At 62.3% G+C, this 56,293-nt stretch carries 61 protein-coding genes (1 of these 61 only partly in view); 34 read left to right on the top strand and 27 right to left on the bottom strand.

The annotated features are described in order from the left end of the window. Window positions 1-124: 124 nt before the first annotated feature. Together DBV08_RS16340 and DBV08_RS16335 are read left to right on the top strand one after the other, a co-directional pair. On the top strand, window positions 125-829 hold the full coding sequence (locus tag DBV08_RS16340; protein WP_124568106.1) for a FadR/GntR family transcriptional regulator: 705 nt from the start codon (window positions 125-127) through the stop codon (window positions 827-829). A gap of 15 nt (window positions 830-844) precedes the next feature. Continuing rightward, window positions 845-1,651 carry an ABC transporter ATP-binding protein gene (locus tag DBV08_RS16335; protein WP_124568105.1) on the top strand — a complete coding sequence of 269 codons (807 nt, stop codon included), beginning with the start codon at window positions 845-847 and terminating at the stop codon, window positions 1,649-1,651. Between the two features lie 12 nt (window positions 1,652-1,663). On the opposite strand, the gene soxR is transcribed toward DBV08_RS16335, so the two are convergent. Further along, entirely contained in the window at window positions 1,664-2,104 is a 441-nt protein-coding gene (soxR, locus tag DBV08_RS16330; protein WP_060937845.1) for a redox-sensitive transcriptional activator SoxR, read from the bottom strand. A gap of 63 nt (window positions 2,105-2,167) precedes the next feature. Between soxR and DBV08_RS16325 the strand changes: the two genes are divergently transcribed. Then, on the top strand, window positions 2,168-3,619 hold the full coding sequence (locus DBV08_RS16325) for an MFS transporter (protein WP_124568104.1): 1,452 nt from the start codon (window positions 2,168-2,170) through the stop codon (window positions 3,617-3,619). Between the two features lie 32 nt (window positions 3,620-3,651). Beyond that, window positions 3,652-3,855, top strand: a complete 204-nt coding sequence (locus DBV08_RS16320; protein WP_124568103.1) for a DNA-binding protein — start codon at window positions 3,652-3,654, stop codon at window positions 3,853-3,855. A 9-nt stretch (window positions 3,856-3,864) separates the two neighbouring features. Here DBV08_RS16320 and DBV08_RS16315 read toward each other — a convergent pair whose 3' ends face one another. From DBV08_RS16315 to DBV08_RS16305, 3 genes are all read right to left on the bottom strand, one after another. Further along, complete coding sequence (locus DBV08_RS16315; RefSeq protein WP_260395615.1) at window positions 3,865-5,016, bottom strand: GGDEF domain-containing protein; 1,152 nt, start codon at window positions 5,014-5,016, stop codon at window positions 3,865-3,867. A 178-nt stretch (window positions 5,017-5,194) separates the two neighbouring features. Continuing rightward, entirely contained in the window at window positions 5,195-6,334 is a 1,140-nt protein-coding gene (locus tag DBV08_RS16310; RefSeq protein ID WP_124568102.1) for a serine hydrolase, read from the bottom strand. A gap of 104 nt (window positions 6,335-6,438) precedes the next feature. Beyond that, window positions 6,439-7,239, bottom strand: coding sequence for an oxygenase MpaB family protein (locus tag DBV08_RS16305; protein ID WP_124568101.1), 801 nt, complete (start codon window positions 7,237-7,239; stop codon window positions 6,439-6,441). A 144-nt stretch (window positions 7,240-7,383) separates the two neighbouring features. Between DBV08_RS16305 and DBV08_RS16300 the strand changes: the two genes are divergently transcribed. Then, on the top strand, window positions 7,384-8,016 hold the full coding sequence (locus DBV08_RS16300) for a TetR family transcriptional regulator (protein ID WP_235170517.1): 633 nt from the start codon (window positions 7,384-7,386) through the stop codon (window positions 8,014-8,016). 2 nt (window positions 8,017-8,018) lie between these two features. Here the strand turns inward: DBV08_RS16300 and DBV08_RS16295 are convergent, their stop codons facing one another. Beyond that, a complete protein-coding gene (locus tag DBV08_RS16295; protein WP_124568099.1) occupies window positions 8,019-8,711 on the bottom strand; it encodes a GntR family transcriptional regulator in 693 nt (230 codons plus the stop codon). Between the two features lie 9 nt (window positions 8,712-8,720). Further along, on the bottom strand, window positions 8,721-9,863 hold the full coding sequence (locus DBV08_RS16290; RefSeq protein WP_095972794.1) for an acyl-CoA dehydrogenase family protein: 1,143 nt from the start codon (window positions 9,861-9,863) through the stop codon (window positions 8,721-8,723). A 127-nt stretch (window positions 9,864-9,990) separates the two neighbouring features. Between DBV08_RS16290 and DBV08_RS16285 the strand changes: the two genes are divergently transcribed. Further along, window positions 9,991-11,511, top strand: a complete 1,521-nt coding sequence (locus DBV08_RS16285; protein WP_124568098.1) for an aldehyde dehydrogenase family protein — start codon at window positions 9,991-9,993, stop codon at window positions 11,509-11,511. Window positions 11,512-11,531: 20 nt separating this feature from the next. Here the strand turns inward: DBV08_RS16285 and sfnG are convergent, their stop codons facing one another. Continuing rightward, window positions 11,532-12,656: a dimethylsulfone monooxygenase SfnG gene (sfnG, locus tag DBV08_RS16280; protein WP_124568097.1), complete on the bottom strand. Its 1,125-nt coding sequence runs from the start codon at window positions 12,654-12,656 to the stop codon at window positions 11,532-11,534. 98 nt (window positions 12,657-12,754) lie between these two features. Here sfnG and DBV08_RS16275 point away from each other — a divergent pair, with 98 nt between their 5' ends. Next, window positions 12,755-13,975 (top strand): SfnB family sulfur acquisition oxidoreductase, encoded by a 1,221-nt coding sequence (locus DBV08_RS16275; RefSeq protein ID WP_124568096.1) that lies wholly within the window; start codon window positions 12,755-12,757, stop codon window positions 13,973-13,975. Between the two features lie 6 nt (window positions 13,976-13,981). Here the strand turns inward: DBV08_RS16275 and DBV08_RS16270 are convergent, their stop codons facing one another. Next, window positions 13,982-14,644 carry a TetR/AcrR family transcriptional regulator gene (locus tag DBV08_RS16270; RefSeq protein ID WP_124568095.1) on the bottom strand — a complete coding sequence of 221 codons (663 nt, stop codon included), beginning with the start codon at window positions 14,642-14,644 and terminating at the stop codon, window positions 13,982-13,984. Window positions 14,645-14,764: 120 nt separating this feature from the next. Here DBV08_RS16270 and DBV08_RS16265 point away from each other — a divergent pair, with 120 nt between their 5' ends. After that, window positions 14,765-16,159, top strand: a complete 1,395-nt coding sequence (locus DBV08_RS16265) for an MFS transporter (protein WP_095972797.1) — start codon at window positions 14,765-14,767, stop codon at window positions 16,157-16,159. 6 nt (window positions 16,160-16,165) lie between these two features. Further along, window positions 16,166-17,161 (top strand): ABC transporter substrate-binding protein, encoded by a 996-nt coding sequence (locus DBV08_RS16260; protein WP_124568094.1) that lies wholly within the window; start codon window positions 16,166-16,168, stop codon window positions 17,159-17,161. Here DBV08_RS16260 and DBV08_RS16255 read toward each other — a convergent pair. Continuing rightward, window positions 17,148-17,975 (bottom strand): AraC family transcriptional regulator, encoded by an 828-nt coding sequence (locus DBV08_RS16255; RefSeq protein WP_124568162.1) that lies wholly within the window; start codon window positions 17,973-17,975, stop codon window positions 17,148-17,150. The genes DBV08_RS16260 and DBV08_RS16255 overlap by 14 nt on opposite strands. A gap of 140 nt (window positions 17,976-18,115) precedes the next feature. Between DBV08_RS16255 and DBV08_RS16250 the strand changes: the two genes are divergently transcribed. Next, window positions 18,116-18,784 (top strand): DsbA family protein, encoded by a 669-nt coding sequence (locus DBV08_RS16250; protein WP_124568093.1) that lies wholly within the window; start codon window positions 18,116-18,118, stop codon window positions 18,782-18,784. Window positions 18,785-18,932: 148 nt separating this feature from the next. Further along, window positions 18,933-19,364: a MarR family winged helix-turn-helix transcriptional regulator gene (locus DBV08_RS16245; protein ID WP_095972800.1), complete on the top strand. Its 432-nt coding sequence runs from the start codon at window positions 18,933-18,935 to the stop codon at window positions 19,362-19,364. A gap of 54 nt (window positions 19,365-19,418) precedes the next feature. Here DBV08_RS16245 and DBV08_RS16240 read toward each other — a convergent pair whose 3' ends face one another. Beyond that, on the bottom strand, window positions 19,419-20,111 hold the full coding sequence (locus DBV08_RS16240) for an alpha/beta fold hydrolase (RefSeq protein ID WP_124568092.1): 693 nt from the start codon (window positions 20,109-20,111) through the stop codon (window positions 19,419-19,421). A gap of 176 nt (window positions 20,112-20,287) precedes the next feature. On the opposite strand from DBV08_RS16240, the gene DBV08_RS16235 reads away from it, so the two are divergent. Beyond that, a complete protein-coding gene (locus DBV08_RS16235) occupies window positions 20,288-21,196 on the top strand; it encodes an AraC family transcriptional regulator (RefSeq protein ID WP_124568091.1) in 909 nt (302 codons plus the stop codon). 2 nt (window positions 21,197-21,198) lie between these two features. On the opposite strand, the gene DBV08_RS16230 is transcribed toward DBV08_RS16235, so the two are convergent. Both DBV08_RS16230 and DBV08_RS16225 read right to left on the bottom strand, forming a co-directional pair. Then, window positions 21,199-21,927 carry a YdcF family protein gene (locus DBV08_RS16230; protein ID WP_124568090.1) on the bottom strand — a complete coding sequence of 243 codons (729 nt, stop codon included), beginning with the start codon at window positions 21,925-21,927 and terminating at the stop codon, window positions 21,199-21,201. 266 nt (window positions 21,928-22,193) lie between these two features. Next, window positions 22,194-23,477: a CdaR family transcriptional regulator gene (locus DBV08_RS16225; RefSeq protein WP_124568089.1), complete on the bottom strand. Its 1,284-nt coding sequence runs from the start codon at window positions 23,475-23,477 to the stop codon at window positions 22,194-22,196. Window positions 23,478-23,613: 136 nt separating this feature from the next. On the opposite strand from DBV08_RS16225, the gene DBV08_RS16220 reads away from it, so the two are divergent. Beyond that, complete coding sequence (locus DBV08_RS16220) at window positions 23,614-24,489, top strand: SGNH/GDSL hydrolase family protein (RefSeq protein ID WP_095972804.1); 876 nt, start codon at window positions 23,614-23,616, stop codon at window positions 24,487-24,489. Between the two features lie 51 nt (window positions 24,490-24,540). Beyond that, window positions 24,541-25,917, top strand: coding sequence for an MFS transporter (locus DBV08_RS16215; RefSeq protein ID WP_095972805.1), 1,377 nt, complete (start codon window positions 24,541-24,543; stop codon window positions 25,915-25,917). A gap of 49 nt (window positions 25,918-25,966) precedes the next feature. Here the strand turns inward: DBV08_RS16215 and DBV08_RS16210 are convergent, their stop codons facing one another. The 3 genes from DBV08_RS16210 to DBV08_RS16200 form a co-directional block, all read right to left on the bottom strand. After that, window positions 25,967-27,217, bottom strand: a complete 1,251-nt coding sequence (locus tag DBV08_RS16210; protein WP_253253040.1) for a Tat pathway signal protein — start codon at window positions 27,215-27,217, stop codon at window positions 25,967-25,969. 5 nt (window positions 27,218-27,222) lie between these two features. Next, window positions 27,223-28,548, bottom strand: a complete 1,326-nt coding sequence (locus tag DBV08_RS16205; RefSeq protein ID WP_124568088.1) for a lipase family protein — start codon at window positions 28,546-28,548, stop codon at window positions 27,223-27,225. 235 nt (window positions 28,549-28,783) lie between these two features. Continuing rightward, window positions 28,784-28,972, bottom strand: a complete 189-nt coding sequence (locus tag DBV08_RS16200) for a hypothetical protein (RefSeq protein WP_124568087.1) — start codon at window positions 28,970-28,972, stop codon at window positions 28,784-28,786. A 58-nt stretch (window positions 28,973-29,030) separates the two neighbouring features. Between DBV08_RS16200 and DBV08_RS16195 the strand changes: the two genes are divergently transcribed. The 12 genes from DBV08_RS16195 (at window position 29,031) to DBV08_RS16140 (ending at window position 38,736) form a co-directional block, all read left to right on the top strand. Beyond that, a complete protein-coding gene (locus tag DBV08_RS16195) occupies window positions 29,031-29,222 on the top strand; it encodes a hypothetical protein (protein ID WP_124568086.1) in 192 nt (63 codons plus the stop codon). Between the two features lie 219 nt (window positions 29,223-29,441). Beyond that, the gene (locus tag DBV08_RS33270) at window positions 29,442-30,419 is read left to right on the top strand and encodes a transglycosylase family protein (protein WP_124568085.1); all 978 of its coding nucleotides are present in this window, start codon (window positions 29,442-29,444) and stop codon (window positions 30,417-30,419) included. A gap of 84 nt (window positions 30,420-30,503) precedes the next feature. Next, window positions 30,504-31,238 carry a signal peptidase I gene (gene lepB / locus DBV08_RS16185; protein WP_124568084.1) on the top strand — a complete coding sequence of 245 codons (735 nt, stop codon included), beginning with the start codon at window positions 30,504-30,506 and terminating at the stop codon, window positions 31,236-31,238. 106 nt (window positions 31,239-31,344) lie between these two features. Further along, on the top strand, window positions 31,345-31,698 hold the full coding sequence (locus DBV08_RS16180; protein WP_124568083.1) for a VOC family protein: 354 nt from the start codon (window positions 31,345-31,347) through the stop codon (window positions 31,696-31,698). A gap of 53 nt (window positions 31,699-31,751) precedes the next feature. After that, window positions 31,752-32,801, top strand: coding sequence for a saccharopine dehydrogenase family protein (locus DBV08_RS16175; RefSeq protein WP_095972812.1), 1,050 nt, complete (start codon window positions 31,752-31,754; stop codon window positions 32,799-32,801). After that, complete coding sequence (locus DBV08_RS16170; RefSeq protein ID WP_095972813.1) at window positions 32,798-33,382, top strand: TetR/AcrR family transcriptional regulator; 585 nt, start codon at window positions 32,798-32,800, stop codon at window positions 33,380-33,382. The genes DBV08_RS16175 and DBV08_RS16170 overlap by 4 nt, the downstream gene beginning before the upstream one ends. A gap of 21 nt (window positions 33,383-33,403) precedes the next feature. Continuing rightward, window positions 33,404-34,030, top strand: coding sequence for an SMI1/KNR4 family protein (locus DBV08_RS16165; protein ID WP_095972814.1), 627 nt, complete (start codon window positions 33,404-33,406; stop codon window positions 34,028-34,030). Continuing rightward, window positions 34,012-35,127 carry a galactose-1-phosphate uridylyltransferase gene (gene galT, locus DBV08_RS16160; protein ID WP_387410786.1) on the top strand — a complete coding sequence of 372 codons (1,116 nt, stop codon included), beginning with the start codon at window positions 34,012-34,014 and terminating at the stop codon, window positions 35,125-35,127. The genes DBV08_RS16165 and galT overlap by 19 nt, the downstream gene beginning before the upstream one ends. Continuing rightward, window positions 35,127-36,257, top strand: coding sequence for a galactokinase (gene galK, locus DBV08_RS16155; protein WP_124568082.1), 1,131 nt, complete (start codon window positions 35,127-35,129; stop codon window positions 36,255-36,257). The genes galT and galK overlap by 1 nt, the downstream gene beginning before the upstream one ends. A gap of 88 nt (window positions 36,258-36,345) precedes the next feature. Further along, window positions 36,346-36,795, top strand: a complete 450-nt coding sequence (locus DBV08_RS16150) for an Rrf2 family transcriptional regulator (protein ID WP_124568081.1) — start codon at window positions 36,346-36,348, stop codon at window positions 36,793-36,795. A 31-nt stretch (window positions 36,796-36,826) separates the two neighbouring features. Beyond that, window positions 36,827-38,020, top strand: a complete 1,194-nt coding sequence (locus DBV08_RS16145) for a globin domain-containing protein (RefSeq protein WP_124568080.1) — start codon at window positions 36,827-36,829, stop codon at window positions 38,018-38,020. A 92-nt stretch (window positions 38,021-38,112) separates the two neighbouring features. After that, window positions 38,113-38,736 carry a LysE family translocator gene (locus DBV08_RS16140; RefSeq protein ID WP_095972818.1) on the top strand — a complete coding sequence of 208 codons (624 nt, stop codon included), beginning with the start codon at window positions 38,113-38,115 and terminating at the stop codon, window positions 38,734-38,736. Window positions 38,737-38,738: 2 nt separating this feature from the next. On the opposite strand, the gene paaK is transcribed toward DBV08_RS16140, so the two are convergent. The 9 genes from paaK to DBV08_RS16095 form a co-directional block, all read right to left on the bottom strand. After that, the gene (gene paaK / locus DBV08_RS16135) at window positions 38,739-40,040 is read right to left on the bottom strand and encodes a phenylacetate--CoA ligase PaaK (RefSeq protein ID WP_124568079.1); all 1,302 of its coding nucleotides are present in this window, start codon (window positions 40,038-40,040) and stop codon (window positions 38,739-38,741) included. A 41-nt stretch (window positions 40,041-40,081) separates the two neighbouring features. Further along, window positions 40,082-41,161: a 1,2-phenylacetyl-CoA epoxidase subunit PaaE gene (gene paaE, locus DBV08_RS16130; protein ID WP_124568078.1), complete on the bottom strand. Its 1,080-nt coding sequence runs from the start codon at window positions 41,159-41,161 to the stop codon at window positions 40,082-40,084. Between the two features lie 4 nt (window positions 41,162-41,165). After that, window positions 41,166-41,624, bottom strand: a complete 459-nt coding sequence (paaD, locus tag DBV08_RS16125) for a 1,2-phenylacetyl-CoA epoxidase subunit PaaD (protein ID WP_124568160.1) — start codon at window positions 41,622-41,624, stop codon at window positions 41,166-41,168. Between the two features lie 50 nt (window positions 41,625-41,674). After that, complete coding sequence (paaC, locus tag DBV08_RS16120; RefSeq protein ID WP_124568077.1) at window positions 41,675-42,592, bottom strand: 1,2-phenylacetyl-CoA epoxidase subunit PaaC; 918 nt, start codon at window positions 42,590-42,592, stop codon at window positions 41,675-41,677. Between the two features lie 28 nt (window positions 42,593-42,620). After that, window positions 42,621-42,938: a 1,2-phenylacetyl-CoA epoxidase subunit PaaB gene (paaB, locus tag DBV08_RS16115; protein ID WP_003942879.1), complete on the bottom strand. Its 318-nt coding sequence runs from the start codon at window positions 42,936-42,938 to the stop codon at window positions 42,621-42,623. Beyond that, on the bottom strand, window positions 42,935-43,903 hold the full coding sequence (paaA, locus tag DBV08_RS16110) for a 1,2-phenylacetyl-CoA epoxidase subunit PaaA (protein WP_095972822.1): 969 nt from the start codon (window positions 43,901-43,903) through the stop codon (window positions 42,935-42,937). The genes paaB and paaA overlap by 4 nt, the downstream gene beginning before the upstream one ends. A 92-nt stretch (window positions 43,904-43,995) precedes the next feature. Next, window positions 43,996-44,781 carry an enoyl-CoA hydratase/isomerase family protein gene (locus tag DBV08_RS16105; RefSeq protein WP_124568076.1) on the bottom strand — a complete coding sequence of 262 codons (786 nt, stop codon included), beginning with the start codon at window positions 44,779-44,781 and terminating at the stop codon, window positions 43,996-43,998. A gap of 27 nt (window positions 44,782-44,808) precedes the next feature. Beyond that, on the bottom strand, window positions 44,809-45,666 hold the full coding sequence (locus tag DBV08_RS16100) for a 3-hydroxyacyl-CoA dehydrogenase family protein (RefSeq protein ID WP_124568075.1): 858 nt from the start codon (window positions 45,664-45,666) through the stop codon (window positions 44,809-44,811). Then, window positions 45,663-46,391, bottom strand: coding sequence for an enoyl-CoA hydratase/isomerase family protein (locus tag DBV08_RS16095; RefSeq protein WP_124568074.1), 729 nt, complete (start codon window positions 46,389-46,391; stop codon window positions 45,663-45,665). Before DBV08_RS16095 ends, DBV08_RS16100 begins: the two co-directional genes overlap by 4 nt. 107 nt (window positions 46,392-46,498) lie before the next feature. On the opposite strand from DBV08_RS16095, the gene DBV08_RS16090 reads away from it, so the two are divergent. The 4 genes from DBV08_RS16090 to paaI all read left to right on the top strand — a co-directional run bounded on the left by DBV08_RS16090 (window position 46,499) and on the right by paaI (window position 49,992). Beyond that, complete coding sequence (locus DBV08_RS16090) at window positions 46,499-47,110, top strand: TetR/AcrR family transcriptional regulator (protein ID WP_124568073.1); 612 nt, start codon at window positions 46,499-46,501, stop codon at window positions 47,108-47,110. A gap of 88 nt (window positions 47,111-47,198) precedes the next feature. Next, on the top strand, window positions 47,199-49,241 hold the full coding sequence (paaZ, locus tag DBV08_RS16085; protein WP_124568072.1) for a phenylacetic acid degradation bifunctional protein PaaZ: 2,043 nt from the start codon (window positions 47,199-47,201) through the stop codon (window positions 49,239-49,241). Window positions 49,242-49,247: 6 nt separating this feature from the next. Then, a complete protein-coding gene (locus tag DBV08_RS16080; protein WP_095972826.1) occupies window positions 49,248-49,559 on the top strand; it encodes an EthD family reductase in 312 nt (103 codons plus the stop codon). 64 nt (window positions 49,560-49,623) lie between these two features. Then, window positions 49,624-49,992, top strand: coding sequence for a hydroxyphenylacetyl-CoA thioesterase PaaI (paaI, locus tag DBV08_RS16075; RefSeq protein WP_166810072.1), 369 nt, complete (start codon window positions 49,624-49,626; stop codon window positions 49,990-49,992). Between the two features lie 18 nt (window positions 49,993-50,010). On the opposite strand, the gene DBV08_RS16070 is transcribed toward paaI, so the two are convergent. Both DBV08_RS16070 and DBV08_RS16065 read right to left on the bottom strand, forming a co-directional pair. Next, complete coding sequence (locus DBV08_RS16070; protein WP_124568071.1) at window positions 50,011-51,801, bottom strand: CocE/NonD family hydrolase; 1,791 nt, start codon at window positions 51,799-51,801, stop codon at window positions 50,011-50,013. Between the two features lie 82 nt (window positions 51,802-51,883). Continuing rightward, window positions 51,884-52,330: a cupredoxin domain-containing protein gene (locus DBV08_RS16065; RefSeq protein ID WP_124568070.1), complete on the bottom strand. Its 447-nt coding sequence runs from the start codon at window positions 52,328-52,330 to the stop codon at window positions 51,884-51,886. A gap of 149 nt (window positions 52,331-52,479) precedes the next feature. Here DBV08_RS16065 and DBV08_RS16060 point away from each other — a divergent pair, with 149 nt between their 5' ends. Then, window positions 52,480-52,941, top strand: coding sequence for a hypothetical protein (locus DBV08_RS16060; RefSeq protein ID WP_240952043.1), 462 nt, complete (start codon window positions 52,480-52,482; stop codon window positions 52,939-52,941). A gap of 7 nt (window positions 52,942-52,948) precedes the next feature. Then, the gene (locus tag DBV08_RS16055) at window positions 52,949-54,088 is read left to right on the top strand and encodes a cation:proton antiporter (protein WP_124568069.1); all 1,140 of its coding nucleotides are present in this window, start codon (window positions 52,949-52,951) and stop codon (window positions 54,086-54,088) included. Here DBV08_RS16055 and DBV08_RS16050 read toward each other — a convergent pair. Continuing rightward, entirely contained in the window at window positions 54,072-54,833 is a 762-nt protein-coding gene (locus DBV08_RS16050) for a DUF2127 domain-containing protein (protein ID WP_095972831.1), read from the bottom strand. The genes DBV08_RS16055 and DBV08_RS16050 overlap by 17 nt on opposite strands. A gap of 75 nt (window positions 54,834-54,908) precedes the next feature. Here DBV08_RS16050 and DBV08_RS16045 point away from each other — a divergent pair, with 75 nt between their 5' ends. Continuing rightward, complete coding sequence (locus DBV08_RS16045; RefSeq protein WP_124568068.1) at window positions 54,909-55,715, top strand: alpha/beta fold hydrolase; 807 nt, start codon at window positions 54,909-54,911, stop codon at window positions 55,713-55,715. Window positions 55,716-55,821: 106 nt separating this feature from the next. Beyond that, window positions 55,822-56,293, top strand: the start of a protein-coding gene (gabT, locus tag DBV08_RS16040) for a 4-aminobutyrate--2-oxoglutarate transaminase (protein ID WP_124568067.1). The gene runs 902 nt beyond the window's last position; only the first 472 of its 1,374 coding nucleotides appear in the window; its start codon is at window positions 55,822-55,824; its stop codon lies beyond the right edge, outside the window.

The following is a 56,293-nucleotide window of genomic DNA, read 5'->3' as shown; positions in this document are numbered from 1 at the left end:
GACACGGAGCATGACGCCACGCGCGCGTGCAATCGCATCGGTCGACTTCCGACACACCGTCAACCCGAGTCCTCAGACGTCTGACGAGTTGCTACCCTGTCGGTACCCCCACGAGAGGCAAACCGTGTCCGACGACCACACAGGATTCACCCTTCGCAGTGGTCCGCTGGTACCGCAACTCGAACAGTTGCTGCGCGGGCGAATCATGCAAGGAACGTGGGCGCCGTCCGAGCGCATACCGAGCGAGGCGGCCCTCGCCGTCGAACTCGGCGTCGGGCGTTCCTCGATTCGCGAGGCCATCCGCCTCCTCGCTCGCGACGGACTACTCGAAGTCCGACACGGCGTCGGAACCTTCGTGGCTGCCGCGTCCGAACTCGAGCACGTCGACGAATTCACCAAACTTCTTCGACGCTCGCGGATCCTCGAGGTCTTCGAAGTGCGGCGCGCACTCGAGATCGAGGCCGCCAGGCTGGCCGCGGAGCGGGTACAACCCGAGGATCTCGACGGCCTACGGCGGCGACTGACCATGCGACACAGTCATTTCGAGGGTGATGTCGAGAAGTTCGTGGACGTCGATCTCGATTTTCACACCGAGGTCGTTCGGCTGTCGGGAAACGCAGTGCTGCTCTCGCTCTTCACGTCGGTGCGTCCACTCCTTCGTGAATCCCTCGTCGAGATGATGGCCCACGAGGCCGGCGTCCCCGACACCTCACATGCCCATGATCAGTTGGTCGAAGCACTTCAAGATGCCGACCCCGAAGCCGCGGTAGCGGCAACACGAGCGAACATCGACACCGTCCTACGGCGGTTGCGTGTGCTCGACGCCTAAGAGAGGTTAGTTCTCGTGCAACACCCCACCGGCACAGTTCTGTCGACCGAACACGTGGATCTCGTCCGCGACGGCCGATACTTGTTGAAAGACATCAACATTTCGATCGAACCCGGACAACACTGGGTCCTTCTCGGCGCGAACGGCGCAGGCAAGAGCACCCTCCTGAGCCTGCTCGGAGCAACAGCCCACCCGACTCGCGGTTCCGTCTACGTCCTCGGACACAAGCTGGGCCGAGTCGACATGAGGGAACTGCGGATGGACATCGGGCACGTGAACCCGCGTCACACGATCGGAATTCCGATCACCGTCCGCAACGTCGTGATCACCGGCCTCACCAACACCACCGAGGTGATGCCCCGGTGGTCACCGACTCCGGAACAAGAGGCTCACGCCGACGCACTGATCGATTTACTGGGGATGAGACCGCGCTCGGACGCACTGTGGCCCAACCTGTCCCAGGGCGAACGAGGACGAGCCCTGATCGCCCGCGCGCTCATGGTCGAACCACGCCTGCTCCTGCTCGACGAGCCGGCGACCGGGCTGGATCTGGCTGCGCGCGAACAACTCTTGACGGCTTTGGACGACCTCCGCAATCAGAACCCGTCACTTGCCAGCATTCTGGTGACGCATCACATCGAAGAGATTCCGAGCACCACCACGCACGCTCTGCTGATCAAGGATGGAGTCGTGACCGCCAGCGGGCTCGCCGAGAATGTGATCACCACCCAGAACATCAGCGAGTGCTTCTCGCATCCCATCGAGATCGAGCGTCGCGGTGGTCGGTGGAATGCACAATCCAGACCGCGCGAAAGAGTCTGACCGACAGGATTTTCAGAGGCGTCTGGCGCCGGGCCCCTCCCGGCCCAGTTCGTCTCCCGGGTTGAGCAGGTTGCAGGTCTTGAGTGACAGACACCCGCAGCCGATGCACCCCGTCAGTTCGTCCTGCATCCGGGCGATGGCCTGCTTACGATCCTCGAGTCGCCGATTCCACTCCGTCGAAATCTTGCGCCAGTCCTTCTTCGTCGGGGTCCGCCCCTGCGGCAACGACCCGAACACTTCGGCAACTTCGGCCAGAGGTATCCCGAACCGGACTGCCAACTGGATGAGCGACACCCGCCGGATCGAGTGCCGCGGGAACTTCCTCATGTTTCCCGCCGTCCGCTCCGCAGGAACCAAACCGAGTGTTTCGTAGTAGCGCACCGCCGACACGGCGACGCCGGTTCGCGCCGATACCTCACCGATCGAGAGAAGTTCGTCACTCTTACGGATCATTCTGCCTCCCAATGGCTGCGCGACATTGACCTGAAGCGCACTTGAGATTCTACCTTCGACAACATGCACTCCCCCACCGATGCTCCCGCCGGAACCTGGCGGCAGCTCCTGAGCGGTCGATACCTCGGCACCGCAACCGTCCTCGCAGGCGGAGTCGCGCTGTACGCGACCAACGTCTACCTGACGACCAGCCTGCTTCCGACTGCCATCGACGACATCGGCGGTCAGCAGTATTACGCCTGGACCGCGACGGTCTTCCTGATCGCTTCCGTCATCTCTTCGATGCTGGTCACCAACGTCCTCGCCGCCAGGGGCCCGCGCGGGGCCTACCTGATCGGCCTCGCAATCTTCGCACTCGGCACCGTCGTCTGTGCGGTCAGCCCGACCATGGAATTGCTGTTGGTCGGCCGCACGATCCAGGGTTCGGGAGGTGGCCTGCTGGCTGGTCTCGGCTACGCCGTCATCAATGCCGCGCTCCCCAGACATCTGTGGACCCGCGGGGCCGCGTTGGTCTCGGCGATGTGGGGAGTCGGCACCTTCGCCGGGCCCGCCATCGGCGGAGTGTTTGCTCAATTCGGCGCCTGGCGGTGGGCTTTCGGCGTTCTGGTCATCGCGACGATCGCAGTCGCAGCTCTCGTTCCCGGTGCTCTGCCCGCGCACGAACCGGGCAGCACCACCAGCAGTCCGGTGCCGGTCCTCTCACTGGCACTGCTGACTGCGGCGGCTTTGTTGGTCAGCGTGGCGGGGATCCTGTCCAATATCGCGGTGACTGCAGCGATGGTTCTCGCCGCCGTGCTGCTACTGGTCGCTTTTGTCGCAGCAGACCGCCGCTCGCGCCACGGCGTACTACCACCGTCGACGTTCAACGCGTCATCCCTCAAGTGGGTGTACCTGACAATCGTGGTCCTCGCGGTAGCGTCGACCGTCGAGACGTTCATCCCCCTCTTCGGCCAACGACTTGCCGGGATGGCGCCGCTCGCAGCCGGATTCCTCGGCGCCGCACTGGCTCTGGGCTGGACTCTCGGCGAGATCCCGAGCGCCTCGGCGACGGCCCCTCGAATGGTGCGGCGAATCGTTGTCAGCGGTCCGATCCTCGTCGCGATCGGTTTGGGCATCATGGCGGCATTCCTCACCGAACATGCCGGCGCCGGTGCGATCGTCGCGTGGGTGATCGGACTGTTGGTCGCCGGCGTCGGAATCGGCATCGCCTGGCCTCATCTTGCAGTCGGTGCGATGACGTCGGTAACCGATCCCGGCGAAGGGGCGCGTGCCTCGGCTGCCATCAACACCGTGCAGCTGATCGCCAATGCCTTCGGCGCAGCCCTGGCCGGAGTTCTGGTGAACATCGGAGAACCGTCGACGCTACGTTCTGCGCAGCTGCTTCTCGTCACATTCGCCGCGATAGCGATCGTCGGCATTGCCGTAGCAGTCCGCGCACTTCCGCGACGGCTCGACAAGATCGACCGATCCGAAAGCGCACTCGACCGACCCGACATCGTTCACGACACTCGCTAGACTGTGGAAAACCCCACACGAGGAGTTGACCAGTGACAGAACCAGATCCGGACACCGACTTCCCGAAAACAGGGGCTCCCGCGCAGCGCGCGCTGATCGGGGCGGGTTACACCCGACTCGCACAGCTGACGTCCGTATCCGAGAAAGAACTGGGCGCTTTGCACGGGATGGGGCCGAAGGCACTGAGGATTCTGCGTGAAGCACTCTCCGAACGCGGTCTGAGCTTCGCCGACTGAGATCTCACATCAGACCAGGCTCGCGCGAACCTGGTTGCCGCCTTCCCGCTTTGCTTCGTACATCGCCGAATCCGCAACACGGAAGAGTTCGGCGAAAGCATCGTCCACCGACTCGTCCGGATGCCGTGGCGCGGTCCGGACCGCCATTCCGACGCTGGCACTCGTCCGCGGATCGTCGGTTGCTCCGTCCATGGCCGAGCGGATCTGTCCTTCCAGCCTGGCGATCGCATTGACGGGCACGCGCTCCACCACGACGAACTCGTCGCCTCCCATCCTGGCCGTCAGCGCGGATTTGGTTGTCCACAGACGAATACGCAGTGCAGTTCGCATGATCGTGCTGTCTCCCACGTCGTGGCCGTGAACGTCGTTGATCGTCTTGAATCGGTCGAGGTCGATCACCACCACGAGCAGCGCGTCGGACTCGGTGATCGGAGCATCCATGAGGTCGTTCACCCGACGCGCCAGTCCGCGACGATTGAGCAGTCCGGTCAACGGGTCGATGTCGGAGGTGGTGGCATCCGAACCGAGGACCGCCAGAACGATTTGCGACACAACGGGAATCACGATGATGGTGGCCATCACGACCGCGATTTTCGCCAACCCCAAGCCGACGTCCGCTGCTGGCCCGAACAACAAAGTCCACCCCGAAAGCACCGTGACCATCGAGGCGAAGACCAGGTGACCGACTTGGAGTTTCGGATTGTGAAAGAACGCAATATAGCCGCCGATCGACGCAAACACGACACACGCGATCAGTCGGCCCAGCGGTTCCGAATCGGTTGCCGCTGCTGCCGCAATCGCGATGTCGGAACCCACGACGAAGGTGTACGACCACAGCGGCGTCGGCGGGAACACCCACCAGACAAGAGCCGCGCCGAGGCACAACACGATGACCGTCAGATTGACCGCCCGCCAGAACGTCCCTTGCGGACCGACGTCACTGAATCGGGCCGACAGCAACACCAATCCCATCCAGAACGCCGTTCCGCCGACCAACACCCGGCAGGCAGTGAAGAAACCGCGATCTTCGAGATAGCGACTGAACGTGTGAAACTGGTCGGGCGTCTGCCACCAGCGTCCGACGACTTCGATCAAACCACTCATCGACGAACCGCCGAGACGCTTGTGCAACCTTTCGGCACACTTCGACGTTGCGGACACGCTGATTTCCCCCCGGAGCACACTGGCATATCCGGCAGCATAGTCAGCTCCGGTCGGGCAAACCAACCGTTCTGCCGGATTACCGAGGACGCTTAACCGAACACCGGTGAGCTATTACTCGGCAAGGATTCGAGTAACGCCGACGCCTCTGTTCCGTCGATCAACACTGCACGTCCGATCAGCTCAGAGCGCTGTAGGCAGCCGATACGTACTGCGCCGATCGTTCCGAACCGAGCAGGCCCGGCCCCATCTTGTTCATCACGTAGGAGAAGGTCATGCGCTTGTCGGTGTCGATGATGATCTGCGACCCACCCCAACCGCCCCAGAAACAGATTCGTCCCTCCGGAATGAACGGCACGGACTCGGGCGTCGGCAGGCCGAATCCGACGCCGAAACGGACCGGCACACCCAGGACGAGGTCGACCCCGTACGACTGCTCCTCGAAGATCTTGTCGATCGTTTCCTCCGACAACAGACGGACGTCACCGACCTTGCCGCCGCACGCGATCACCGATTGAATACGTGCGAGCGCCCTCGCATTCGAATGTCCGTTGGCCGCACCGATCTCGGCAGCGCGCCACCCGTCGGTCCACGAACCTGTTGCATCGGCCGGCGGCGCAGTGAACGTCTTCACCATGATGTTGTCCATCCCGAGTGCCGCGACGTCGATCGGCAACGGCGGGGGCGCAATGACATTCGAGACTCGGCCGTACTCCGACTTCGGCAGCCCCAGGCGGAAATCTGCATCGAGCGGACCCGCGATCTCCTCGTCGATGAAGCGGCCGAGGGTTCGCCCGTCGATGCGCCTGACGACCTCGCCGATCAGGTGGCCGTAGTTGAGAGCGTGATATCCGGACGCGGTTCCCGGTTCCCACCAGGGAGCCTGAGTGGCCAACCGTGCGGTGCCATATTCGTCGTCGCAGATGTTCTCCAAGGTGAACGGTTGATCCCACCCCGACACACCCGACGTATGCGACAACAGTTGCCGGACCTGGATGCGGTCCTTCCCGGCTGCTGCGAACTCGGGCCAGTACTGCGCGACGGGGGCATCCAGATCGAGCAACCCACGGTCGACGAGCATGAGCGCGGCCAGTGCGGTCACGGTCTTGCTGCAGGACCAGACGTTGGTGACGGTGTCGCGGGCCCACGGTGCAGTGTGTTCTGCGTCGATCCACCCGCCCCACATGTCGACGACGGGTTCGCCGTCGATCGTCAGTGCGATCGCCGCCCCGACATCCTCGCCGGAATCGAGATTGCGTGCCAGCGCCTCCTTCAAGCCAGAGAACCGCTGGTCACATACGCCTTCGATGTTCGCCACTGACAGCCTCCACAGGAATGATGAAACTTGACGTCAACTTCAACTAAGTTGAGTATGTGTCCGATTTACCTGTGGTGTCAATCACTTCAAGTTCGAGAGTCGGCTCAGACCAACGGGATTCCCTTGGCAATGCGCCGACGTAGATCCCAGAGGTAGAAGTTGTAGGGGAACATCCGCAGAATCTTCGGGCTGAACCGATTGACCAGCGCGGCGACACGCATGGATCGGTCGAAATTACGCTGCCGACGCGCTGACCACGGGAGCCGCATTTCGTCACGGAAGGTCTGGGGCAGGAACCCGGTGGTGACAAACCGGTTGAGTGGGCCGACCACCGGATGCAACAACTTCGGCGTGAAGGTCGCCGACGCGATCCCGTACAGATGCTCACGAATCGTCTCGTCGATCGCCACCTTGTCGAGGTTCTCGTTCCAGTAGACCTCGAACGCATCCCGGTCCGCCGGCCACATGTCGCGTCGCATCTGGAGGGTCGTGCCGAACGTGGCGCTTCGCTGATAGAACGCATCCTGAGTAACTGGATCGAGATCCCCGTACAAGATTGTGTAGACATCCTCGAAGCCTCGATACAGACAGGCGGCTACCCACAACTGAAGTTCCGGATCGAAAGCGTTGTACTCGACCGCACTGTTCTCATCGGAGCGAACGTGTTTGTGCGAGCCGTTGACGGCATGTCGGTACAGCTTCTTCTCTTCGTCAGTCGCCAGGCTCGCGACAGCGAGATAGGTCAACGTCGTCCGGGTTCGCTTCACCGGATGCCGATCCAACCGTCCGGTCTCGACCTTGCTCTCGTACACGCCGTACCCCACCGCCGGACGCGCCAACTGCATGATGACATTCGCGCCGGCAGCCAACAGTCCGAGCCCGGACATCGCCCTCTCGACTGCCATCCGCCACCGCCTCCCCGCGCCCGTCCATCGAATCCCTACTCGCCGTCATGGCAGAACCCCTTCGAAGTCATATCTGCGAACGCACGTTCTCAGATGAGTGAAACGCTGAAATGCCGAGATGTCAAGCAATCTCGGGATGCAAAGATGGTCTTCATGAATGACCAACCGCGTTCGTACGGTGGCGTCGACGGCGCGCTCCGCGTAGCCCAACGACGAGAGACGCTGATCGAGGCCGGTCTAGAACTCATGGGTTCGACCGAGCCCGAACTGACGGTCCGCGGAGTGTGCAAGAAGGCCGGTGTCGCGGCGAGGTACTTCTACGAGAGCTTCACCGATCGTGATGCTCTGATGTCCGCCGTCTACGACACCGTCATCACGGACATCGCCGTTTCGACCCAGGCCGCGGTGGACGCCGCCGAGACCGAACGCGGCAAGGCGCTCGCCGGAATCGCGAACATCGTCCGCACTATCGCGAACGATCCCCGTCGCGGACGTCTACTGTTCTCCAGCGCCCTGACGAGCCCTGTCCTGGCCGAGAAACGACGAGCGTCGACGACGATTTTCATCGGTCTCCTGGCCGCCAACGCCAAGACCTTCTACCGTTTGGATGACAGCGGCCACCTGACGCTGACGGCAACCTTCCTGGTCGGCGGTCTGGCGCAGACCCTCAGTGCATGGCTCGACGGCTACATCGACGTGACGGAAGAAGAACTGGTCGCCGAATGCGCAGCGATCCTGCTCGCTCCCGCCCTACCTCCGTCTCGAGAGCCTGACTGAATTCAGTCCCAGATCCCGATGTTGTCGAGGTGAGCGAGAAGTCGAGCAGCGCCGTCGGAGAACTGCAGACTCATCTGCGCGTCCACCTGTTCTCGATCGTGCTTCTCGAACGCCTCGATCAACGCGTCGTGGCTCGACACCGCAAGCTCACCCCAGCCTGGATCCGTCGCGTAGAGACGAGCAGGGGTGTACCGAATCGCGCCGAACAGGAACCACGCCAGTTTCGCACCACCCGCAGCGCGATTGATCAGGCGATGGAACTCGAATTCGCACTGCTCGATCGCAGCAGCATCCGAGGCGTCGACCGCCGCTCGCAAATCGGCATTGAGTTCCGTAAGTTCCACCAGTTGATCAGCAGTGATGCTGTCCATCGCCCGCAACGCCAGCTTGACCGCGATCTGCCCCTGCAACCAAAAGATGTCTTCGATGTCCTGGCGACTCAGCGGCGAGACGAGATAGCCGCGATGTGGAACCAACTCGACCATCCCCTCGCCGCGTAATGCGACGAGGGCTTCTCGCACCGGCGTGACGCTGACCCCGAGGTCGGCCGCGGTTTCGTCCAGCCTGACGAACTCGCCCGGGCGGACCGAGCCGGACATGATCAGGTTGCGAACGTGGTTGGCCACGTCCTCCGACAACTGTGGCCGCCTCCTCAGCTCAGATGTCGCCCTCCGAGTGCGTGCAGACGTTGCCACAACCGATCCTCACAGTCCGTACGTTTTGCCGATGATGTCTCGCTGAATCTCGTTGGTACCACCATAAATGGAGGACACAAGAGTCTTTCGCACATGATGCTCCATGTCGAACTCAGTGGCGTAACCGTACCCACCCATCATCTGCATGCCTTCGAGCGCGACCTTCTTGGCGGTCTCGGTCAGCTTGAGCTTGGCCATCGATGCTTCCCTCGGGAACATCTTGGTCGGGTCGGCGTCGACCATGCGGGCAACGCTGTAGACCAGTAGACGGCCACATTCGATCTCGGTGGCGAGATCCGCGATCCGGTGGCGAAGTGCCTGAAACGATCCGACCGGACGGCCGAACTGCTTACGCGTAGTGACGAATTCGAGGGTGTCGTCGAAGGCCCGCTGCGCGGTCCCGAGCATCATCGCGGCAAGGATGAGGCGTTCGATGTTGAGCCCGGCCATGAGCTGACGCCAGCCGTTGCCGACGTCCCCGACCACCGCGTCCTCGGGCAGGAACGTGTCGGTGAAGTAGAGATCGTTGACCTCCTTGCCGCCCATGGTGTCGATTCCGCTGATCTTCAATCCGGAGATGTCGGCCGGGACGTGGAACATCGTCAGGCCCTCGTGCTTGCCCTCGCCCCTTGATGTACGAGCCACGAGGAGGATGTTCTCGGCGAAGTGAGCGTTGGAGCACCACGTCTTCTGTCCGTTGATCAGCCACCCACCGTCGACCTTCTCGGCGCGGCAACTCAGGTTGCCCACGTCGGAGCCCGCTTCGGGTTCGGACATCGAGATCGACTGCGAAGCGCCACGAACGATCCCGCCGAGCACTGCTTCCTTTTGCGCCGGACTACCGAACTTCTCGTACGCGGCTCCCGTGATGACAGTCGGGCCGAGTCCACCGATCGGCGCCATCCCCTTGGCTGCTTCCTCCAGGAAGATGCACAGGTCAACCGTGCTTCCGGCCGATCCGCCGTACTCCTCCGGGACAGTCAGTCCGAGCCATCCCAATTCCGCCATCTTCTCGTAGAACGCCTGGTTGTGATTGTGGGCGCCATGATCGGTCAGCAGATCTCGCTGCTCACGAGTGCCACTTTCCTTCTTACAGAACGCCGCTACCGATTTGGCGAAATCAGACTGCTCCTGCGTGAAATCCATGTACATCGAAAACTCCCGAGTGAGATGAGGCTGGAGGCTTGTCGGAGCTCCGTCCGACGCATACTGTGACTACCAGCACAGTAAATCACATCACATATATGTGATGCACCGACATGTGGAGGATCTGAAGAACATGACAGAACAGCTCGGCCGCCAGAGCACGTCTACAGATCTGAAATCGGACGATCACACCTTCGCGAGCCTCGACCCTCGCAACGACTCCGTGGTCGCGCAGCACCCCATCGCCGATCAGCAGGCGATCGAGAAGGCGGTCGCCGCGGCGCGAACCGCGTCGAAGTGGTGGGATCAACTCGGATTCCAAGGGCGCCGGAAGGTGCTCGGCAATTTCCGCGCCGCGATCGCCACTCACGCCGAATCGATGGCAGCGATCATCTCCGCCGAGACGGGAAAGCCCAGCGACGACGCACTACTCGAAGTCATGCTGGCCGTCGAACATCTCGACTGGGCGGCACGCAACGCCCAGAAAGTGTTGCGCCGCAGACGCGTCGGCGCAGGACTGATCAGCGCCAACCAGTCGGCATCGGTCGGCTACCGGCCGATGGGTGTCGTCGGCGTGATCGGCCCCTGGAACTATCCGCTGTACACACCGATGGGGTCGATCGGCTACGCATTGGCCGCCGGTAATGCCGTCGTCTTCAAACCGAGCGAACTCTCACCAGGTGTCGGCGTCGAATTGGCGCGGTTGTGGAACATCGCCGCACCCGGACACCCTGTCCTGCAGACCATTACCGGTGACGGCAAAACCGGCGCACTTCTGTGTTCGTCCGGTGTCGACAAGATCGCCTTCACCGGTTCGACCGCTACCGCGAAGCGCGTGATGGCCGCCTGCGCGGACACCCTCACTCCCCTGGTCGCCGAATGTGGCGGCAAGGACGCCATGCTGGTGGACTCCGACGCCAACCTCGATGCGGCCGTGAGCTTCGCCGCGTTCGGAGCAGTGGGCAACGGCGGACAGACCTGCGCCGGCGTCGAGCGAATCTACGTCGCAGCGCCCGTGTACGACGCCTTCCTGTCCAAACTCACAACCGCGTTACGGGACGCCCACGCCGGTGCCACCGACAGCTCGACCTACGGGCCGATGACGCTGGGAAAGCAAACCGCGATAGTTCGGGGCCAGATCGAAGACGCTCTCGGTCGCGGCGCGAAAGCTGTACTCGGCGGACTTGATTCGTTCAACGGCCCGTTCATCGATCCGATCATCCTGACGGATGTTCCGGAGGATTCCACCGCGATCACCGAGGAAACCTTCGGCCCGAGCGTCGTGGTGAACAAGGTGGCCGACATGAACGAGGGGATCGAGCGCGCCAACGCGTCGAAGTACGGCTTGGGCGCCTCGGTGTTCACCAAGAGTTCGTCGAAGGGGCGAGCGATTGCCGAGAAGCTCGAATGTGGTGTAGTCACGGTCAATTCGGTTCTCGGATTCGCCGGAATCGCCGCCCTGCCATTCGGCGGGGTCGGCGATTCCGGATTCGGTCGAATCCACGGAGCCGACGGACTGCGTGAGTTCAGCAGCGTGAAATCACTGGCCGTTCAGAAGTTCAGCGCTCCGCTGGACCTGCTGACCATCGAGCGAAAAGCTCAGGACATGAAGATCTCTCGTTGGATGCTGGCGAAGCGCCACGCAAAGTCCTGAATCACCAGCGCCCGCGGTGATCAGCCGGCGGTGACGAGCACCTGCTCGTCACTGTCGGCTGCTTCGAGTTCGCGAACCAGCGGGAGCACCTTGGCCCCGAAGTACTCGATCTCTTCCTGGAAGTGCAGGAATCCGCCGAGAATCAGATCGACACCGCGGCGGCGATATTCGACGATCCGATGGGCGATCTGTTCCGGCGTGCCGATCAGTTGTGAGCGGAAGCCGTCGTTGTACTGGACCAAGTCCTCGAATGTCGAATCCGCCCACATCCCGTCCTTGGACGCGGTCGACGCGCCGGCCTGTTGGACTGCATTCTTGAATCCCTCGACTGCAGGACGGTTCGCCTTGGCGATGATCTCGCGCAGCGTGTCTTTCGCCTCGGCCTCGGTATCGCGGGCGATGATGAACCCGTTGAGCCCGAACTTGACCTCCCGATCGTTCTCACGAGCAACACGGCGGACGTCGACCAATTGTTCGGTGACTCCGTCGTAGTCCTTGCCGTTACTGAAGTACCAATCCGAATAGCGACCGGCGTTCTCACGGGCAGCCGCCGAGTTACCACCTTGGAACAGTTCGGGATTGGGGCGATCCGGAGTGTTCAGCGGCTTCGGCTTCAACGTGAAGTCGTGAATGCGGTAGAAGTCACCGCGGAAATCGACGTCGTCCTCGGTCCAGATCTTACGAAGAACCTGAAGGAACTCGGCGCTGCGACGATAGCGCTCGTCGTGCTCGAGCCACGGCTCGCCGAGATGGGTGAACTCGTCCTTGAACCAACCGCTGACGACGTTGACGGCAAATCGTCCATTCGACAGGTGGTCAGCGGTAGCGCCCAGTTTCGCCAACACGGCCGGCTGCCAGAGTCCGGGGTGCACCGCGGCGATGACCTTGAGCTTCTCGGTGGCCAAGAGCAGCGCAAGACTGAAGCTCGTGGATTCGTGCTGGAACTCGGCCCCGTAGCTCGCCTCGTAGCGAACCTGACTCAGGGCGTACTCGAAGCCGTTGTTCTCCGCGGTCTGCGCCAGCTTCTTGTTGTACTCGTAGTCCCAGCTGGTCCGCTGCTCGATGTCGGAGGTGACCAGACCACCACTGACATTGGGCACCCAGTAGGCGAACTTGATCTCGTCGGCGATACGTTCAGTAGACATGAAACCCAGCAAACATGCAGTTCCCAGGGGTTTCCAGGGTAGCGATCACACAGGTTGTAAGTGTTGGGTGGGTGCTGCGACTGTGAAACGGTGGCAGCATGACTGCTGTGGACATTCAGGAGATCGCGCACCGCATCACCAGCGAAGACGAGGCACTCTCGGTAGCGTCGCAGCTGTCCGCCGAGTTCGCGGCAGGCGCCGGTGTCCGCGATGCGCAGCGCCTCCTTCCCGAAGACGAGGTCCGCACCCTGGCGCAGTCCGGCCTGCTCGGACTATCCGTGCCGACGGAGTTCGGCGGCATCGACGCGAGCACCGAGACGTTGGCCGAGGTCTTCCGTTTGCTCGCCGAAGGCGATCCCAGCATCGCGCAGATTCCGCACAGCCACTTCACTTTCCTGGAAGCGCTCCGGTACCAGGGGTCGAACGAGCAGAAACAGTTCTTCTACGCCGAGGCGTTGTCGGGTAAGCAGTTCGCCAACGCGCAGAGCGAACGCGGCAACAAGACCATCGACATCGACGGCACCACCCTGACCCCCGACGGGGACGACTTCGTGCTCGAAGGTCGCAAGTTCTATTGCACAGGAGCACTTTTCGCGGACTGGATCGTCGTGCGCGCGGCTAATGCCGATCAGTTCACGGAGACCGGCGCTCAAGTGAAGTCTGCGGTCTACCTGCCCCGGAATACTCCCGGACTGTCGATCGTCGACGACTGGGACGGCATGGGGCAGAAGACAACTGCAAGCGGAACCGTGATCCTCGAATCCGTGTCGGTGCCGCGGTTCAATGTCGTCCCCTTCACGTCGCTGTTCACTCACCCGACCACCTACGGGGCACAGGCCCAGATTCTGCACGCCGCGATCGACACCGGCATTGCATCAGCTGCGCTGCGTGAATCCGTAGAACTCGCCGCAAAAGCGCGTCCGTTCTTCGAGGCGAAAGTCGATACAGCAGTGGAGGATCCACTGCTCGTTCAACTCGCCGGCGAAGCAGCCATCGAGGTTCGCGCTGCCCGATCCCTGTTGGCGGAAGCGGCGCGATCGATCGACGTGGCGAGGCGAGATCCCACCGAGGACTCCACGGCCCGAGCATCCATCGACGCTGCAACTGCCAAGGTGGTCGGAGCGCGAGCGTCGTTGGCGGCTACGAGCACCCTGTTCGAGATCGGTGGCACCAGAAGCGCGGGTGAATCAGCGAACCTCTCGCGATTCTGGCGTGACGCACGCACGCACACCCTGCACGATCCGACGAGGTGGAAGGTCCAACATATCGGCCGCTGGACGCTGTCGGGCACGGTCCCACCGAGGCACGGACTGCTGTAAGCCCACTCAGTCGGAATTCACGTATCCGCTGATCAAGACTTCGAGACCTTCCAGGTAACTCTCGGTCGTCGTCCCTCCCGGCCAGTCCTCGAGCACCTCACTGAGTACCGGCAGCTTCTCGGGCCCGATTTCTCGGATCTTGACCGCGAGAGGTGACACACTGCCTTCCGGTCGCGCGGCGGTGTCGTAGATGTTGAGCAGTGCGCCGAGTGTGTAGTTCCACAGCGCTCGATAGACCAGCAGAGCGCGACGGGGCGACATGCCGAGTTCGACACACGCGGCCATGGCCCGGTCAACCAAAACCACGGCACCGCTCCCACCACGCCCACCGCGCTGAAGCAGCTCGATGATCCAACGCTCCGATGCGAGTGTTTCGAAGATCGCGGTGAAGATCGTGCGAAGTCGCTCGACCTGATCCTGGGGCAGGACCAGAGAGCCGAGGTCTTGTGAGTACACGTCGAGAACCGCGCTGATCAGCTGTTCCTTGTCGCCCACGTGCCGGTACAGCGCCATCGGCGTGGTGCCGAGCGACTTCGCCAGCGCTCGCATGCTCAGCGCGTCGGCGCCGCCGGACTGAAGTTGCCGTTTCGCTTCTTCGACTATCTGCTCCGACGTGATAGTCGGGGGACGTCCGAGCCGCGGGGATCTCGGTTCCATCTTTTCGGCCATTCGTCGATTGTGCGCGTTCCCGCTACGACGCTCTCCCCCCGGGGAACCCCTTGCATCTCGATCGTCAGCAAGGTAAACCTAACTACTTATGAGAACGCGTATACAAATTAGGTACCTGCAATGACAACAACAACGAGGGCGGTAGCCGCGCCTGCTCTGGTCCTCACCGCCGCCGCGGCAGCGCAGTTCCTGGTGGCCTTCGACATGTCGGTCATCAACGTCGCATTGCCGGACATCCAGGAATCGCTGAACTTCTCCGACGCCGGGTTGTCCTGGGTCGTCAACGCGTACGCCCTGGCCTTCGGCGGGCTGCTGCTTCTCGGCGGCCGTCTGTGCGACGTGATGGGCACTCGTCGCGTTCTGGTTTCCGGGCTGCTGCTGTTTGCGCTCGTCAGCATCATCGGGACCTTCTCGGGGTCCGCCGAAATGCTTGTCGGAGCTCGGGCGCTTCAAGGCGTCGGTGCCGCGATGATCGCACCGGCCGGACTCGCCGCCCTCAGTCAGGCCTTTCCCACCGGACGTGCCAGGGCCAAGGCATTCGGCATCGGCGCAATGTCGTCAGCACTTGGCGGCGCACTGGGCGTCGTTCTGAGTGGCATTTTGACCGAAGGACTCAGTTGGCGATGGGTGATGTTCGCCGGCGCACCGGTCGCACTGATCGCCGCAGTTGCCGGTGCCCGTGGCCTGCCGGCCGGCCAGGCCGCCAGAGGCGGCTCCCTCGATCTCCCCGGCGCCATCTTGGCGACGGCCGGAATCACCGCCCTTGTCGGCACCGTCATCGCCACTGAATCACATTCCTGGACTTCGAGTTACGTGCTGGGCGGATTCGCGCTGACGATCGCTCTGCTGACGGCCTTCGTTGTGGTCGAAAGCCGCTGCGCCACACCACTGGTACGACTGTCCACCCTGCTTCGCCCCCGAATCGGTCTGGCCAACGCCATCATGTGCCTGGTGTGTGCGGCACAATTCAGCGCGTTTTTCTTCGTCTCGCTCTTCCTGCAACGTGGACTGGGCTATTCACCGACCACCACCGGCCTGGCTTTCCTGCCCTTCTGTTTCGGCCTGGTGATCGGCATCCTCGCCTCCACCAAACTCCTTCCGCGCTACGGAGTCCGGCCACTGCTCGTCGTCGGAACAGCAGTCGCAGCAGTCGGGACGTTCATCTTCTCGACCATGAACCTCGACAGTCCCTTCTGGGCCGTCATCCTGGTGCCTTCGCTTCTGGCAAGTATCGGCATCGGCCTGTCGTTCATGCCGCTCAGTAACGTCGCCACCGCCGACGCTCCTCCCGAAGAGGTCGGCATGGCATCAGGGCTACTGAGCACGTCGCGTCAGATCGGCGGTTCACTCGGACTGGCCGTTCTCGTGAGCGTCGCTGCTTCCTCGACGGCACGCTCGGGCAGTGCGCCGACCGAAGCACTGGTTTCCGGATACTCCCAAGCCCTTTTCGTCTGCTCCGGCCTCCTGCTGGCCGGCACCCTCCTGTCCTTCTTCTTCCCACGAATGGATCGTTGACCTCAGATGTTCACCACCCGAACCGCATTCGGCATCGTCTCGGCGCTACTCCTCACCGTTGCCGGCGCCAGCGCGTGCAGCAGCTCCGCCGAGTCCGACGCCCCTTCCGCAACTCGCTCCGTCACACACGAACTCGGCACCGTCGAGGTCCCCGCATCACCGCAGCGCATTCTCGCTCTCGACGAGTATGCAGGTCTGAGTGCACTCGCACTCGGCGTCAAGCCCACCGTCGTCTACAGCACCCTGCGATCGGACGTCGCCAAATCGATTCTGCGCGAGCAGGGCGTCGAAGTTCTCGACAAGCCGACCTTCTTCGCCAACCCGGCCGTCGAGGAGATCGCGTCGGTCGAGCCCGACGAGATCTTGATGAGCAATGCCGGTCCACTGCCGAGTCTGTTCGCTCAGATCAACGCCGTGGCACCAACCCTCGTCCTCCCCTACTCGGCACCGTGGCGCGACGTGCTCGAACAAGCTGGGGCACAGCTCGATCGAGGCAGCGAAGCAACCGCCATGATCGGAAAGCTGGAATCCGGTCTCGACGACGTCAAGACCGCGGCGGGAGGCCAGAGCCTTGCGATACTGCTCGGTTACAGCGGGAACCTGTTCACCGTGCCACCGACCACTCCCATCTCCACCCTCGTCACCGAGGCAGGATTCACCAGGCCCGTATCGGAAGTCAACGCCACCAACAATCAAGACACCGGCACGATTTCACCCGTCTCACCGGAACTCCTGCCCGAACATGCGGCGCAGACCGTCGCCGTACTTTCCGGGCAGCAGTACGACGCGTCCGTCGTGCGAAACACTCCGCTGTTCGACAACCTGACACCCGATCCTGCGCACGCTCTGGACGTCAGCGGTGATCTCTGGTTCGGCAGCCATCCTTTTGCCATCTACTGGATCATCCAGGATCTGGACGGCATCGCACATGGCAAGGGGCAGAGCGGTATCGGAACGCTCGACAGCGCCGACGCGCGATGGGCGGCGTTCAGCGCGCTCTGACGTCCTGACGGAAGGTCAGCGGAGAAACACCCACCCGGGTGGCGAAAAATTTGGTGAAGTTCGCAGAATCGTCGAACCCCAGCTTCGACGCCACCTGGGTGACCGTGTCCGTACCGAAAGACAGTAATCGTTTCGCTTCGAGCACCACTCGCTGATCGATGTACTGCTTCGCGGTCATCCCGGCAGCGGATCGGGTAGCTCGCAATACGGTCTTCTCGGAGTACCCGATCGTGTTGGCGTACTCCGAAACCGAACGTACCGTGGCGAAGTCACGTTCGACAGCGGCATGAAACCTTTCGAACACGTCATTGTGTGCCAGCACCGAACTCTGCTCCTGCCCGCCGAGATGGGTCAGTTTCAACAGAATTGCCGTCAGCGTGTGCCGCAGAATCGCCGCGCGAACGGCCGGCGCGGAAGTATCCGGACACGCGTAGTTCAGGTTCAGGTGTTTCATACCCGTGCTGATGGTCTCGAGGTTCTCGCCGGACAACTGCCACGCTGCCTGCCTACTACGAAAGTTTCCGTCCAACAGTTGCTGACTGGCGGCGTCGAGCGAGGAGGGCGTGAACAGAACGACCGTCGCCTCGAAATCCTGGATTCGACCCCACTGTTGCACCTGCCCCGGCCTGACCCAGAACACAGTCCCCGGACTCACCGCGTAGTTCACGAAGTCGATGGTGTGGAGCGCCGAACCCTCGGTCACCAGCGCGAGCAAGTGAAACTGCGGACGTTGGGGGCCGACGAACTCTGCGCTTCCCCCGTTGACGCGAATGGTGTCCAGGCTGAGAACTTCGATCTCGGTCGCATCCGCCACCGAAGATGCGTACCCGACGTCCCGGACGGGCACTTGTCTGTTTTTCACTAGTTCGGGACTCATCTTCACCGTGACCGAATACCCGAATGCGACATACCGTCAGAGTATCAATCAGTTCACGCTCGGACAGGAATCCTCCAGTGCAGACATCACGCTCGAGAACAGCAGGCAAGACGCAACTCACCTACGTCTTCGACGCCTATTGCGGGTGGTGTTTCGGCTTCGGTCCTGCTTTGACGGAGTTCGTCCGTCAAAATGCCGACGCCGTCGACGTGTCCGTGGTCAGCGGCGGACTGTTCACCGGTGAGCGCGTCGCACCCATGTCTTCGGCTCCGTACCTGAAAGCAGCCAACGCCGCCATCGCAGCCCAGACCGGCGCCGTCTTCGGTGACGGATATTCACAACTGGTGTCTGACGGACGGTTCGTCATGGATTCGACGGATGCTGCGATCGGACTCGCCGCGCTGCGCGCACAGGACCCGACACGCGCACTCGACGTCGCGGAGGCCATGCAGATCGCTTTCTACCGAGACGGCCACAGCCTCTCCGATCCCGAGACCTACCGAGCCATCGCGCAGTCACTCGGACTCGACCCGTCTGCCGCAATGTCCTCCCTGTTCACCCCCGCGTCGAAGGACGCCGCCCGCGCCGATTTCGTCCGTGCACGCACGCTCGGCGCCACGTCGTTTCCGACACTGTTGTTCCACGGAAGCGACGGGTCAGTCGTGAAGTTCGGTTCTCCGACCAGTACAGCGGCCGATCTCACCCGCGACCTGAACACGTGCGTGCGGGCGTATGCCGTGGCCTGATCCACTCACTTCCCGAGCGAAAGGTACGTTCAGCGCCGTCAGTGCGCCGAACGTACCGTTCGCTCAGCGCAAGTCCACCGAATTCACACACCCTCCAGTTCTGGTTTGATGAACATCGGAACAAATTGCACCAAGGGGAGGAAAACCTGTGGTTTCAGATCCGATCACCGGCCTGGAGATGGAACTTACCGACATGTGGCAGAAGGGACGTGCGCGCTCGCGAGACGATGCGCGGGCGATTCATCCCAAACTCGACCCCGCTCTGTACCACGTTCTGGTGCTCCTGAGCCGGTCCGACGCCGTTCGGATGGCAGACCTGATCTCGATACTCAACATCGAGAAGTCGACGCTGACCAGGCAGATCGATGCGGCGGCCAGACTTGGTCTGGTCGAACGCATCCCCGATCCCGACGATGCCCGCGCAAAGTTGGTCGCGCTGACACCCGAAGCACGAACGAAGCTCACGACTTACCGCAACCAGCAGATCGACCGTTGGCGTGCTCGCTTGGCCAAATGGGACACCGACGACGTCATCACGCTGACCGCTCTCCTGCGTCGCCTCGCTCAGGCCAAAGACTGACACCGGAGCAGCAGCGCAGAACAGCCGACTCGAATGGCCGGACGCATTACCCCGTCACGACACTTGTGCCGCAGCACGCAGAATCAACTGGGTTACCTCGTGCGGGTGTGACGCCAACGATGCATGACCCGCGTCGAGTTCCTCGATCTCGCGCGCACCGATGCGCTCTGCCATCCAACGCTCGGTCTCGGGAGGAATCATTCGGTCCTGCCCGGAAACCTGATACCAACTCGGCTTCCCACGCCACGCCGGCGGCCCTGATGGATCCGAGAAGCACTGACCCGCAATGGGTTTCTGCGTCAGCGCCATGACCAATGCCTCGGTATCGTCGAGGTCCTGACTGAAACTCTCCTGAAACTTGTCCGGGGTGATCCACAGGAAGCCCTCGGCGTCCGGCGCAATGTTCGCCGCTCCCGCAGGCTGATCAGTGCGAGCGAAGATGCTCCCCAGACTGTCCCCCTCGTCCGGTGCGAAGGCAGCGATATACACCAGTCCCACAACATTTTCCGCATGACCCGCGCCTGTGATCACCGCACCGCCGTACGAATGCCCGACCAGTAGCGTCGGGCCGTCCATGGATTCGGCCAACTTCCTGGTGCGGTCCACGTCGGCGGCCAGCGAAGTAAGTGGATTCTGAACCGCGATCACCCGATGCCCGGCGTTATGGAGAGTCGGTATGACGTGACGCCAATGAGAACCGTCTCCCCACGCTCCATGCACCAGAACGATGTTTACCTTCTCTGCCATGACCAACTCCTTCAGATACGCAGTGGGAACGAGCACTCCGACAATCGGCAAGCCTCCGAAAACTCGCCTTGCCTGTTACCCACGTTAAGGGGATCCTGGATCAATAACCATGACCAGATTGCCAAGTTTTTATGCAGAAACACCGAAATGTTCGAGACCTCCGGAGTGGCCGACCCATGACGACGACATCCTCACAGCGGTACGTACCCACCACCGACGAGACCCGAACCCGGGACACCCTCTCGCATGTTCTCGAAGTCGTTCACCTTCGCGGCGATCAGATTCATCGCTGCGTCCACAGTGAGAACTTCACCGTGGAGGTGCCGGCGGGAGTACGAGCACTTCACATCGCCGAGCGCGGTGACATAGTGATCAGAACGCAGGGAAAGGAACCGATCGAACTCGGTCCAGGGGAACTCGTACTGTTACCCCATGGGCACGCACATACGATCGAGAATGCGGTTCCGGTCCTCCCGAGAACCGAAACACGGTGGCTTTTCGGAACTTTCACACTCGATGACGTTGCGGCTCAGCGACTGCTCTCGGTTCTACCGGACTTCGTCGAACTGCGTCCGACACAGTCGACCCCGGTCGAGTGGCTGGAGGTGAGCAGTCGTCTGTTGAGTGAGGAGGTGAACGATCCGAGACCCGGTTCCTCCGTGATGGTTTCCCGAATTCTCGACCTTCTCTTCGTCCAGATACTCAGAGCATGGGCACGGGCGGACGGCTCGAACGGCGGATGGCTGACCGCCGCAATGGATCCACGAATCGGGCAGGCACTCGAGGCCGTCCACAACGACCCCTCTCGCAACTGGAGCATCGACGAATTGGCGACGCTGTCCACGCTGTCGAGATCGTCTTTCGCGGAGCGATTCTCGCGACTGGTCGGTCAGACGCCCGGCGCTTACATCACCGAACGCCGACTCGACCGCGCGGCCGAACTACTCGTACAAACTACCGAGCCGGTCGGAACCATTGCGGTAACTGTCGGCTACGAATCCGATGCCGCGTTCAGCCGCGCCTTCCGTCGACGATTCGACGCCTCGCCGTTGAACTGGCGAAAATCCAACTCCCACAATCACTGACGTCAGGTCGCAGCGATTACACCGGCGACCGGAATCCGGCCGAGAACCGCAACGCGGAAATCCACCATCGCACGTTCCACGTGATTGGCGCTCGAGACCACAACCACGCCGGTCGCGCCTCGATCGGCGAGAATCCGCGCAGAGTTGAGCGCGTTCTCCACCGTCGACCACGACGTTCCTTCTTCGGTGATCCGGCCCGGGTCGACGCCGTTGGCAACCAGCCACTCACGCATCGCCCTGGCTTCGGTCACTCCGGCCTTCGGAGCCCCACCGCTCGTGATGATTGGAGAACGCGGGTACTGACGAGCCAGCTGTAACGCCGCCTGAAGTCGGTCGACCAGCATGGGACGCATCGTGCCGTCATCGAAGAGGCCGGCGCCCAAGACGACGATGTTGGTGCCCACCGGGTTCAGGTCGAGCAGGACGGGCGACTGGCGCGTCAGCGTCTCAGCGCTCGTGCAGGCAAGAATGAGGGACCGCACCGGTGTTTGGCACCCACCCACCGTCGACAAGATCCCGTTGACGACCGTTGTCGGTGTGATGTCGGCGCTCGCCGTCGCCGGCGAAAGACCCACCCCAGCTGCGGCGATTACCGAAGCAGCGATCAAACCCTTCGTCACAGACCTGCGAACATTTGCCATGTAGCCGAACCCCCAGATTGTCGATTGTCCAGCCCACGGTAACGAATATTTGGCCGCGATTGCATCATTTGACTCAAATTTACTGTTCACTGACCGTCACACAGACTAAACATAAATATTGGGCAACAATTCGGATTCGAAACCGTCATCTACCAGCATCTCGAATCGACGCGCCCGCCTCATTACCTATCTGAGCAGCAGCGTCACCGAGAAGGTCGACAACGCTGAACGGCAACAATTGGTTGTCCCAGATCACGATGTTGCATCCAGGTGTTCCTGGTCGCCCGATCCCCCTGGCCATGTCTCCCGGCCGGATCTCCAGCCCTCCGGCTCGTTCACCGAGAACCACAGACGCGTCATGTTCGGGAAGCGTCCGCCTCGATGCCGAGTGCGCGGCGCGCTCCCAGCGCCATGGTGACGCGCACGAGATCCTTCGGCGACGACAGGTCAAGTCCCGTCAGGGAACTCGCCTTCCGCAGGCGGTACACCACTGTGTTCGGATGTACGTGTAGCTGCCGGGCGGTGGCGGCTCGATCGAATCCGGAGTCGATGAAAGATTCGAGCGTCTCGAGTACCGCACTATCGGACTCCAACGGCAACAACACATCTGCCAGTATCGGTAGGGCAGCGCTGGGCCGCGTCAGTTGGTACTCGACTGCAAGATCTTCGAGACGGACTACGCCACTGGTGCGTCCGTACTTTCGGGCGACGTTCAGCACCTCGCGCGCCTGAGTCACGGCTGCAGGAACTGCGACCGGTGCGGCGATATGTACGGCGGCCACTGTGGACGCACCGATCACCTTTTCGAGATCCCCCAACCGTCGACACAGCGTCAGATACTGCGGGCTCGACGCCCAGTTTCCCTCTGCAGGTTCCGATTCCACGATAGGGATCAGCACGGCTCCGCCACTGCTCCCGAGCACTCCGAGGGCTTTGTCCCGCCCCACCTGATCCAGTTCGCGTTGCAGGTGGCGCACCTTTCTCCGCTCCGCGACGGCAGTATCCACCTCGGTCGAGGACTCGTCGTCGTTCCGCTCGACGTGCAGCGCCACCACCCAGTACAGGCGCGCCAACCTGATCCCCACCTCGTCGGAGACTCGATCCACATCGACACCCGTCGAAAGTGCTACGAACAGCGACCTTCGCGCCGAATCCTCGTCCGTCTGGGTAGCGTGGTCGGAACCGTAGCCGGCCAGAACCGCGGACGTGGAGGCCGCGGTGTATGCATTCAAGAGTCGTCCGGTGCGCGCAAGTGCAACACCGTCTTCCGGAACCGCCCATTCGCTGATCGTCTCCCACCACAACCCTGCGGCCAGGTGATATGCGCGCAGCACCTCACCGAGCGGAACCAATTCCTGCGCCCGTTGACGAGCCGATTCACTGATGTCGGCGAGCAACTCGGGCGCCAGATCTGCGCCCGTCCGGAGCATCGAGATGAACAGTTCCAGGTTTCGCCTCACGATAGTGGTGACGTCGTTACGCAACGCCTCGTCCGGGAGCAACCGGTAGAAGGTGACGTTGCGGTGAACCAGATCGACCGTCGCCATGACCAGCGGATGGGTGCGTTGCGCCAAGCGATCGGCCAGAGATCTGCCGCCAACCAATATCGGCTCGAACGGCAGTTCTTTGTTCACAGACACAAAACCCTCCACAGAATTGAATTGCCATCACAAGGCCGACCTGCCTTTTTCCTATCACTATGTAACCCACGCCACTCTCGAATTCACAATCGGTGGCGTAACTGGAAGTCTCACTATCGACCAATAGGAGCCTCGAGTGACGTGGAAGACGCGCAGCGCAGCCATTCTGGCAGGCGTCGTCGCTGCCGGTTCGATCGCCGCCATCGGGACCGGTGTGTCGAGCGCCGAGACGTCGGACAGTGTTGTCCAGTACGTCGCACTCGGCGATTCCGCGGCGGCCGGCCCACTGGTAAACGCACAGGACTCGTCGTCGCCGGGCTGCCTACGATCACTCGACAACTACCCTTCCGTAGTGGCGCAAAGACTCGGCGCTCAACTCACGGACGTGACCTGCTCGTCGGCGCGATCCGCCAACGTCACGGACACCGCACAACCGACGTTCTCCGGTCAAGTACCGCCGCAGGCAACAGCATTGGGTCCTGACACCGACCTCGTCACCATCACCATCGGCGCCAACGACATCTCGTTGTTCCCGACAGTTCTGAGCTGTGTCAATCCACTTCCCGAACCCACCGGAACCTCCTGCCGTGACAAGTTCACCGCGGGTGGCGTAGATCAGCAGCGACACATGATCGAAAATGCCTCCGCGGGTTGGGGTTCCATGATCGAATCGGTTCGCGACCGTGCGCCATCGGCACGCATCGTCGTGATCGGATACGGGACATACATCGCCACCGGCGGATGCCCCGGCACCCAACCGTTCTGGCCGCGCGACGCCGACTATCTCCAGAGTGTGATCGACTACGGCAACACTGTCATGGCAGCGACCGCTGCCCGTCACGACGTCGAGTACATCGACATCACCGAAGCCACTGCCGGACATGACATCTGCACGGATCCGGCAACCGCGTTCTACACCGGAATCGTCCCGACCCAGCCGGCGGTTCCACTGCATCCCACCGCAGCCGGAATGCAAGCCATCGGCAACGCCGTCGCCGACGCTCTGTCCTGAGCCCCTCCCCAGCACAATTCATTCAGCACTCGCGAAAAGGGTGGAACAACCATGTCAATTCAACGAGACGCTCCACCGCTGCCGTCCGTCGACGGCGCCCCCGTCGGAACCCGTGACAAACTGCTCGGCGGCACACTCGTCGCACTGTTTCTCGCAAACATGCTCAACTTCTTCGATCGGGCGATCCCCTCGGTCGTCGCCGAGCCGATCAAGAACGAGTTCTCGCTCAGCGACCTGCAATTGGGATTGATCACCTCTGCCTTCACCCTCGTCTACGCGATCGCCGGGCTGCCGCTGGGCCGGTTGGCCGACACGAAGAACCGGCCCAAGATCATCGGCATCGGCCTCCTGGTGTGGAGCGGCCTGACGGCAGCAACCGGTGCCGCCGGCAGCTACGTGCTGTTCATCCTTGCGCGTCTGGGTGTCGGCGTCGGAGAAGCGACGTTCACACCTGCGGCAAACTCCATGATCGGCGATATGTACCCGGCGGAACGACGCTCGCGTGCTCTCGGCGTCTTCATGCTCGGCTTGCCGATCGGTCTGATGCTCGCGTACTTCACCGTCGGCAAGATCGCCGAGGCCTTCGACAGCTGGCGGGCACCGTTCTTCCTCGCCGCGATTCCCGGTGTCCTTCTGGCAGTTGTCCTCTACCGCATGGCAGATCCGGTTCGTGGTGGTTCCGAAAGTCCGGAGGCCCGCGCAGCCGCTGTTTCACAGGCACCGATCACGCGACCGATCCGTCGCCTGCTTGCAATTCCCACGCTCCGCTGGCTCATCCTTGCCGGACTGACCTTCAACTTCGCTGCCTACGCGGTCAATTCGTTCGTCGTCCCGCTTCTGATGCGCCAGTACCACCTGAAACTGACTGCTGCAGCGTCGGTCACCGGCATCATCGTCGGTATCACCGGCCTGATCGGATTGGTTCTCGGCGCCAAGTACGCAGACAAGGCCAGCGCACGCTCACCGCGAGCACGCTTGATGATCGGCGTGGGAACCTCGGCATTGGCAGCGCCTTTGACGGCGTTGGCACTGCTGCAACACGGCGGGAGCGTCGTGATGTTCACGCTCTTGTTCTCGGCCGGTTGGCTTCTGGCCTACGGCTTCTACATCAGCGTCTACCCTGCAATTCACGACGTCGTGGTTCCCAGGCTTCGCGGCACTGCGACGGCGCTGTTCTTCGCTGCCATGTATCTTCTCGGCGGATTCTCGGGACCTGTTGCTGTAGGCGCGATTTCGGACTGGTTCGCCAAGCGTGCGCTTGCCGACGCCGGTACCGGAAAATTGACTCAGTACGCCGGCGACGGGCTGAACTCGGCAATGTATCTCGTGCCGATCATGTTGGCACTCACCGCGGTATTCATCTACCTGGCCACGCGCACCGTCGGCAAGGACTCCGCGCGCATGCAAGCAGAACTGAGCCAGGCCTGATCAACTAGCTCACGGCGGTGGCGGGGCTCCCGAAGCCCCGCCACCGAAGTCAGTTCACCGTGATCGCAAGAGTCGACAGCACGGACCGCAGCATGTCCGGCAAGCGAGCGATCATTCGCTGCTCGGTAATTCGAACGGACACCGGCGCCGCCAGCGTCGATCGCCACAGTTCCGGCTGATTCTTCATCAAGTTGTTGTAGACCGGGAGCAACTGATCGTTGATGTAGGTCCAACGACCGCCCCGGTCAGCCCAGTTGAAGTCCGGAAGCGGTGTTTTCACAACGGCATTGCCCACCGCGAACGAGAGTGGGTTCGACTCACGCGGCGGCACGACGCCCGGCATGGACGGTGATGCGGCGAAGGTGGTCAGGTAAGTCAACGAGCGACCGACGCTGCCACGGTAGGCCTTTGCCTCGTCCCACTGATCACCCACCGACTGGTACTGCTCCCGCCGCAGCAGACGCACGTTGCCGTCGAACACGGCCTCCGGTGTCCCCGAAGCGATGTTGGTCCACGCGGTACGGGCGTTCTCGTCGAGCAGCCCCGCACGATCGAGTTCGGCAATGCCGTCGACGCCGTCGTGAACCCACGCCATGTGCATCGGAATCAGATCCGAGAAGATGTGTTTGCTCATCGCGATCACCTTGCCCTGGAACCACATCACGTCCTCGGGACGAATCTCGTGGCCGACCTGGAGAAGCGCCGCGATGTCCTCGGGCGCTCCCATCGACGTCGTGATCGGCGATCCGACGCGGTCGACCTCTCGCCACACCAGTGCCATCGCTTCGCTGATCGCCTGGACTTCCAACACCACTCGCCCGTAGTCCAAGTCGAGCAGGCCACCGGCGAAAGCGGGCCCGACCATTCCGCCCATACCTGCCCACTGCAGTTCTCGATGCTCGAGTTGGAGTCGCTCGTAGAACTGGAAAGTGTTGGTCAGGTTTCCGAGATTCGCGTGTACCCCGTCGAACGGCGTCCACGACGCGAGATCGATACCTGCGGATTCAGTTCCCACTGCGAGCCAGTACTGCTTGAGGAGGGTCTGATAGCGGTACGGGTCTACACCCGACGCTCGGGCAGCATCGACCAGACTCCGCAGCGTCGCGGAATCCGACGGGAGTAGCGGATGCAGACCGCCCGCTGCTTCGGCGTTTGCGTTCACTGCTTCGAGGTCGAGGTACCTGTCCAGGTCACCAGTGCCCGCGGACGCCCGGCTTCCCAGTACGACCGCACCTCCGATACCTGCCGAAGCGACGAGAACTGCGCGCGCAAAATCCCTGCGCGTCAGAGACTTCCGCATGCTCATCACCCTTCGGCTTCGTCGAAGGTCTTTGCCAACCAGGCAATGTCCTGCATACCCAACTGATCGGTCACCGTCTTGTAGAGATTGGTCACGTAATCGAGCGGCCCGCACTGCGAGGGGATCAGGTCCACGTCTGCACCGCCTGTGCGATACGTCTGCGCCAATTGTTCCGCCTCGCTGAAGGGGACGAGAAAATCGTCCTCACAGGAGGAGATCAGAAGCTTGGAAGCCGGCGCCTGCTTTCCCAACGTGTTGTCCGCGTACGCCGCCGCCAGGGCCGGGATCGTTCGGGGAGCCGGGTTGGTGAGCAGGACGTCGAAGGGAACGAACGGGAGCCCGAGGTACAGCGCCTGGCACGAAGCGCGGAAGGCGCCGGCCACGTTGTGCCCGATCGGAGTGAGGTGATCATCGAGACGGATGTCGGGGTAACCCGCGTCGAATCCGAGAATGCTCGAGAAGACGAATCCCGAACCGATCCCTCCGGCCGCCGTCTCCTCGAACGTTGCCGGATCGATCATCATCGCCTGGATGGCACTGGCCTGGACGTTCAGTTCCGGCGCGTAGTCGTGCGCCTGTTCCGCGGCAAAACCTGCTGCGACACCGCCTCCGGCGACGCCGTAGATACCCACAGGTGTATCCGATTCGAGGCCGGCTTCAGGAAGCGCGAGCGCTGCCCGCACACCGTCGAGCGTCGCCTTGCCCGAGAACTGTCCGACCGAGAACGGGTGAGGAGCCGTGTCGCCGTCGTTGCCGACGTCGCTCATCATCACTGCCCAGCCGTGACCGAACATCTGCGCCACCGGGCCGAGCGCCGAGAACATCGCGGGGTCGCTCTGGTTTCCACCGGTCCACTGATGACTGGGCGCGCAGTTCGCGCCCAGGCTGTCGTTCGCCTCGGCGTATCCGATGATCTTGCGTTCACCTGGTGCAGTGCCGTCCTCGGGGATCATCAGAATCCCGGTGCTGATCACCTGCCGACCGAAATGATCAGTGGTTGTGTACATGAGCTGGTGAGCCGAAACGACGTCCGGGCGGACCTGGTAAACCTGAACGCTCACCGGACGCGCCTTGAGAAGAGTCCCTGGGGCGGTGCCGGGCTCGATTTCAGGCTCGTCGAACCACGGATCGTCGGACGAGAGCCCGAGTGGAGTCAATTCGGTCGAGATGTCGGCGCCCTGAAGTGCCTTCACGACCAACGGGTTGAACACGTCGGCCAGGTCGACGGTCTCCTGCGCACCAGCCGGCGACCCCACCGCAAACAAGGCCACTGCCAGGGCCGATGCCGTTCCGGCGCGCCATGACCACCGTCGCCACGTCGAGTCAAACATCGTTCACGGGTTCCTTACTTTCGGGTAATGAGCACCCCTACACTCCCATTCACCTGCATTAACAGACAAGTCGGGCACCGATCCCTTGGCTGAATACCTCGATCGGGCACAGGCTGACGGCACCTGTTCGGCAAGTCTGCTGTGAGTGTTTCGGCTCGAACCATTGATCGCACCCGGCTGGTTCGACGGCCACCCGCTATGTCGTCGCGACGGCCGTGCTGACAATGCGCCCTGGTCACCACGCACCCTTGTCGACAGACGGCGAAAGACAGGCGGCGGACGAGACGCTGCCTTCGGCGTCCACTACGGCAAGAGAATGCCCTCCTGCAGTATCCAACTCTCCGGATACCGCAGGAGGGCTCATCCCCGGGCGCAGAACGCGACCCTTGGGGCGCGACACATCTCCCTCAAAAGGGTGCGCCATTCGTTCAATGTGGCGCCGGCGTGCCGCAAGCTCGGGGATCGACAGCGATCCTGTTTCGGTGTTGCTTCAGCATGGCAATCTGCGCTCGGCTGCACACGGGCCGAATGGCCTGTTCGGCTACCTGTATCCGCCCGGTATCGAATCGCCGACGACCGGGACATGGCAGCCAGTTGCCTTCAAGCGGCACCAATCGGCGCCGACCGCGTCGGTGGTCGTACTGCGTCGGTATCCGTACTGCGTCGGTCCGTAAAACAGGTATGCCACCGGGCCATTGAGCCGTTGTCGGCGATCGCGAAGAGCGGCCAATCTTGCCATGCCTCGAAATCATGAGGTCGAGACCAGGACCTTCACACACCCTCCGCCTCAATCACATGTCAGCACTGACCATTTCGCGAAACGCGTTGCGCAACACACCGGCCGCACGTCGAACCGCAATCGCTGTCCGTCAGACCGATGAAGGAAAACAATCATGGGAAATCACCGGAGAAACTATCGTTCTCACACCGCACGGTTCGTCGCGATAGCCGCGGGAGCAGGCGCTCTCACAGTTGCCGGCGCAATCGTCGACACGGGCGTAGCCAGCGCACACGATTGGTCACAAGTGGCCATGTGCGAGAGTTCCGGAGACTGGAACATCAACACCGGCAACGGCTTCTACAGAGGGCTCCAGTTCACACAGTCGACGTGGGACGCATACAAACCGGAGGGTGCACCGGCTCGCGCCGACATGGCGTCGGTTGCCGATCAAGTCGCGGCTGCGGAGACAACCCTCTCAGCTCAGGGCATCGGTGCATGGCCGGTGTGTGGCGCCTACCTCGGCTGGGGTGGCACCACCCCGGATTCGTCCACTCGGACTCCATCGACCGAAGAGTCCGCCGAGGCTCTCCAGATGGCACCGGCGGCACCGCAGGCCGACAACATATGCAGGTGGGAATGGCCGGTCGACGGGATCATCTCCCAGGGATTCCATCCTGGGCACGACGGTACGGATTTCGCGGTCGATGTGGGGACCGTGCTCCATGCCCCGACCTCGGGCTCGATCTCAGTTGCCGGACCGTACGATCCCGGCGGATACGGAACTTACATCCAGATGGAAGCGAACACCGGCGAACAGATCCAGATGGGACACCTCTCCGAAACCTGGGTGAGCGAAGGCGATCATGTCGAGGTCGGTGACAAGATCGGCGCTACGGGCAACACCGGGAGTTCGACCGGCCCGCATCTTCATCTCCGCATTCACAACGGCGACGCTGTCGATCCTGTCGGCTTCCTGAAATCGGCGGGAGCATGCGATACAGCAGCGGGCGACGCGGTGACCGTGTCCGCGGGCGATACGTTGTCCAATCTGGCCTCTGCGAAAGGTTTTCGTTGGCAGGATGTTTGGGCTGCCAATGCCTGGATCGCCGATCCCGACCGGATATTCGTGGGGGGCGTGATCAAATTCTGAAGCATGGCGGCCTACAGGTAGTTTCACGAACCGAGAAGGTGCGTATCGGGTCGGCGACTGGTGGCGCCATCTATTGTCGGAAGTGTGACGGAATCCGACGCCCACGAAGGCTCGACTGAATCGACGAAGGCTGCTCATCCGAGAAAACGTCCACTGTGGCGTGAGATTCTCATTCTCGTTGTCGTCGCCCTGGTTCTGAGTGTCGTCATTCAGAACTTCGTCGGACGCATTTTTCTGATCCCGTCCGAGTCCATGGAACCGACGCTGCACGGATGCACCGGATGCACGGGCGACAAGATCCTCGTCGACAGGATCAGCTATCGATTCGGGGATCCGCAGCCTGGGGATGTAATCGTGTTCAAAGGGCCCGAATCCTGGAACGACGAGTATCGATCCATTCGATCCGACAATTCGGTGGTTCGAGCGTTTCAGGGACTCGGGTCCGTCGTCGGCTTGGTCCCCCCGGACGAAAACGACCTCGTGAAGCGGGTTGTCGCGGTCGGAGGCCAAACCGTACAGTGCCTGTCCGAAGAAGAGGGGCTCAGAGTGAACGGCGAGCCGCTGACGGAGCCGTACATCGACAATCGCACCTCGGGCAACGGCATCCCTTGTCAGGGAATATATTTCGGCCCGATCACCGTTCCCGACGGGAACCTGTGGGTAATGGGCGACAACCGTGCCCATTCGAAGGATTCACGTTTCCATCTCGATGACGAACACAGAGGAACGGTGCCGATCGACAATGTCATCGGCAAGGTTCAACTGATCGTCCTTCCCTTCTCACGGTGGGGAACTGTGAGCTCGTTCGATCCGCAGTGACAGATCGAATCAAGCAGGTAACCCGCATCTTCGGACTACACAGTCGACACGACTCCGCATTCGGACGATCATCGAGCACATCTGTTGCCGAAGGTAGGAGAACCACATGCGTACACGACGCATCACCGCCAATCTCAAAGTCGCCGATGTCGGAACCGCCAGTAGCTTCTACTCCGACTATCTCGGCCTGAGCACCGAAGAGTTCAACTTGGGATGGGTCGCTCGCTATACCTCCCCCGACACCGGCGCGCACGTACAGCTCGTCACGCACGACGCCACTGCGGCCGAAGACTCGGTCATCTCCGTCCACACGGATGACGTCGACGGCGCCTACGAAGAGGCGCGAAAGCTCGGCTACGAAATCGTGCACCCCATCACGACCGAAGAGTGGGGTGTTCGCCGATTCCTCGTCCGGGCACCCGACGGCAACGTCGTCAACATCGTGCGACACCGGGACTGAGCACTCGAAAATGCCATTCGACGTTTTAGGTCATTTGACCTAGAGTTGAGTGCATGACCGATTCATTGCAGTACTCAGCCGACGGCCCGATCCTCGTGGCCGGCGGATACGGAACCGTGGGCAGCGCTCTGACCGCCCTGCTCGCCGCAGACTTCCCGCTGCTCCTCACCGGGCGCACCCCCGAGCGCGGCAACGAACTGGCTCGCCGTCACGGCGCCTCCGTTCGTCGTTGGGACCTCCTCGACCCGACGCCCTTCGACGCGTCGGTACGCGCGGTCGTGTCGACGGTCAACGATCCCCACGATCGTGTGTTGTCCGCCGCCGTCGAGGCCGGAATTCCCTACGTGGACATCACCCGCTGGACATCCCGCGTCGCTCGCGCCGCCACTCTGGCCGGCCAGATGTCGCCGAAGGCACCGGTGTACCTCTCGTCCGGATGGATGGGCGGCGTCACCAACATCGTCACCGCAGCATTGGCCGAGGAACTCGGTGGCGCAACCACCGTCGACGTCTCGATTCGCTACGACGTGAACGATATTGCCGGGCTCGACTCCGTCGACTTCATCGATCGCCTCGGCCAGGATTTCGAGGTGATGCAGAACGGCAACCCGATCACCGTCAGCCCGTTGACCGATACACGCTGGATCGACTTTCCCGGTTCGCGTACCAAGGTCGGAAGAATCGACACTCCGGAACAATTCACATTTCCCATGACATTGGGAACCGAAACTGCCAGTACTCGAATCGGTTTCAGTTCGAATGCATCCACCACCGCCCTACTTGCCGCAAAGAAGGTGGGCCTGTTTCGTTGGGGTCGCGGCGACCGCTTCACGCCCCTACGACGTGGACTCCTGTACTCGCCCGGCAAGGGCGGGAGTGCGCAAGTACGCATCGACGTCACCGGTCCGAGGGGCACGACGAGCGCAACGATCGTAGATCCGCAGGGACAAGCTCACCTCACCGCGGTGGGCGGCGCGCTCGCCGTCAGACGCGCCTCGAGCGGCGATGCTCGGCCGGGAGTTGCTTTCCCCGAGTCGCTTCCGAACCCGCGCAGCACCGTCTCCGAGTTGGAGAACTTCGGGGTGGCAGTATTGCGGGCATGACCCCCTCCAAGGGTGCCGCCCGCGCGGCAGCACTTCTCGACGCAGCAGAACAGGTCCTCACCACGCAGGGCAATGCCAACTCGGCAATGCGCGATTTCGCAGCCGCGGCCGGCGTGCGGGTGGGGCACCTGCAGCATTACTACCCCACCCGCGCAGATCTGATACGCGCAGTGATGTCACGTGCATTGACCCGTTCACTGGATCGCCTTGCCGTCGTCACCGATACGGATCAGAGCTTGTCCCGCGAGGAATCCGAACACTTCATCGCAGTCCTGCTCGGAGAACAGGACGACGAGGCAACAGTGCGCTTGTACGTCGAAGTATGGGCGATTGCTGCGGCAGACGAGGAAGTGGCTGTGGTGGTTCGAGACTTCTACGCGCAGTACATCGCACACGTGGAGCGCGCTGTTGCGTGTGCACAACCGGATCTGGATGCGGTGGACCTCAGCGCAACGGCCCAGACCATCGTGAGCCTGCTCGAGGGTTCCGCCGTTCTCCGCTCGGGAATCACCGGCCGAAAGTCCGAGGCTTCGGACCGAAAGCTGGTGAACACGCTCCAGTACCTGATTCACGGGTCCTGACTCGGACGTATCGTAAAGCCCATGAGCGTTGCAAACGAATGGAGCCGAATCGAAGCGTGGTGCCGTACTCACGCACCGGTGACGGCTGCAGCGTTTCAACCAGGGCTCGGTGACGCCGTCGTCGAGGAATTCGAAGCCTCGACCGGCGTCACGTGGCCCCAGGAACTTCGCGACCTGTACCGGGTGCACAACGGCAGCCTGACCCACGACGACCGGACGGGACTCTTCCTCGGCAGCGTGCTCCCCGACAAGTTCTTCTACCCCATCGACGTCGCAACCGAAGTTCGTCTCACTCTCCTCGAAACGTGGGACGAGACGATCTACGAGAATCCCGACCTCTATGCCGAGGACGAGATGGATCGACACGATCGACGCGACGCAGGCACTGCCGCAACCATGTTCATCCCTTCGTTCATTCCCTTTGCCGGACTGGACGAGTACCACTACTTCGTGGACACGCGCAGCGGCGCACTCCATCATTGTGTGACGGAGTACGCGTCGGACGCCACCGACAACGGCGGGCCGATCTGGGCGTCCATCTCGGTCATGCTGGCCGCCCATGCCGCTGCGTTGGAGACAGGGTCCACGATCGGAGTCTGGAAACCCGTTGTCAGCAAGGGTGTTCTGGAATGGGAAGTCGACGCATGATGTCGGAGCGGAACCCGACCCGCCGCACCCTTGCCGACGGGCGTCAGATCTTCTACTTCGACGATGCCGGCCGTACCCGCGACCACACTGCGCGAGATACCCGCGAACTGCCGACACTCGACCACTCGTCTCGGATGAGGTACGACGTGCTCACTGGCGAGTGGATCACCGTGGCCTCCCATCGCATGACACGGACCCATCTCCCCTCCACTGCCGAATGCCCGCTGTGCCCGACCAACGAAACACGCACGCCTACAGAAATACCCGACGCGAACTACGACGTCGCGGTGTTCGAGAATCGGTTTCCGAGCTTTGCGTCGGCACCGCAGGATGGCGCCCCCAACACCGGAGACGGCCCGGGGGATCGCCCAGCCCTCGGCCACTGCGAAGTGATGTGTTTCTCGAGCGATCACACGGCGTCCGTCGCCGAACTTCCGCTCGAACGCATGCGCACGATTGTGGGTGCCTGGATTTCTCGGACCGAAGAGTTGTCAGCGGATCCGGTTGTGGAACAAGTCTTCTGCTTCGAGAACCGCGGCGAAGAAATCGGGGTAACACTCACCCACCCGCACGGACAGATCTACGCGTACCCGTATGTCACGCCACGCACCCGATCGATGCTGACGCAAGCGGACAAACACTTCGAGCGCACCGGGCGCTCACTACTCGCCGATGTTCTGGCGTCCGAGCGCGAGGACGGAACCCGGTTGATCTACGACGGCGATCACTGGAGCGCCTACGTCCCGATCGCCGCACGATGGCCCATCGAGATTCACCTGGCACCGCATCGCGACATCCCGGACCTTCCCTCGCTGAACGACGAAGAGCGCGAGGAACTTGCGGTCGTTTACCAAGATCTCCTGCGCCGTGTCGATCGCTTCTATCCGGGCGTCGACCGGGTACCGTACATCGCTGCCTGGCACCAAGCTCCCGTCCGCATCGACCGACCTCTGAGTCGACTGCATCTTCAGCTGTTCTCGATCTTGCGCGCGCCGGGCAAACTCAAATACCTCGCCGGGTCCGAGTCCGCCATGGGCGCCTGGGTGAACGACGCCATTCCCGAGGCAGTGGCGGCCCGATTACGGGAGTTGAAATAGTGGATGCCGTCTCGAAAGAATCTGTGCTCCAACAGTTCATCGACGCCTGCGGGTATACGGCAACCGGAGTTTGGGCGGCACCTGGTCGAGTCAACCTTATCGGTGAACACACGGACTACAACGGTGGATTGTGCCTTCCGGTCGCTCTCGAGCAGCGAACACTGGTTGCTGTCGCACTGCGTAGCGACGGCGTCGTCCGCGTTCACAGCCGGCAATCCGACGAGACATACACCGGGTCCGTCGGCGACATCGCAGCAGGATGGGCCGCCTACCCCACAGCCGTTCTGCGGTCTCTTGCGCTCGAAGGCCTCCCACTCGGAGGAATCGATCTGGCAGTCGACTCGTCGGTACCCGTCGGAGCCGGGCTGTCGAGTTCCGCTGCCCTCACCTGCTCGGTTGCGTTGGCCGTCAATGAACTTCACGATTCACCGTTCAACCGTGACCAGCTCGTGCAAGCTTGTATCCGAGCCGAGAACGAGGGCGTCGGGGCACCGACCGGCGGCATGGATCAAACAATTGCCCTCTTTGCTCAGCCGTCGACCGCGCTCCTGCTGGACTGCCAGGACGGGTCCACCGAACCCATCCCGTTCGACCTCCACGGTGCGGGTTTCGAATTGATCGTCGTCGATACTCGGGTCAAGCACTCGCTCGCGGACGGACAGTACGGGTTACGACGATCTCAATGTCTCGATGCAGCTACAGCTCTCGGCGTCGACAGTTTGCGAGAGGCTACTGCAAACCAGGCCGAGGCAGTGCGAGACCCGATCCTCCGAGCGCGGGCACGGCACGTGGTGACCGAGATCGAACGAACCCGAAGGGTCGCAGAACTCCTACGCAGCAACAGATTCAGTGACATCGGAGAGCTGTTCGACAACTCTCACGCTTCATTGCGTGACGACTTCGAGGTCTCGTGCGAAGAACTCGAGGTCGCCGTTGCCGCAGCACGACGCGGGGGTGCGATCGGCGCACGGATGACCGGCGGCGGCTTCGGAGGCTCGGCCATCGCGTTGGTTCCGGAAGGAAGCAGTGCGGAGGTCATCGCGTCGGTGAGCCGCGAGTTTGCGGCGCGGCAGTGGCGAGCACCCCACTTTCTCAGCGCAACTGCCGGAGGTTCGGCCACCCGATTGTGAGCGAACGGTACGTTCGCTCCGGTTGGGGCCCTCGAGATCCCCCTCACATAAATAGTCATCTCAGATGCGAATTATGTAGGTTCAGATCATGCAACTGACGCAGTTCACCGATCTGGGATTGCGCGTCGTCATGCGGTTGGCCGTACTCGACGCGGATGCCTCCCCCAGCACTCGGGATGTTGCGCAGCAGCTCAACGTGTCGTACTCCCATACCACCAAAGTGGTTACACGGCTCGGCGAGTTGGGCATCGTCACAACCAGGCGCGGCCGCGGCGGCGGACTTTCAATCACCGAACTCGGCCGCACCGCCACCATCGGCTGGCTGGCCAGACGCCTCGAAGGCCCGGGTGAAGTCGTCGACTGCGAAGGCGACAAACCGTGCCCACTGCGCGGTGGCTGCCTCCTTCGGAGTGCACTGCGCGACGCTCAGGAAGCGTTTTTCGTCTCGCTCGACGCCGTCACGATCGAGGACGTCATCCGACAGCCGTCCAAAACTGTTCTGCTTCGCCTCACCACTCGTAGCGACGAAGCAGGCTGATCAACCGAATCTCGACCGAACGGAGCAGCTCATGCTTTCCCCACAGTCAACCGAGGTCATTCGCGCCACACTCCCCGTGGTCGGCGCCGCCATCGGCGATATCACAACCCTGTTCTACCGCAAGATGTTCGACGCACATCCCGAACTCGAACGCGACCTGTTCAATCGCGGCAATCAGAAGCAGGGCGAACAGCAGAAGGCACTCGCGGGCGCTATCGCGGCATTCGCTACGCTGCAGCTCGAACCCGACAGCGCCAAGGTCGATCTCATCCTTTCGCGTATCGCTCACAAGCATGCGTCGTTGGGAATCACCCCCGATCAGTACGCGATCGTTCACGAACACCTCTTCGCCGCGATCGTCGAAATACTCGGAGATGCAGTCACTCCCGAAGTCGCCGCAGCCTGGGACGAGGTCTACTGGTTGATGGCGGAAACCCTCATCACGATGGAACGGGGTCTCTACCAGCTCGCCGGTGTCGAGACCGGCGACGTGTGGCGAACGGTCAGAGTCAGCGAGCGCGTCCTTCAATCCGCCGACACTGTCTCCCTGACACTCTCCTCGGTCGACGGCAGCGCTCTACCCACCTTCGCTCCCGGACAGTATCTTTCGGTCGGTGTCGTCCTTCCGGACGGCGCCCGCCAGATCCGTCAGTACAGCCTGTGTTCGATACCGAGTAGCGCGGACTGGCGGATCAGTGTGAAGCGAATCTCGGGCACTCCCGACGGTGAAGTGTCGAACTTCCTCTACAACAACGTATTCGAAGGACAAGAACTCTCCGTCACCACCCCGTTCGGTGATCTCACCATGCCCGACGACGACTCGCCACTGCTACTCGCATCGGCCGGAATCGGTTGCACACCGATGATCGGCATGCTCAACCATCTTGCCGATACCGGCGCACAGCGTCCCGTCTCCGTCATTCATGCTGATCGATCCATCGCAGATCATGCTCACCGAGCAGAACTCAGCACGCTCGTCGACAAGATTCCCGCAGCAACCCTGCACCGCTGGTACGAGGACCTCGGCACGCATGTGCCCTTCGGATCGGTTCACGAAGGCCGAGCCGATCTGCGTGACATCACCGTAGAGCCGGATACCCAGGCGTTCCTCTGCGGGCCGATGCCGTTCATGTTGGCGATGCGCGCATCGTTGCTCGAACGCGACGTCCCGGCGCAGAATATCCACTACGAGGTCTTCGGTCCCGACAGCTGGGCCAATACCTGAGCGGACCACTGTCTGCGAACTGGACCTTGGCCTGCCACGGTAACCCCTTGTGTACTCGACGGAACATCCAGATCGAGTAGTGGGAGACCGACATGATCACGTCAGCGTCGATGACGGGAGTCGCGCTGATCGCCCTGGCGATGGTCCTGACACCGGGCCCCAACATGATTTACCTGGTGTCCCGCAGCATCAGCCAGGGCCGCCGGGCAGGTTTGATCTCGCTCGCCGGAGTCGCAACCGGTTTCCTGGTCTACCTCGCCGCCACGTGTGCCGGGCTGACGGCGGTTCTCTTCGCCGTACCCACGGTGTTCACCGCGGTGAAAATCGGCGGCGCCCTGTATCTGGCCTATCTCGCCTGGTCGACGCTCCGACCAGGCGGGAAGTCCGCCTTCGAGGTGGGCGCCGTCGACCGCCACGGCAGCGGTCGACTGTTCGGGATGGGTCTGACCACGAATCTGCTCAATCCCAAGATCGCTCTGATGTACGCGGCACTGATCCCCCAGTTCGTCGATCCCACTGCGGGTCCGGTCTGGCAACAGGCGCTCGTACTCGGCGGCGTGCAGATCCTTGTCGCAGTCACCGTCAACGCGTTGATCGTGTGCTGTGCGGCAGCCGTGTCAGCTTTCCTGATGGCACGTCCGGTGTGGATGCGGGCTCAGAAGTGGCTAGCTGGTGGCATTCTCGGAATCTTCGCCACCCGCATGGCCCTGGAGTAGTTTCAGCCCTTCGGACGTTGGTCGATCAGACGACGCGCTTTACCGATCGAGCGTTCGAGTCCGCCCGGTTCGAGAACGTTCACCTCGACCGTGACACCGATCTTGTTCTTCACCAGCTTCTGCAATGCAGACGATGCCGCCGCATGGTCCGATAATGCCGCATCGGGGCGAGCCTCGACGCGCACCGTCAGGGTGTCCATTCGGCCAGGACGCTCCAGCACACACTGGAATTGAGGCGCGAGGGCGGGGACGGTCAGGATCAGTTCTTCGATCTGCGTGGGGAACAGATTGACCCCACGCAGGATGATCATGTCGTCGGTCCGGCCGGTCACCTTCTGCATCCGTCGCATCGTGCGCGCCGTACCGGGCAACAGACGGGTCAGGTCCCTGGTGCGATAGCGAATGATGGGCAGCGCCTCCTTGGTGAGCGAGGTGAAAACCAGCTCCCCTTCCTCACCGTCCGGGAGCACCTCGCCCGTGACCGGATCGATGATCTCCGGGTAGAAGTGGTCTTCCCAGATATGGAGTCCGTCTTTGGTTTCCACACATTCCATTGCCACGCCCGGGCCCATGATCTCGGAGAGTCCGTAAATGTCCACCGCATGCATGTCGAGTTGCTGTTCCAACTCGGTCCGCATCTGTTCGGTCCACGGCTCCGCTCCGAAAACTCCCACCCTCAGCGAGGTCTTCGAGGGATCGATCCCCTTCTTGATCATCGCATCCACGATGGTCAACATGTACGACGGAGTCACCATGATGGCATCGGGCTCGAAGTCCTCGATCAGCTGAATCTGCCGCTCGGTCATGCCACCGGACATCGGAATGACCGTGCAGCCCAATCGTTCAGCACCGTAATGTGCTCCCAACCCACCGGTGAACAGGCCGTACCCGTAAGCCACGTGAACCTTGTCCGAAGACCGCACGCCGCCGGCCGAGAGACTGCGCGCGATGAGATCGGCCCAGTTGTTCAGGTCGTTGCTCGTGTACCCCACCACCGTCGGGCGCCCGGTCGTCCCCGAGGACGCGTGAATTCGCGAAACCTTGTCCTGGGGTACCGCGAACATCTTGAACGGATAGTTCTCGCGCAGATCCGCTTTGGTGGTGAAGGGGAACTTCGCGAGATCGCTCAGATCCTTCAAGTCGCTCGGGTGGACGCCGGCGTCGTCGAAAGCTTTGCGGTAGTGCGGAACATTGGTGTACGCGTGCATCAGGGACCATTGCATCCGCTCCAGTTGGAGCGTCGAAATGCGGTCCCGGCCGGCAAATTCGATTTCTTGCGAAGTAGCAGTGGCGAGTTCGGTCATGATTGTCTCCGGTGGGCTCAGTGAGGGCGCTGTGCGGGCGGTCAGGCGTCGAAATCGACTGTTATCTGGTCACCGACAGGAAAGGTCTGGCAGGTCAGCACGAAACCCGCGTCGACTTCGTAGTCTTCGAGTGCGTAGTTCCTGCGCATCTCCACATCACCGCAGGTGACCTTGGCGCGGCACGTTCCGCACACTCCGCCCTTGCAGGCGAAGGGCAGATCCGAGCGGTACTGTTCGGCCGCATCGAGAATCGACTGGTCGCGTGGCAACGTCGCGGTGGTCGATCGACCGTCGAGAGTAATCGTCACCTCGCTGCTCGGTCCGACAATTCCGCGCTCACGATGCACTGCGACGGGTGGAGCGACGTCGTCGACGTAGAACAGCTCGTGATGGATGCGATCCTTGGCAATTCCCAAGCCGGCCAGCACTTCCTGGGCGTCGTTGACCATCCCGAAGGGACCACAGAGCCAGAAGCCGTCGACTTGGTCGCACGGTACGAGAGAGGTGAAGATCTCACGCAACCGGCCGGCGTCGAGACGGCCCGAGAACAACTCGACCTCTCTCGGCTCGCGTGAGAGAACGTGAATGACGTCCAGGCGCGCACCGTACCGGTCCTTCAGGTCGGCGATTTCTTCGGCGAACATCACCGAACGAGTACGCCTGTTCCCGTACAGCAGGGTGACATCGGCCTCGGGGTTCGCCAAAAGTGTTGCAGCGATGGAAAGCATGGGGGTGATGCCAGAGCCCGCCGCGATCAGAACGTGCCGTCCACCCGATGCCGGATCGGCGACGAAATTGCCCGAAGGGCCTTGGACGTCGATTTGATCCCCGGCCTTGACGTCGCGCACCAACCAGGTGGAGAAGAGTCCGTCTGCTACTTCGCGAACACCCACCCGTGGAGACGCCCCTACCGGTGCACAGATCGAGTAGGAACGACGGTGTTCGACGCCGTCGATCATCCGCCGCAGTGTCAGTGACTGCCCGGCGCCGAAGTCGAATTGATCGGCGATATCGGCAGGCACGTCGAAGGTGACGGCAACTGCGTCGTCGCACAGTGACTCGACACCGGCGACCGTCAACGGGTGAAAGGGTTTGTTCCGGTTCGTCGTTGCGGTACTCATCTGTTCAGATCTCCTTCACGTGATCGAACGGCTCGAGGCAGTCGAGGCAGCGATACAGCGCTTTGCACAGGGTCGCACCGAATTCCGAACTCAGTCTGGTGTTTGCCGAACCGCACTGGGGGCAGAGGATGTCGCGGGGCTTGGCCGTCAAGGTCAATGCGATCGGCCCCGAGGCGCGGCGCGGCGCTGCCCCCGGCACCGAGTACCCAGCCGTCCGAAGTTTCGCGAGCCCTTCTTCGCTGATCCAATCCGAACTCCAAGGCGGCGACAGTTGAGTCTTGATCTGGACGCTGCCGTACCCCGCATCGTTCAGCTTGTGCTCGATGTCGTCTCGCATCGTCGCCATCGCTGGACACCCGGAATAGGTGGGAGTGATTGTCACACAGACGAAGTTCGCTTCGACGTCGACCGATCGGATGACGCCGAGGTCGGCCAGTGTAAGCAACGGCATCTCCGGATCCATCACCGAGGCGACGATCTCCTGCGCGGAAGAGACGGTGGTGGCAGCCACGGTCACCACACCCCTTCAGGGTGCTCCCGAGCGACGCTCTGCATTTCGGCGAGAAGCAGTCCCAGTGCCCCGGTATGCAATCCAGCACGTCCACCGCGGCCGCCGACGAAACCGGAGAAACGTGCAGGGGGCTCTTCCATTTCGGCCGCATGGAGGACCTGGGCAAGAACAGCGTCGAACTCCGGCCGAACAGTACGCGGATCCACTCCGACGCCAACTTCTGCCAAAACGAGTTCGTCCTGGGTGGGAACAAAGAGTTCGTCCACGAACGGGAAGATCTCGAGCAGGGCGTCGGCCGTCCGGCGCTTTGATTCTGCCGTGCCGGCACCCAAGGTGACGACCCATCTTGCCGCGTAGTCGCGGTGATAGGTCAGTTCCTTGACACCTTTGTTCGCCACAGCAGCGAGAACCGGATCCCGCGATGTGCGGAGCCGATCGAACAGCGCCAGCCGCCAGGTCGAGAACACGAGTAGCCGAACGACCGTGTGTGCGAAGTCGCCATTGGCGAGCTCCACCAGTCTCACGTTGCGGAAACCGAACTGATCACGAAAGAAGGCGAGCGCATCTTCGGCCGGCACCGGTGACGTATCCGAGATGAACGGAACCACGGTGGAATCGGCTGCTGCCGCGCGCGCAAGCAGCAGCCTGGCCTGCCCGATCAGATCCAGACCGACGTTCGCGAGAGCTACCTCTTCTTCGAGTTCCGGTGCTCGCGTGGACCATTCGGCGAGTCGCTGCGAACTGACGAGCGCGTCGTCACCGAGCATGAGGCAGTAGCGCGCCAGGGCTCCGAGATCGACGTCGCCTGGCACCGTGGTGTCGACTCCGGCGAGGGGGTCGTCGAAGCTGGTTCCGAACGCCCACTGACCGTGGCCGTCACCGTCGACCAGGCCGTCGTAGGCACTGTCGTGATCGTTCATCTGTTGGTCCTCGAAGTCGAAGTGATTCTCACATGTGGGGAACGGAGTCCGGGATGTCGTAGAAGGTCGGGTGCCGGTAGACCTTGTCGCCGCTCGGCGCGAAGAACGGATCCTTTTCTGCCGGACTCGAAGCCACGATGTTCGCGGACGGTACGACCCAGATGCTCACGCCTTCGTTACGTCTGGTGTAGACGTCACGCGCGTGGCGTAGGGCCATCTGGTCGTCTGCCGCGCGCAGTGATCCGACATGGACATGGTTCAGTCCGCGCTTTCCCCTCAGAAATACCTCGTACAAAGGCCATTCGCCCCGTACCTGATCGCCCTGTACCTGATCGTTCTCGCTCATGCTGTTTCCCCAGTCGTGCGATCGTGCGCGAGTCTCTCGCGCTGTGCAAAGGCGTAGGCGGCGTCACGGACCCAAGCCCCGTTGTCGTGTGCGGCTTTCCGATTGGTGATCCGCTCGACGCTCGCCGCCCCGTTACCGCGGACCACATCCATGAATTCGCTCCAGTCCGGCTCGCCGAAATCGTGAGCGCCACGCTCAGGGTTCCAGCGCAGGTCGGGATCGGGGAAGGTCACACCCAGTACCTCGGCCTGCGGTATCGACATGTCCACAAATCGCTGCCGCAGTTCGTCGTTCGTGTGCCGCTTGATGCGCCACTTCATCGACTGTTCGGTGTTCGGCGACTCGTCGTCCGGCGGTCCGAACATCATCAGAGCAGGCCACCACCATCGGTTGACGGCTTCCTGCACCATCGCACGTTGGGCTTCCGTGCCGCGCATCATCGTCGCCAGCAACTCGAAACCCTGCCGCTGATGGAAGGACTCCTCCTTGCATACACGGATCATCGCGCGTGCATACGGCCCGAAGGAGCTGCGGCACAGCGGAACCTGATTGCAGATAGCGGCTCCGTCGACCAGCCAACCGATCACTCCCACGTCGGCGTAGGTCAGCGTCGGGTAGTTGAAGATCGAGGAGTACTTCTGCTTTCCCTCGATCAGTTTGGTGGTCAGATCGCCGCGGTCGGCACCGAGGGTCTCGGCCGCGGAGTAGAGATACAAACCGTGCCCCGCCTCGTCCTGGACCTTCGCCATGAGAATCGCCTTGCGTCGCAACGAAGGTGCACGGGTGAGCCAGTTTCCCTCTGGCTGCATTCCGATGATCTCGGAGTGCGCATGCTGGGCAACCTGACGAATCAGCGTCTTGCGGTAGCCGTCCGGCATCCAGTCGCGAGGCTCGATGCGCTGGTCCGCCGCGATCGTCTCGTCGAACAGGTTCTGCAGGTCTTGTGGAGCTTCCACGTTGGTCATCGTACCTACCTTTTATTACCGAATGATCGGTTGGTAACTAGTATGCACCGCGGTGTCCCGGCGCACAAGAGAATCTTTCGACGGAACAGAAATCAGCGGCCCTCGAAGACCGGCTTCTGCTTCGACAGGAAAGCCATGACTGCGCCTCGATGATCTGCCGTGGAACCCAGCTCCACCTGCGCGTTCGCCTCGGCATCCAGTGCCTGGGAAAGCCCAGGAGCAACTGCACGGATCAGCGATTTCACGTGGGCGAAGGCCGCGGTGGGTCCGTCGGCAAGTCGGCGGGCGAGTACCCGAGCCTCAGCTGCGACATCCTCGTCGGCCACCACTCGATGAACCAATCCCCACTCCAGTGCGCTCTGCGCGTCGAACCTGTCGCCGAGCAACATCAGGCCACTGGCACGGCTAGGTCCGAGCGCGTGCACGAGCGCATGACTGAGCCCCGAGTCACTGGCCAGACCGATGCCGGTGAATGCCGTCGCAAAGCTCGCGCGAGCACCCACGACACGGATGTCTCCGGCCAACGCGATTCCCAACCCCGCCCCGACACAGGCGCCGCCGATACCCACCACCACCGGGACCGACAGCGTCGACAGCGCCGTCACAATGGGGTTGTAGTGCGCGGCGACGGTGTCCATCGCGTGCGCCGGATCGGCATCCAACGCTGCCGCGTGCTCGCCCAGATCCTGACCGACGCAGAAATTCTTGCCTTCGGCGAGAATCAACACCGCTCGAACGTCTGCGTCCGCGTGGACCTGCAGCAACGCCTCGAGCAGCTGAGACTTCATTTCGCCGTTGACGGCATTGGCGGCCTTGGGCCGGTCGAGAGTGATTGTCGCCAAACCGCGCTCGATCTCCAAGCGGATCACGTCAGTCATCGATGTTCCTTTCGCGGGCAGTTCGGTTCAGCTCCATGTGTGAAAACCCTGTCCTGTCTTGCGCCCCAACTCTCCGCGGGCGACCTTCTCTCGCAGCAGTGCAGGAGGAGTAAATCGATCACCGAGAGTGCTCGCGAGGTGTTCGGCGATAGCCAGGCGCACATCCAACCCGACCAGATCCGTCGAACGCAGCGGCCCCATCGGATGCCGGTACCCCAATTCCATGGCCCGGTCGATCGATTCCGCGTCCGCCACACCTTCTTCGAGCATTCGGATGGCTTCGAGCCCGAGACCGACGCCAAGCCGGCTGGTCGCAAAACCAGGTGAGTCGTTGACGAGAACCTCGGCTTTGCCGAGCATCGACACCCATGCTCGTACCGAGTCGACAACCTCGGGGCGGGTCTGAGGCGCCCGGACGATCTCGACCAACAGCGACGCCGGGACTGGATTGAAGAAGTGCATACCGATGAACCGGCTCGGATCCGTCAGCGCTGCACCGAGTTCGGCGATCGACATGGAACTGGTATTGCTGGCGATCACGGTGCGTTCTCCGGCAACGATTTCGGCAGCCGCGAGAACCTCGACCTTGAGGGCCGCGATTTCCGGGACCGCCTCGACGATCAGGCCGAGCGACGGGGGTAGGGAGCTCACTGCGCCTACGACGCTCACGCGCGCGAGGACCGTCGCGGGGTCCTGGTCGCCGAGTTTCCCTCGTTCGTGGGCGCGGTCGAGGCCGGTGGAAACACGCTGTAACGCGGCCTCGGCGTCGCCGCTCTCCGCGATGGTGACCGCCCCGCCCAGAGCGGCGAACACCTGGGCGATACCTGCACCCATGCGTCCACCGCCGATAACTCCGACGGCCTTCGGTGCAACTGATTCAGTCATGATTTCTTCTCCAGGAAAGCCGTCATGCGATCGTGCTTGTCCGAACTCTCGAACAGGACGGCTTGGGCGATGTCGTCGGCAAACGGATGCGATCCCGGCGCGTCGACGATGATCTTGGTCAATCGCAGTGCCAGCGGGGACAGTCGGGAAATACGGTCGAGCAGCCGATGCGCTGCGTCGACGTGGCAGTTCGGTTCGGTCACCTCGACAACCAGACCTGCTCGTAGCGCCTGCTCGGCGTCGAGGTTCCTGGCACCGAGGAGCACTTGCTTCGCGATCGAGACGCCGACGAGCTTCGGCAGCCGATAGCTCGCACCCGCGGCTGCCATTATCCCGAGATTGGGCTCGGGATTACCGAAGACCGCCGTCGTGGTCGCGATGCGAATGTCGCAGGCGTACGTCAACTCCGCCCCGCCACCGAGCGCGTAGCCGCTCACTGCGGCGACGGTGGGCAGCGGGAGCTTTCCGATGCGGTCGAACAGCGTGCGGTTGATACCCGCGAACGCTTCGTCTCGTCCGCGCTCTCGGAGCTCCGCGATGTCAGCGCCGCCCGCGAAGTGGTCTCCTCGCCCGGCAAGCAGGAGCAGCTTCGGATCCCGTTCGAGGCGTCCACAAACCTGATGCAGTTCGTCGATCATTTGCGCGTTGATCGCGTTGCGTTGCGCGGGCCTGTCGAGGGTGACCACGACGCGATCCTCGCGCTCGTCCACGTGCAGGGTGTTCACATTCACTCCTTCTCACTCTCCTCCATTAGTAACCGAACATTCGGTAGTTTGGCAAGGGTGGAGACGAGGATGGTGCACAGCTTTGCCCGAACTGAGAAGATGGGGACATGACTACGGCACGCCCCACTCGACGCACCGGCCTCCCCGGACGTCCCGGCTACGACCTCGATTCACTCCTCGCCGTAGCCGTCAAGGTGTTCAACGACAAGGGCTACGACGGCGCCAGCATGGAGGTGCTTGCCAAGAAACTCGGCATCACGAAGTCCTCGATCTACCACCACGTGTCCGGAAAGTCAGAACTTCTCGAACTCGCACTTTCGCGTGCACTCAACGCCCTGTTCGCGGTCACGACCGAAGAAGGCGCCACCACCGGTCCGTACATCGACCGGCTCGAATACCTAGTCCGGCGCAGTGTAGAGGTGCTGGTCGCAGAGCTTCCGTACGTCACCCTGCTCCTGCGCGTCCGTGGCAACACGACGGTCGAGCGTGCTGCACTCGCCCGTCGACGCGAATTCGACAACTTCGTCGGAGGCCTCGTCTCGTCCGCCGCAGCGGAGGGAGACTTGCGCCCGGACATCGAACCAGCCCTCGCCAGCAAGCTGATGTTCGGCACCGTCAACTCACTGATCGAGTGGTACAAACCCCGAGCGGGTGAGTCCGTCTCCGACATTGCCGACGCGGTCGTCGCCGTCACTTTCGACGGACTTCGCAGGGCCTGATTCCAGGCAGTTCTGCCGAATCCTTGACAACGCGGCGTCACCGAGCGATCGTAATTACCGACCGAACGTACGGTGAGATGGAGTTGTCGTGAGCAGACTGTTGGAAAGCTATGTAGCCGGTCAGTGGTACGCCGCACCGGACGCAGGTACCCCGTTGCCCAGCGCAGTGGACGGATCGGAGGTGGCCCGGATCTCCGCAACCGGCGTCGACCTCGCCGAGATGGTTACGTACGCACGCGAGGTCGGCGGGCCTGCACTGTCTGCGATGACCTTCCACGAACGTGCCGGCGCGCTCAAGGCCCTCGCCCTCACGTTGATGGCAGGAAAAGCCGAGTTCTACACACTCTCCACTGCCACCGGGGCGACGACGCGAGATTCCGGGGTGGACATAGACGGCGGATTCGGAACCCTGCTGAGTTACGCGAGCAAGGCTCGGCGCGAATTACCCGACAGCACAGTCTTTCTGGACGGAAACGTCGAGCCTCTCGGCAAGGGCGGAACTTTCCTCGGGCAACACATCTATACATCACGTCGTGGCGTCGCCGTGCAGATCAACGCGTTCAACTTCCCGGTTTGGGGATTTTTGGAGAAACTGGCACCGGCCTTCATCGCGGGTGTCCCGTCCATCGTCAAACCTGCCAGTTCCACGGCGTATCTCACCGAACTCGTCTTCCGGCGCATCATCGAATCAGGCTTGCTCCCGGAGGGTTCCGTCCAACTGCTTTCCGGTAGTGCACGTGGACTCCTCGATCACCTCGACGGACAGGATTCGGTGGCCTTCACCGGATCCGCCGACACCGCCGCAACGCTGCGTGCCCACCCGAACGTCGTCGGCAAGGGCGTCCATTTCAATGCCGAGGCCGATTCACTCAACGCGTCGATCCTCGGCGAGGACGCCGTACCAGGAACGCCCGAATTCGACTTGTACGTCAAACAACTCGTCACCGAAATGACGGTCAAGGCGGGACAGAAATGCACCGCTATCCGGCGCGCCCTGGTCCCGGACTCGCTGGTCGACGCCGTTGTCGACGCCGCAACCGAGCGACTGAACAAAGTGGTCGTGGGACACCCCGATGCCGACGGCGTCACGATGGGAGCGCTCGCCAGCCTCGAACAGCGTGACGAAGTCTTGAAATCCATTCGCGGCCTGACGAAGTCGGCAACAATCGTGTTCGGAGATCCGGACAACGTCGACGTGGTCGGCGCCGACGCCCGGTCCGGTGCCTTTCTTTCACCGATTCTCCTCCGGGCCGAGGACAACGCGCTCGAGGTACACGAGGTGGAAGCATTCGGGCCCGTCAGTACCGTCATCGGTTACGACGGCATCGATCATGCGATCGAACTTGCGGCCCGTGGCGAGGGAAGCCTCGTCGCCTCGGTGGTCACTGCCGACACCGATACAGCACGTCGATTGGTACTGGGCCTCGCAGCTTTTCACGGTCGAGTGCTCGTCCTCAACCGCGACGACGCCAAGGAATCAACCGGCCACGGCTCTCCCCTTCCAGTTCTCGTCCACGGCGGTCCCGGTCGCGCCGGCGGCGGTGAGGAGTTGGGTGGCATCCGCGGAGTTCTGCATCACATGCAGCGCACCGCCGTACAGGGCACACCCGACGTCCTCACCGCGGTCGGTGAGCGCTGGTTCACCGGGTCACAGCGCACTACCGGATCCGAGCATCCATTCCGAAAGAGTCTCGCCGAGTTGAAGATCGGCGACACTGTTGTCGGCGGTCCGCGCCAGGTCACACTCGCAGACATCGATCATTTTGCAGAGTTCACCGGTGACACCTTCTACGCACATACCGATCCGGTGGCGGCAGCGGCGAATCCGCTTTTCGGCGGCATCGTCGCACACGGCTATCTGGTTGTCTCACTCGCTGCGGGCCTGTTCGTCGACCCGGCCCCCGGCCCGGTTCTCGCGAACTTCGGCGTGGACAGCCTCAGGTTCCTGACTCCGGTGAAAGCCGAAGACAGCCTGACGGTCACCCTCACAGCCAAGACCATCACACCTCGCAGCAGCGCCGACTACGGTGAGGTTCGTTGGGATGCCGTGGTGACGAACCAGGACAACGATCCGGTCGCGACATACGACGTACTGACTCTGGTAGCCAAGACTCGCCCCGAAGGGAATTGAAAGCACATGACCTATCGAGTAGCAGTGTGTTACGGACGCCCCACCGATCCGGAGGCTTTCGACAAGTACTACAACGAGATCCACGTCCCGCTCGCCAGCGCGGTGCCAGGGTTGTCGGACTTCACGTTCAGCAAGTGCTCGACGCTGGACGGCTCCGATCCAGTCTTCTACGCCGTCGCCAACCTGGTGTTTCCCGATCTCGAGACGATGCAGCGCGGCCTGAAGTCCCCGGAGATGGGCGCCGCTGGAAAAGATGTCGCGAACTTTGCCACCGGCACGGTCGACATGTATGTCCAGGAAGTTGTCTCGGTCCTCTAGACCCTGCAATCTCCGATACCACAGGAGTTGTCTCGTGAGTACAGGAAGCATCACCGCCAGAGAGATGTTCGACGCGGACCAGGCGTCGCAGGCACTCGGTATCGAGATTTCCGAGCTGGCGCCCGGTAGCGCAACCGTGACCGTCACTGTCGGCGAGACCATGGTGAACGGTCACGGAATCACACATGGCGGCTATGTTTTCCTGCTCGCGGACACCGCGTTTGCGCTCGCCTGCAACGGCTACGAGGATTCAGCCGTTGCAGCGCGCGCGGACATCCGATTTCTACGTCCGACCCGTCTGGGCGACACCTTGACCGCGATCGCCACCGAGAAGGCGCGAGGGGGCCGAAGCGGGATCTACGACGTGACCGTTCGCAGTGGCGGTGTCGTCGTCGCCGAGTTCCGCGGCGACAGCCGAACCATCACCCGCTGAAGTTCAGCCCACGGTGTTTCAGCTCACGACGGGAAGTTCGAGGGGGCCGGAACCGTCGGCAAAGATCGTCACCGGCATACCTTGCAGTCCCCCACGGAAACTGATGTCGCCGCCGGTGATTGCCAGTCGGACGGAATGGCCTGGCTCGAATCGATGCACTATCGCCGGCATCGTCACCGGGACCGGTTGGGACGGATCACTGATACGTATGGGCGCAATCAGTCCGTTGATCAGCGAGGAAGTTCCGTCCGGGGCCACGTCGTAGAGTTTCGCGAACACCACCGGCTGTCCGGGCGCCGCAACACGCAGCGTCACAGTGGGAGCTCCCACCACGTCCATCGCCTCGGTCATCGGCGCAGTGGTCCACAGAGCCTCGGTTCCCGGAATCTGTGCATTCGGAATGTTCCCGGCCGGATTGATGTTGAGCGGCTCGACTCCCGTCGGCAGCCCACCCGGTGCGGTGACAATCGTCTTCGAGCCGGGCACAACCGGCGCGCCGTCCGGCAGCAGTCCCCCGTCAGCGGACAGCTGGAAGCCGCGGGCGGTTCCGACATCGACAGTGTCGGACGTGGCGTAGGCCGGTGCCGCGTTTCCCTCGTAGTCGATCCAGTTACGGAAGTACGCGAATTCCGGTCCGGTCTCCGTGTTCTCGTCCTTGAGGTAGTGATCGAACCAATCCATGAAGCGACCGGTTTCGTACTGGGCATCCTCGTCGGGTGCGGAGAAGCTGAATTCGCCCGGCGCAGCGGCCAAGTGGCTGTGCCCCCACGAATGCCAGATCATCTTGGCGTCGACGCCACGCGCATTCAGCGCGTCGTAGGTCGCGGTTGCCTCGTTCAGATCGAACAGAGTGTCCTGTTGCCCCTGAGCAAGCAGTACCGGAATGTTGATCCGGTCGACGAACGACGACACCGACGACGCTCGGAGTTCACTCACCACTTGCGGTCCGATGTCCCCGGTCACTACCGCCTCGGCGATCGCGTTGCACATGTACGGCACGTAATTCGGGCAGCCGGGAAGTCGAGAGGGGTCGGTGAGGTAGCCGTCCACTCCGGGGTTTGCGACGCCGGCACCGAAGAGGAGCGACGCAAAGAGCACCTTCGCCGCTCCGGGCTCGGCGGTGGACACTCCGGAAATGATTCCCGTGCTGTTGGGTGCCAAGGAATACGAAAGATCGTTCCAGGTGATCATGGGGATGATCGTGTCGATGCGGGGATCGACACTCGCGGCGGCGAATTGAATGCCGCCGCCGTAGGAGCCGCCCGTCATGCCGACCCGCGGGTCGTTCGTCGACGGTGCACCCGAGTGGTCGACGGAGTCCTGTACCACCGCGGTTAGCGCCGGATAGGGCTGCGTCAGAGCCTGATCCGTGTAGGCAATCCCCTCTTGGCCGCCGAGGAAGCTGACCAACTGGGAAGCGGCGACGCCGTCGTACGCGGGAGAGTCGAGTGTGATCTTGCAACTCGTGCCGCCGAAACCCAATCCCGAATACGTCAGTCCGACATACCCGTTCTCGGCGAAGTTCTGCAGAGCCGGAATCTGATCCTTGTACGAACCGCCGAACCCGTTCGTGGTCAGGATCGCGGGCGCGGGGTTGTCCGCATCGACGCCGTCGGGAACGAAGAGCTCACCGACCACGGTGCACGGCGTCGAAAGATCCGGCCCCACATCGACCGAGAAATACAGCAGCTGTGAAGAATACGAGCCGTTCGGTGAATCCGCGAGCGCCGGCGGCGAAAAGCCGAGGGCACAAACCACGAGCGTGACGACACTGATCGCTGTTCTCCGGCGCACCTGAAAACCGTACACCCGGATCTGTTCTCTACCAGTTCAATCGGATGCGTGCCGCCAAAATATTCTGAGCGAAAGTCAGGCCAGGCCCGGTCGACGTCTACTTGACCGTCAAGGTGCCGCGCATGCTCGGGTGGTAGGTGCAGTGGAACGTGTACGTTCCCGGCTCGTTCGGCACCGTGATGGTTTCCGTCTCACCAGCTTCGATGTCCTCGTTGAACAGCCCTGCGGTATCGGACGTGACCGAGTGCTCGACGGTGTCGTTGTTCTGAATGGTCAGTACCTGTCCAGGCATCACCGACTCCGGCGTCGAATATTCGAAGCCGCTGATCACGATTCCCATCGACGACGCTCCCGGCGTCGACATACCCAGAGGCATGCTCGGCATCGACATACTGGTCGGCTTGCTCGGCATCGACATACTGGTCATTGCCATGCCGTCGTGATCTGCCGAATCGTTGTCCGACGAATCGCTGTTGTCACTGCACGCGGTCAGTGCGAACACCGCCAGGATCAGCGCTGCGAGCACCGCGAGAATCCGCTTCATTGCTTCGCCTCCTGCTCGTTCCCCCGCAGTCTGCTGATTACCCGCCGCCTAAAGGCCCAAACAGCTCCGATGTGGTGCCTGCGGCGCTGATAGTGCACGATTTCTGCACCAGCTCCACTCGCGGACCGACACTGAAGGAAACAGCACAGATGGCCAAGATCAAAACGTCTGAGGCGGCCCAGCCGAAGGCTCCGAAGACAGCCCAGCCGAAGGTAACCGAGAAGGCTCCTGCCGTTCTCTGGAAGGACCTGCCGGACGAGCACGACTACCCGGCGGCCCGCGATTACCTGCAGTTGGGCGCGACACCGGTCCAGGTCCAAGCTCTCGTCTACGCGCTCAAGACGGCGACGCTGGTCTCGAAGAAAGCCAAGGACATTCTGCGTGCTGCCGGGTTACCCCTGCTCCCGGTCGACAACCCGCACGTTGCTGCCGATCTGAAGAAGATCCGCAAGGGGATCGCACTGTCACCGATCCTGCTGGTGCAGGGAGACTTCCGCGCCGGAGTACCGGCCCAGATCGCCGACGGCTACCACCGGGTCTGTGCGAGCTACCACGTGGACGAGAACACCGGCATCCCGGCAAAGATCGCTCCCTCGACAGTGACGTCGTAGGTCGTCGATGACCTTCGGCATACTTGCCCTCGTCGCACTGGCCGGAATCCTCGGTCCGCTGCTCGGCGCTCGTGTCAGCTGGCATGTCCCTGTGGTGGTCGGCGAGCTTGCCGCGGGCGTCGTCTTCGGTGTCACCGGTTTCGGGCTACTCGACTCGTCCGACCAGACTTTCAGGTTCCTGGCCGATATCGGGTTCGCGCTCACGATGATGGTGGCCGGCTCGCACGTCCCGGTCCGCGATCCGGCAGTTCGTGCGGCAATAGGTAAGGGTGCCTCTCGCTCGGTTGTGGTCGGACTCCTGTCGGTTGTTGCCGGCTACGGTGCGGCGACTGCATTCGGTACCGGTCACGCCGCGCTGTACGCGGTCCTGATCGCGTCGTCATCCGCGGCGTTGATTCTCCCTATCGTCGATTCGCTGGCGCTCGGTGGAACCTCGGTCCTGCAGATGACTGCCCAGGTCGCGATCGCGGACACCGTCTGCATTGTCGCGCTGCCGTTGGTGATCGATCCGGACAATGCCCCTCGTGCCGGTATCGGCGCACTGGCGGTGGCGGTGTCTGCAGTTGCCCTGTTCTTCGTGCTGCGGGCCTTCCACCGTTCCGGGCATTGGCGAAAGCTCCACAAATTCTCCGAGAAACGAAAGTTCGCACTCGAACTCCGGATCAATCTGGTGATCCTGTTCTCGCTGGCGGCGCTGGCCTCGAGCACTCACGTGTCGATCATGCTCGCCGGCTTCGCCTTCGGACTTGTCCTGGCCGCGATCGGTGAACCCCGTCGCCTCGCCAAACAACTCTTCGCGATCACCGACGGCTTCTTCGCGCCCCTCTTCTTCGTCTGGCTGGGAGCGGCGATCAATCTGCGCGACCTCGTGACCCATCCGTCCGCCATCTGGCTCGGATTGGTCTTGGGCGGAGCAACTCTCGTGGTTCACGCCGCGATACGCGTCCTCGGTCTCCCGCTACCCCTCGGCGTGCTGTCCGCCGCGCAACTGGGTGTACCGGTTGCCGCAGTGACGGTGGGCACTCAATTGGGGGTGATGGGCGATGGTGAGCCCGCAGCCATCCTCCTCGCCGCGATGATCACGATCGGAGCGGCAACACTGGCCGGTGCTGCCGCGTCGAAAGCCGGTCTCACGAAGCCTGTTTGACCGCCGCCCGCTCCACCGTCAGCAAGCTCTCCTCCGAATGTTCGGCGTGATACGCCGCGCCGCCGCCGCGGACACCGAATAGCCGCTTGCTCCAGATCAGCCACACGACGGCAGCGATGTTCACCAGCAGCAGCCCGGCCCTCAACCACGTGATCTTCTCGGTCAATTCGTAGATTTCGAGGGGCAGGAACAAGCTGGTCGCCACCACCGCGAAGTACTCGCCCCAGCGTTTGACCATCCACAGCCCGACGGCCTCGATCACTTGAAGGCCGGCGTAAACCAACAAACCGACCGCGATCCAGGTGAGCGTCGTCGCGGACAAGGAGAAGGCCTGCTCGATGTGATGGACCAGTTTCGAGTCGTCGATGTTCCACCCCAGCTGACGGGCCAGTGGTCTGATCAACGGCAATTCGTTCTCGAAGGCGTCCTCGACGCGCCCCTTCGACGATCTGAGTTTGAACACGCCGATCGCCAAAAGAACCAACCCCAGAGCGCGGAACATTCTCTCGGTGGCAAGAAGTCGCATGATCAATCGGTCGCGAAGCAGCCGTCCCCGCGGAACCTCGGGGGCGGCGTCCGCCGGCCCGGACGCTTGCGGCGCTCCCGGGACGAAGTTGCCGCAACGTAGGCACCGCCATGCCTGGCCCACCGCAGTGTCCACCTGTAGTCGATCCCGCAGCTCAGGTTCGTCCGGAGCGTAGGTCTCGTGACCATGCCAACTGCACGAGCGCAATGCGAAGTCCACGGGTGAACTCTATGCCGCAAATGCCCGGTAGCGTGGATACCCGCTGACCGTGCACTTCGAACGACGAGGATTCCGATGACAATTACCAAGATCGAAACCCGGCATGGCGTCATGGCAGTCGACGACAGTGCCACCGACGGTTTCCCGGTTGTCTTCATCCACGGAAACTCGGCCAGCCGCTCCATCTTCCGTCATCAGGTCGACGCCGACTGGGCCGGCGACTACCGCATGATCACTCTGGACCTACTCGGTCACGGCGACTCCGAGGACGCGAGAGATCCCGAAGCCGCGTACACGCAGAACGGTTACGCCGACGCCATCGTCGATGTTCTGACCGAACTCGGCGTCGAACGAGCGGTTGTCGTCGGATGGTCTCTCGGTGGACACATCGCACTCGAGTTGATCGCGAAGTTCCCCGGGCTCACCGGAATCGTCGTCACCGGTACACCGCCGGCAAATCCCGAGACGCTCGGCGACGCATTCAATGCCGGCGACGGTTTGTCCATCGGCGGTACCGAGGTCATCACCGCGCAGGAAGCCGAACTCTACGCACGGATGACCGCCGTTCCCTTCGAGCAGTCTGCCCTCGACGCCGCGATACGCACGGACGGGCGCGCTCGCAAGATCATGTTCGACGCATTCGGCGCGGGCCGCGAATCCGATCAGAAGGCTTTGGTTGCAACGGCGTCGGTGCCGCTCGCGGTGATCGACGGCGCCGAGGACCCGTTCGTGAACACGTCGTATGTCGCGTCGTTGACCTTCGCGAACCTGTGGGAGGGCACGTATCACCTCATCCCCGGAGTCGGACATGCAGCGTTCTGGCAAGCCCCTGAGGTGTACAACCCACTGTTGCGACGATTCCTCGGCAATTTCGCGAAGTAACCCGCTGGACGCGACGTCCAATGAGGTAGAAGTCTATCGACGGTTCGGCCATGTCCGGATTGTTTGTCGCCGTCCTACAGTTCGGAAAACGACTGGAGGCACTGCGATGACCATTCTCGAGCACGGCACGGAAACGTGCATCGGTGGACCGACCCTTCCCCAGGTACGACGCCTCGTCACCGAAGTGCCTGGCCCCAACTCGCGCGCTTTGGCCGAGCGCCGGAGCGCCGCACTGCCGGCCGGACTGACCAGCGGATCCAGCATCTACGTTGCGGCAGCGGGCGGAGGAGTAGTCGTCGACGTCGACGGCAACTCGTTCATCGACTTCGGCAGCGGCATCGCTGTGACCACCGTCGGAAACAGCGCGCCGCGCGTGGTCGAACGGACGACCCGTCAACTCGGTCAGTTCACCCACACGTGTTTCCTCGCAAACCCCTACGAGGGATACGTCGAGGTCTGCGAAGCGCTCAACCGTCTGACCCCGGGCGACCACGACAAACGAACAGCGCTGTTCAACACCGGAAGCGAGGCGCTCGAGAACGCCGTGAAATACGCACGTGCCGCCACCGGTCGCCCGG

Origin of the sequence: Rhodococcus sp. KBW08 (assembly GCF_003852455.1) — a bacterium.
GTDB lineage: Bacteria > Actinomycetota > Actinomycetes > Mycobacteriales > Mycobacteriaceae > Rhodococcus_F > Rhodococcus_F baikonurensis.
The sequence above is the reverse complement of the archived record's forward strand: the minus strand, read 5'-3'. Positions and strand labels throughout refer to the sequence as shown.

Coding starts and splice junctions, on each gene's coding strand:
- DBV08_RS16285 (WP_124568098.1), top strand. CDS start 9,991: ATGACAGAACAGCTCGGCCGCCAGAGCACGTCTACAGATCTGAAATCG.
- DBV08_RS33270 (WP_124568085.1), top strand. CDS start 29,442: ATGGGAAATCACCGGAGAAACTATCGTTCTCACACCGCACGGTTCGTC.
- paaC (WP_124568077.1), bottom strand. CDS start 42,592: ATGAACGATCACGACAGTGCCTACGACGGCCTGGTCGACGGTGACGGC.
- DBV08_RS16235 (WP_124568091.1), top strand. CDS start 20,288: ATGACGACGACATCCTCACAGCGGTACGTACCCACCACCGACGAGACC.
- DBV08_RS16150 (WP_124568081.1), top strand. CDS start 36,346: ATGCAACTGACGCAGTTCACCGATCTGGGATTGCGCGTCGTCATGCGG.
- DBV08_RS16140 (WP_095972818.1), top strand. CDS start 38,113: ATGATCACGTCAGCGTCGATGACGGGAGTCGCGCTGATCGCCCTGGCG.
- DBV08_RS16240 (WP_124568092.1), bottom strand. CDS start 20,111: ATGGCAGAGAAGGTAAACATCGTTCTGGTGCATGGAGCGTGGGGAGAC.
- sfnG (WP_124568097.1), bottom strand. CDS start 12,656: ATGTCTACTGAACGTATCGCCGACGAGATCAAGTTCGCCTACTGGGTG.
- paaE (WP_124568078.1), bottom strand. CDS start 41,161: ATGAGTACCGCAACGACGAACCGGAACAAACCCTTTCACCCGTTGACG.
- DBV08_RS16300 (WP_235170517.1), top strand. CDS start 7,384: ATGGTCTTCATGAATGACCAACCGCGTTCGTACGGTGGCGTCGACGGC.
- DBV08_RS16260 (WP_124568094.1), top strand. CDS start 16,166: ATGTTCACCACCCGAACCGCATTCGGCATCGTCTCGGCGCTACTCCTC.
- DBV08_RS16265 (WP_095972797.1), top strand. CDS start 14,765: ATGACAACAACAACGAGGGCGGTAGCCGCGCCTGCTCTGGTCCTCACC.
- DBV08_RS16270 (WP_124568095.1), bottom strand. CDS start 14,644: ATGGCCGAAAAGATGGAACCGAGATCCCCGCGGCTCGGACGTCCCCCG.
- soxR (WP_060937845.1), bottom strand. CDS start 2,104: ATGATCCGTAAGAGTGACGAACTTCTCTCGATCGGTGAGGTATCGGCG.
- DBV08_RS16170 (WP_095972813.1), top strand. CDS start 32,798: ATGACCCCCTCCAAGGGTGCCGCCCGCGCGGCAGCACTTCTCGACGCA.
- DBV08_RS16055 (WP_124568069.1), top strand. CDS start 52,949: ATGACCTTCGGCATACTTGCCCTCGTCGCACTGGCCGGAATCCTCGGT.
- DBV08_RS16290 (WP_095972794.1), bottom strand. CDS start 9,863: ATGTACATGGATTTCACGCAGGAGCAGTCTGATTTCGCCAAATCGGTA.
- paaI (WP_166810072.1), top strand. CDS start 49,624: ATGTTCGACGCGGACCAGGCGTCGCAGGCACTCGGTATCGAGATTTCC.
- paaA (WP_095972822.1), bottom strand. CDS start 43,903: ATGACCAACGTGGAAGCTCCACAAGACCTGCAGAACCTGTTCGACGAG.
- DBV08_RS16080 (WP_095972826.1), top strand. CDS start 49,248: ATGACCTATCGAGTAGCAGTGTGTTACGGACGCCCCACCGATCCGGAG.
- DBV08_RS16145 (WP_124568080.1), top strand. CDS start 36,827: ATGCTTTCCCCACAGTCAACCGAGGTCATTCGCGCCACACTCCCCGTG.
- DBV08_RS16065 (WP_124568070.1), bottom strand. CDS start 52,330: ATGAAGCGGATTCTCGCGGTGCTCGCAGCGCTGATCCTGGCGGTGTTC.
- DBV08_RS16045 (WP_124568068.1), top strand. CDS start 54,909: ATGACAATTACCAAGATCGAAACCCGGCATGGCGTCATGGCAGTCGAC.
- DBV08_RS16215 (WP_095972805.1), top strand. CDS start 24,541: ATGTCAATTCAACGAGACGCTCCACCGCTGCCGTCCGTCGACGGCGCC.
- DBV08_RS16200 (WP_124568087.1), bottom strand. CDS start 28,972: ATGGCGCACCCTTTTGAGGGAGATGTGTCGCGCCCCAAGGGTCGCGTT.
- DBV08_RS16165 (WP_095972814.1), top strand. CDS start 33,404: ATGAGCGTTGCAAACGAATGGAGCCGAATCGAAGCGTGGTGCCGTACT.
- DBV08_RS16210 (WP_253253040.1), bottom strand. CDS start 27,217: ATGCGGAAGTCTCTGACGCGCAGGGATTTTGCGCGCGCAGTTCTCGTC.
- DBV08_RS16305 (WP_124568101.1), bottom strand. CDS start 7,239: ATGGCAGTCGAGAGGGCGATGTCCGGGCTCGGACTGTTGGCTGCCGGC.
- DBV08_RS16275 (WP_124568096.1), top strand. CDS start 12,755: ATGACTGCTGTGGACATTCAGGAGATCGCGCACCGCATCACCAGCGAA.
- DBV08_RS16100 (WP_124568075.1), bottom strand. CDS start 45,666: ATGACTGAATCAGTTGCACCGAAGGCCGTCGGAGTTATCGGCGGTGGA.
- DBV08_RS16060 (WP_240952043.1), top strand. CDS start 52,480: ATGGCCAAGATCAAAACGTCTGAGGCGGCCCAGCCGAAGGCTCCGAAG.
- DBV08_RS16175 (WP_095972812.1), top strand. CDS start 31,752: ATGACCGATTCATTGCAGTACTCAGCCGACGGCCCGATCCTCGTGGCC.
- paaD (WP_124568160.1), bottom strand. CDS start 41,624: ATGGATCCGGAGATGCCGTTGCTTACACTGGCCGACCTCGGCGTCATC.
- DBV08_RS16105 (WP_124568076.1), bottom strand. CDS start 44,781: ATGACTGACGTGATCCGCTTGGAGATCGAGCGCGGTTTGGCGACAATC.
- paaB (WP_003942879.1), bottom strand. CDS start 42,938: ATGAGCGAGAACGATCAGGTACAGGGCGATCAGGTACGGGGCGAATGG.
- DBV08_RS16180 (WP_124568083.1), top strand. CDS start 31,345: ATGCGTACACGACGCATCACCGCCAATCTCAAAGTCGCCGATGTCGGA.
- DBV08_RS16325 (WP_124568104.1), top strand. CDS start 2,168: ATGCACTCCCCCACCGATGCTCCCGCCGGAACCTGGCGGCAGCTCCTG.
- paaK (WP_124568079.1), bottom strand. CDS start 40,040: ATGACCGAACTCGCCACTGCTACTTCGCAAGAAATCGAATTTGCCGGC.
- galT (WP_387410786.1), top strand. CDS start 34,012: ATGGGAAGTCGACGCATGATGTCGGAGCGGAACCCGACCCGCCGCACC.
- DBV08_RS16090 (WP_124568073.1), top strand. CDS start 46,499: ATGACTACGGCACGCCCCACTCGACGCACCGGCCTCCCCGGACGTCCC.
- DBV08_RS16205 (WP_124568088.1), bottom strand. CDS start 28,548: ATGTTTGACTCGACGTGGCGACGGTGGTCATGGCGCGCCGGAACGGCA.